Source organism: Salinibacter sp. 10B, assembly GCF_002954405.1.
Lineage (GTDB): Bacteria > Bacteroidota > Rhodothermia > Rhodothermales > Salinibacteraceae > Salinibacter.
Map to the genome: position 1 here is coordinate 992661 of NZ_MQWC01000004.1, position 57671 is coordinate 1050331.

50 protein-coding genes (1 of these 50 only partly in view) are annotated in these 57671 nt (G+C 61.1%); 25 read left to right on the top strand and 25 right to left on the bottom strand.

Going from position 1 to position 57671, the window contains the following annotated elements; all coding sequences use genetic code 11:
* Positions 1–21, bottom strand: the 5' portion of a protein-coding gene (locus BSZ35_RS04365) for a hypothetical protein (protein WP_105011301.1). Its footprint begins 327 nt before the window's first position; the window shows 21 of its 348 coding nt (coding positions 1–21); it begins with the start codon at positions 19–21; its stop codon lies off the left edge, out of view.
* A gap of 184 nt (positions 22–205) precedes the next feature.
* Here BSZ35_RS04365 and BSZ35_RS04370 point away from each other — a divergent pair, with 184 nt between their 5' ends.
* A complete protein-coding gene (locus BSZ35_RS04370) occupies positions 206–1039 on the top strand; it encodes a ZIP family metal transporter (protein WP_105011302.1) in 834 nt (277 codons plus the stop codon).
* Positions 1040–1072: 33 nt separating this feature from the next.
* Here the strand turns inward: BSZ35_RS04370 and BSZ35_RS04375 are convergent, their stop codons facing one another.
* Complete coding sequence (locus BSZ35_RS04375; protein ID WP_181149178.1) at positions 1073–1570, bottom strand: histidine phosphatase family protein; 498 nt, start codon at positions 1568–1570, stop codon at positions 1073–1075.
* Between the two features lie 230 nt (positions 1571–1800).
* Here BSZ35_RS04375 and BSZ35_RS04380 point away from each other — a divergent pair, with 230 nt between their 5' ends.
* Positions 1801–2724 carry a dihydrodipicolinate synthase family protein gene (locus tag BSZ35_RS04380; protein WP_105011304.1) on the top strand — a complete coding sequence of 308 codons (924 nt, stop codon included), beginning with the start codon at positions 1801–1803 and terminating at the stop codon, positions 2722–2724.
* 24 nt (positions 2725–2748) lie between these two features.
* Here the strand turns inward: BSZ35_RS04380 and BSZ35_RS04385 are convergent, their stop codons facing one another.
* The 3 genes from BSZ35_RS04385 to BSZ35_RS04395 all read right to left on the bottom strand — a co-directional run bounded on the left by BSZ35_RS04385 (position 2749) and on the right by BSZ35_RS04395 (position 4753).
* Complete coding sequence (locus BSZ35_RS04385; RefSeq protein WP_105011305.1) at positions 2749–3030, bottom strand: hypothetical protein; 282 nt, start codon at positions 3028–3030, stop codon at positions 2749–2751.
* A gap of 171 nt (positions 3031–3201) precedes the next feature.
* A complete protein-coding gene (gene dcd, locus BSZ35_RS04390) occupies positions 3202–3756 on the bottom strand; it encodes a dCTP deaminase (protein WP_105011306.1) in 555 nt (184 codons plus the stop codon).
* 337 nt (positions 3757–4093) lie between these two features.
* Positions 4094–4753, bottom strand: coding sequence for a WbqC family protein (locus BSZ35_RS04395; RefSeq protein ID WP_258096069.1), 660 nt, complete (start codon positions 4751–4753; stop codon positions 4094–4096).
* A gap of 159 nt (positions 4754–4912) precedes the next feature.
* Between BSZ35_RS04395 and cruF the strand changes: the two genes are divergently transcribed.
* The 4 genes from cruF (at position 4913) to BSZ35_RS04415 (ending at position 8222) form a co-directional block, all read left to right on the top strand.
* On the top strand, positions 4913–5782 hold the full coding sequence (gene cruF, locus BSZ35_RS04400; RefSeq protein ID WP_105011308.1) for a bisanhydrobacterioruberin hydratase CruF: 870 nt from the start codon (positions 4913–4915) through the stop codon (positions 5780–5782).
* A gap of 33 nt (positions 5783–5815) precedes the next feature.
* A complete protein-coding gene (locus tag BSZ35_RS04405) occupies positions 5816–6721 on the top strand; it encodes a phytoene/squalene synthase family protein (protein ID WP_105011309.1) in 906 nt (301 codons plus the stop codon).
* Positions 6722–6903: 182 nt separating this feature from the next.
* Entirely contained in the window at positions 6904–7581 is a 678-nt protein-coding gene (locus BSZ35_RS04410; RefSeq protein WP_105011310.1) for an acyltransferase, read from the top strand.
* A 14-nt stretch (positions 7582–7595) separates the two neighbouring features.
* The gene (locus tag BSZ35_RS04415) at positions 7596–8222 is read left to right on the top strand and encodes a hypothetical protein (protein WP_105011311.1); all 627 of its coding nucleotides are present in this window, start codon (positions 7596–7598) and stop codon (positions 8220–8222) included.
* A gap of 78 nt (positions 8223–8300) precedes the next feature.
* Here the strand turns inward: BSZ35_RS04415 and BSZ35_RS04420 are convergent, their stop codons facing one another.
* Positions 8301–9263: a hypothetical protein gene (locus BSZ35_RS04420; RefSeq protein WP_105011312.1), complete on the bottom strand. Its 963-nt coding sequence runs from the start codon at positions 9261–9263 to the stop codon at positions 8301–8303.
* On the opposite strand from BSZ35_RS04420, the gene BSZ35_RS04425 reads away from it, so the two are divergent.
* A complete protein-coding gene (locus BSZ35_RS04425; RefSeq protein ID WP_105011313.1) occupies positions 9262–9693 on the top strand; it encodes a hypothetical protein in 432 nt (143 codons plus the stop codon). The genes BSZ35_RS04420 and BSZ35_RS04425 overlap by 2 nt on opposite strands.
* Before the next feature lie 9 nt (positions 9694–9702).
* Here the strand turns inward: BSZ35_RS04425 and BSZ35_RS04430 are convergent, their stop codons facing one another.
* The 11 genes from BSZ35_RS04430 to BSZ35_RS04480 all read right to left on the bottom strand — a co-directional run bounded on the left by BSZ35_RS04430 (position 9703) and on the right by BSZ35_RS04480 (position 24856).
* Entirely contained in the window at positions 9703–11088 is a 1386-nt protein-coding gene (locus tag BSZ35_RS04430; protein ID WP_105011314.1) for a hypothetical protein, read from the bottom strand.
* Positions 11089–11139: 51 nt separating this feature from the next.
* Positions 11140–14079, bottom strand: a complete 2940-nt coding sequence (locus BSZ35_RS04435; RefSeq protein ID WP_105011315.1) for a hypothetical protein — start codon at positions 14077–14079, stop codon at positions 11140–11142.
* A 369-nt stretch (positions 14080–14448) separates the two neighbouring features.
* Positions 14449–15255 (bottom strand): hypothetical protein, encoded by an 807-nt coding sequence (locus tag BSZ35_RS04440; RefSeq protein ID WP_105011316.1) that lies wholly within the window; start codon positions 15253–15255, stop codon positions 14449–14451.
* A gap of 156 nt (positions 15256–15411) precedes the next feature.
* Complete coding sequence (locus BSZ35_RS04445) at positions 15412–16395, bottom strand: hypothetical protein (RefSeq protein ID WP_105011317.1); 984 nt, start codon at positions 16393–16395, stop codon at positions 15412–15414.
* Positions 16367–17260 (bottom strand): hypothetical protein, encoded by an 894-nt coding sequence (locus BSZ35_RS04450; protein WP_146110000.1) that lies wholly within the window; start codon positions 17258–17260, stop codon positions 16367–16369. Before BSZ35_RS04450 ends, BSZ35_RS04445 begins: the two co-directional genes overlap by 29 nt.
* 73 nt (positions 17261–17333) lie before the next feature.
* On the bottom strand, positions 17334–17936 hold the full coding sequence (locus BSZ35_RS04455; RefSeq protein ID WP_105011319.1) for a hypothetical protein: 603 nt from the start codon (positions 17934–17936) through the stop codon (positions 17334–17336).
* 90 nt (positions 17937–18026) lie between these two features.
* Complete coding sequence (locus BSZ35_RS04460; RefSeq protein ID WP_105011320.1) at positions 18027–18932, bottom strand: hypothetical protein; 906 nt, start codon at positions 18930–18932, stop codon at positions 18027–18029.
* Positions 18933–19084: 152 nt separating this feature from the next.
* Positions 19085–19678 carry a hypothetical protein gene (locus BSZ35_RS04465; protein ID WP_146110001.1) on the bottom strand — a complete coding sequence of 198 codons (594 nt, stop codon included), beginning with the start codon at positions 19676–19678 and terminating at the stop codon, positions 19085–19087.
* A 335-nt stretch (positions 19679–20013) separates the two neighbouring features.
* Positions 20014–20832, bottom strand: coding sequence for a hypothetical protein (locus BSZ35_RS04470; protein WP_146110002.1), 819 nt, complete (start codon positions 20830–20832; stop codon positions 20014–20016).
* A 153-nt stretch (positions 20833–20985) separates the two neighbouring features.
* The gene (locus BSZ35_RS04475; RefSeq protein ID WP_105011323.1) at positions 20986–23751 is read right to left on the bottom strand and encodes a hypothetical protein; all 2766 of its coding nucleotides are present in this window, start codon (positions 23749–23751) and stop codon (positions 20986–20988) included.
* 88 nt (positions 23752–23839) lie between these two features.
* Complete coding sequence (locus BSZ35_RS04480; RefSeq protein ID WP_105011324.1) at positions 23840–24856, bottom strand: hypothetical protein; 1017 nt, start codon at positions 24854–24856, stop codon at positions 23840–23842.
* Positions 24857–25180: 324 nt separating this feature from the next.
* Here BSZ35_RS04480 and BSZ35_RS04485 point away from each other — a divergent pair, with 324 nt between their 5' ends.
* From BSZ35_RS04485 to BSZ35_RS04500, 4 genes are all read left to right on the top strand, one after another.
* Positions 25181–26212 (top strand): glycosyltransferase, encoded by a 1032-nt coding sequence (locus BSZ35_RS04485; RefSeq protein WP_258096070.1) that lies wholly within the window; start codon positions 25181–25183, stop codon positions 26210–26212.
* Between the two features lie 67 nt (positions 26213–26279).
* Positions 26280–26591, top strand: a complete 312-nt coding sequence (locus tag BSZ35_RS04490; RefSeq protein WP_105011326.1) for a LapA family protein — start codon at positions 26280–26282, stop codon at positions 26589–26591.
* A gap of 102 nt (positions 26592–26693) precedes the next feature.
* Positions 26694–27569 (top strand): LD-carboxypeptidase, encoded by an 876-nt coding sequence (locus BSZ35_RS04495; RefSeq protein ID WP_258096071.1) that lies wholly within the window; start codon positions 26694–26696, stop codon positions 27567–27569.
* A 100-nt stretch (positions 27570–27669) separates the two neighbouring features.
* Complete coding sequence (locus tag BSZ35_RS04500) at positions 27670–30735, top strand: PAS domain-containing protein (protein WP_105011328.1); 3066 nt, start codon at positions 27670–27672, stop codon at positions 30733–30735.
* A 13-nt stretch (positions 30736–30748) separates the two neighbouring features.
* Here the strand turns inward: BSZ35_RS04500 and BSZ35_RS04505 are convergent, their stop codons facing one another.
* The 3 genes from BSZ35_RS04505 to BSZ35_RS04515 all read right to left on the bottom strand — a co-directional run bounded on the left by BSZ35_RS04505 (position 30749) and on the right by BSZ35_RS04515 (position 33720).
* Positions 30749–32230, bottom strand: a complete 1482-nt coding sequence (locus BSZ35_RS04505) for an FAD-dependent oxidoreductase (RefSeq protein ID WP_105011329.1) — start codon at positions 32228–32230, stop codon at positions 30749–30751.
* A 136-nt stretch (positions 32231–32366) separates the two neighbouring features.
* Positions 32367–32972, bottom strand: coding sequence for a pyridoxamine 5'-phosphate oxidase family protein (locus BSZ35_RS04510; RefSeq protein ID WP_105011330.1), 606 nt, complete (start codon positions 32970–32972; stop codon positions 32367–32369).
* A 94-nt stretch (positions 32973–33066) separates the two neighbouring features.
* On the bottom strand, positions 33067–33720 hold the full coding sequence (locus tag BSZ35_RS04515) for a fumarylacetoacetate hydrolase family protein (protein WP_105011331.1): 654 nt from the start codon (positions 33718–33720) through the stop codon (positions 33067–33069).
* Positions 33721–33852: 132 nt separating this feature from the next.
* Here BSZ35_RS04515 and rplU point away from each other — a divergent pair, with 132 nt between their 5' ends.
* The 3 genes from rplU (at position 33853) to BSZ35_RS04530 (ending at position 36158) form a co-directional block, all read left to right on the top strand.
* Positions 33853–34473 carry a 50S ribosomal protein L21 gene (rplU, locus tag BSZ35_RS04520; RefSeq protein WP_105011332.1) on the top strand — a complete coding sequence of 207 codons (621 nt, stop codon included), beginning with the start codon at positions 33853–33855 and terminating at the stop codon, positions 34471–34473.
* A 92-nt stretch (positions 34474–34565) separates the two neighbouring features.
* The gene (gene rpmA, locus BSZ35_RS04525; RefSeq protein WP_105011333.1) at positions 34566–34823 is read left to right on the top strand and encodes a 50S ribosomal protein L27; all 258 of its coding nucleotides are present in this window, start codon (positions 34566–34568) and stop codon (positions 34821–34823) included.
* Positions 34824–34916: 93 nt separating this feature from the next.
* The gene (locus tag BSZ35_RS04530; RefSeq protein WP_105011334.1) at positions 34917–36158 is read left to right on the top strand and encodes an aminotransferase class V-fold PLP-dependent enzyme; all 1242 of its coding nucleotides are present in this window, start codon (positions 34917–34919) and stop codon (positions 36156–36158) included.
* Here BSZ35_RS04530 and BSZ35_RS04535 read toward each other — a convergent pair.
* The gene (locus BSZ35_RS04535; protein ID WP_105013718.1) at positions 36155–37075 is read right to left on the bottom strand and encodes a M90 family metallopeptidase; all 921 of its coding nucleotides are present in this window, start codon (positions 37073–37075) and stop codon (positions 36155–36157) included. The genes BSZ35_RS04530 and BSZ35_RS04535 overlap by 4 nt on opposite strands.
* A gap of 295 nt (positions 37076–37370) precedes the next feature.
* Between BSZ35_RS04535 and BSZ35_RS04540 the strand changes: the two genes are divergently transcribed.
* Positions 37371–39437 carry a peptidyl-prolyl cis-trans isomerase gene (locus BSZ35_RS04540; protein WP_258096072.1) on the top strand — a complete coding sequence of 689 codons (2067 nt, stop codon included), beginning with the start codon at positions 37371–37373 and terminating at the stop codon, positions 39435–39437.
* On the opposite strand, the gene dapF is transcribed toward BSZ35_RS04540, so the two are convergent.
* A complete protein-coding gene (dapF, locus tag BSZ35_RS04545) occupies positions 39438–40277 on the bottom strand; it encodes a diaminopimelate epimerase (protein ID WP_105011336.1) in 840 nt (279 codons plus the stop codon). It abuts the gene before it with no gap.
* Between the two features lie 148 nt (positions 40278–40425).
* On the opposite strand from dapF, the gene BSZ35_RS04550 reads away from it, so the two are divergent.
* The 7 genes from BSZ35_RS04550 (at position 40426) to BSZ35_RS04580 (ending at position 49391) form a co-directional block, all read left to right on the top strand.
* Positions 40426–41376: a PhoH family protein gene (locus BSZ35_RS04550; RefSeq protein ID WP_105011337.1), complete on the top strand. Its 951-nt coding sequence runs from the start codon at positions 40426–40428 to the stop codon at positions 41374–41376.
* A gap of 771 nt (positions 41377–42147) precedes the next feature.
* A complete protein-coding gene (locus BSZ35_RS04555) occupies positions 42148–43797 on the top strand; it encodes a hypothetical protein (protein ID WP_105011338.1) in 1650 nt (549 codons plus the stop codon).
* Positions 43798–43873: 76 nt separating this feature from the next.
* Positions 43874–44422 carry a PAS domain-containing protein gene (locus tag BSZ35_RS04560; protein WP_105011339.1) on the top strand — a complete coding sequence of 183 codons (549 nt, stop codon included), beginning with the start codon at positions 43874–43876 and terminating at the stop codon, positions 44420–44422.
* A 56-nt stretch (positions 44423–44478) separates the two neighbouring features.
* Entirely contained in the window at positions 44479–45570 is a 1092-nt protein-coding gene (locus BSZ35_RS04565; protein ID WP_105011340.1) for a hypothetical protein, read from the top strand.
* 135 nt (positions 45571–45705) lie between these two features.
* Positions 45706–47172, top strand: a complete 1467-nt coding sequence (locus BSZ35_RS04570) for a class I adenylate-forming enzyme family protein (RefSeq protein WP_258096073.1) — start codon at positions 45706–45708, stop codon at positions 47170–47172.
* A 37-nt stretch (positions 47173–47209) separates the two neighbouring features.
* On the top strand, positions 47210–48697 hold the full coding sequence (locus tag BSZ35_RS04575) for an aromatic amino acid ammonia-lyase (protein ID WP_105011342.1): 1488 nt from the start codon (positions 47210–47212) through the stop codon (positions 48695–48697).
* Positions 48698–48899: 202 nt separating this feature from the next.
* The gene (locus BSZ35_RS04580; RefSeq protein ID WP_105011343.1) at positions 48900–49391 is read left to right on the top strand and encodes a DUF427 domain-containing protein; all 492 of its coding nucleotides are present in this window, start codon (positions 48900–48902) and stop codon (positions 49389–49391) included.
* Between the two features lie 233 nt (positions 49392–49624).
* Here the strand turns inward: BSZ35_RS04580 and BSZ35_RS04585 are convergent, their stop codons facing one another.
* The 3 genes from BSZ35_RS04585 to BSZ35_RS04595 form a co-directional block, all read right to left on the bottom strand.
* Positions 49625–50818: a cystathionine gamma-synthase gene (locus tag BSZ35_RS04585; RefSeq protein WP_105011344.1), complete on the bottom strand. Its 1194-nt coding sequence runs from the start codon at positions 50816–50818 to the stop codon at positions 49625–49627.
* A 145-nt stretch (positions 50819–50963) separates the two neighbouring features.
* Positions 50964–52433, bottom strand: coding sequence for a tetratricopeptide repeat protein (locus BSZ35_RS04590; protein ID WP_181149179.1), 1470 nt, complete (start codon positions 52431–52433; stop codon positions 50964–50966).
* A 316-nt stretch (positions 52434–52749) separates the two neighbouring features.
* On the bottom strand, positions 52750–53940 hold the full coding sequence (locus BSZ35_RS04595) for a tetratricopeptide repeat protein (RefSeq protein WP_219846584.1): 1191 nt from the start codon (positions 53938–53940) through the stop codon (positions 52750–52752).
* Between the two features lie 471 nt (positions 53941–54411).
* On the opposite strand from BSZ35_RS04595, the gene BSZ35_RS04600 reads away from it, so the two are divergent.
* From BSZ35_RS04600 to BSZ35_RS04610, 3 genes are all read left to right on the top strand, one after another.
* Positions 54412–55422 carry a hypothetical protein gene (locus BSZ35_RS04600; protein ID WP_105011347.1) on the top strand — a complete coding sequence of 337 codons (1011 nt, stop codon included), beginning with the start codon at positions 54412–54414 and terminating at the stop codon, positions 55420–55422.
* 159 nt (positions 55423–55581) lie between these two features.
* The gene (gene fahA / locus BSZ35_RS04605) at positions 55582–56871 is read left to right on the top strand and encodes a fumarylacetoacetase (protein WP_105011348.1); all 1290 of its coding nucleotides are present in this window, start codon (positions 55582–55584) and stop codon (positions 56869–56871) included.
* Positions 56872–57157: 286 nt separating this feature from the next.
* Positions 57158–57610: an Hsp20/alpha crystallin family protein gene (locus tag BSZ35_RS04610; RefSeq protein WP_105011349.1), complete on the top strand. Its 453-nt coding sequence runs from the start codon at positions 57158–57160 to the stop codon at positions 57608–57610.
* Positions 57611–57671: the final 61 nt, after the last annotated feature.

The following is a 57671-nucleotide window of genomic DNA, read 5'->3' on the forward strand; positions in this document are numbered from 1 at the left end:
GCCGTCGGAAAGGTCGGCCATAACAACTGCAGGTCTGCTTGTTGAGCAACAGATGGACGTTGATCTCTATTCATCATCGGGCGCCAGGTTCTATGTGAGGCGTCCCTCGTCGTATCCAGACTGATTTTTCAGTCCTCTTGTATTTTTGAGGCGAAACGCCTCCCTTGAAGGGATGGACTACACTTTCTGATACTGCTTGATCTCAATGGGCGCTTTTCTCGCAGCATGGTTTCGGGATCTCTCGCCCCTACTTCAATCACTCCTTGCCGGATGCTTCACGTGGGGCGTGACGGCCCTCGGAGCTTCCGTGGTGTTCGTGACTCGACAGGTAAACCGAAAGCTCCTCGACGCCATGATGGGGTTTGCCGCAGGCGTCATGATCGCAGCCAGTTTTTGGTCCCTCCTTGTCCCCTCCATCGAAATGGCCGAAGCACAGGGCGTCGCGGGGTGGATTCCTGCCGTGATCGGGTTCCTGGTTGGCGGGGTCTTCCTGCGCGTGGCCGATGCCCTCCTGCCCCACCTCCACCCAGGAGCCAAACTCTCGGAGGCAGAAGGGCTAGATACGTCTTGGCGCCGCGCCACGCTGCTCGTACTGGCCATCACGCTCCACAACATCCCCGAAGGGCTGGCCGTGGGCGTTACGTTCGGGGCCGCCGCCCTTCAGTTGGAGGTGGCCACAGGGGCCACGCTGGCCGCTGCAATTACGCTTGCCATAGGCATTGGACTTCAAAACTTCCCGGAGGGCATTGCCGTGTCTATGCCGTTGCGGGGAGAGGGCATCTCGCGAGGCCGCAGCTTCTGGTACGGCCAGCTGTCCGGGGTGGTAGAGCCACTCTCGGCCGTGGGCGGAGCCGCTGCCGTGCTCGCCGTCCGTCCCGCCCTTCCATATGCCCTGTCCTTCGCCGCCGGAGCCATGATCTACGTCGTGGTGGAGGAGCTCATCCCAGAGTCGCAGCGCCACGGAAACACAGACCTCGCCACGATGGGAGCCATGACGGGCTTTGCCGTCATGATGGTGATGGACGTCGCCCTCGGATGATGCTCCTCTCACAGCGGCCCGTCGATGGACCCTCTACCGCAAGAGAGTGGGGGGCAGCATCCACCGTAGCCGCCCCTCCCCAAACCGCACCTCCCGCCACGATGGGGCCTCAGTATCAATCCGAACACAAGTGCCGGGAGGAAGCGAGACATTGGCCGACCCTAGCAATTGGCTGACGGCCGTGCTCCAGGCCGGTTCGTGCCCCACCAGCAGTACGGCGCGACGCTCGTCCGATAGGGCTTGGATCTCTTCCAGCACATCGGCGGGCTGGGCCTGGTAGAGCGCATGGGAGGACCGAAGCGGCACCTCGACCTGCCACTGGCCCCGCTCGGATAGGGCTTCCGCCGTCTGACGCGCCCGTACGGCGGGAGAGGTGACAATCCCATCGGGCAACTGATCGGTCGCGGCCAGCAGTTGGCCCAATCGGCCTGCGTCGTGATAGCCCTCTTCTGTAAGGGGGCGGTCGCGATCATCGTCGTACGACCGGCCCGGCTCGGCATCGGCGTGTCGAAGTAAATAAAGTGTATTCATGACGGCGTGGATCCGATGGCAGTGTGAACGGAATGGTCGACGGGCGATACGAACACTGTTCTCAACCAAACGGACGGCTCGCCCGATCGTGGTGAAAAGAGAGCGAAGCAGAAGCACGTGCCGCCCGCAGTGCATATGTGTGAATAATGCGGGCCATCGTCGGCGGGGACTCTGCCGACCGCATGGCTCCCGTCCCACAGTCACTTCTTTCTGCACATGCCCCTTGTCTCATGTCGACTCCGTCACTCCCAAACGGCGTCATTGCTGCCAGCCTCACGCCCCTCGACACTGCAGGCCAACCGGACGGGGCGGCCCTCGCCTCGCACGTCCAAACGCTCTTAGACGAGGGCTGTGACGCCGCGCTTCTCTTCGGGACAACCGGCGAAGGCCTGTCTTTCACCGTAGAGGAGCGTCGGCGGGCGCTGGATGCCGTTCTGGACGCCGGGGTTTCGCCGCATCAGCTTCTCGTGGGCACCGGGGCGCTTCCGCTTCCCGACGCCGCAGAGCTCACGGCCCACGCAACCGAACACGGGGTGGGCGGGGTCCTGGTGCTGCCCCCCTTCCACTTTACCGACGTGACCGACGATGGGCTTGCCCGCACCTATGAAGGCCTCATCGACGCCGTCGGCAACGACGACCTTCGACTGTACTTCTACCATTACCCGGAGCTCACCCACGTCCCCATTCCGTTTCCCGTCATCGAGCGGCTGCGGGAACAGTATCCGGACCAGATTGCCGGCATCAAGGATTCGAGTGGCGAGTGGGACCACCAGGATGCCCTCTGCTCCTCCTTTCCGGACCTGCAGGTGTTTGCGGGCTCGGAGCGGCACCTGACCCCCCTGTTGCGGGCTGGGGGGGCGGGGTGTATCTCTGCCACCGTGAACGTCACGGCTCCGCTTGCTCAACAAGCCGTACGCGACTGGGAAAACGACGCACAGGTCGCCTCCGCTCAGTCAACGCTCACGGAACTCCGAACGCGCCTGTCGCAGTTTCCTACGATTCCTGCCATCAAGCAACTCCTCGCCTGGCGCCACGACGCCCCGGCCTGGACACAGGTGCGACCGCCCCTTGCTCCGCTGGACGAGGACGAAACCTCACGTCTGCAGTCCCTCCATGCATCGCTTTGGACGGAGGTCGAAGACGCACTCAACTAGGACCGCCCTCCGATGGTCGTGAGGTTACTGTCCCTCCGGCACGATCTCCCCCTCCGGCGTAATCCGCTCGCCCGGCTCCGGGGGGCGCGTCGGAAATCGGCTGATCGGGACGTTTTCGTTTCGGTCCTTGGGGGCGTAGTGCACGTGGTCCCCGTGGGGATACTCAACGTACGGCTGGTTGCGATAAGGATTAATTACGAACCACAGCAGGTAGGAAAAAAACGCTAGCAGTACCGCCGCCAGCCCCCACTTGCGAAAGGAGAAGCTAGACGAGGAGGTCGTCTCTGAGGATGCGTCCGAAGCCATAGAAACCGAAGGTTCAGCGAAAGAAGTAGGCTGCGTTTCATGAACGCCGCTTCCGGTTAATCGATTCCGATCCCACAGAGGCGCTCCTTCACATCGGTCCCGGCCCATCGGGAGAGAACGGATCCGGAGCGTTCCCTCTCTTCAGGACGCAACCGAGAATGAACGCTGAGATTACAGCTTCGGTAGCGTGATCCCTTCCTGGTGCTGGTACTTGCCCTTCTTGTCGGCGTACGAAATCTCCGGCGGTTCCCCCTGCAGGAAGACCACCTGCGCGATGCCCTCATTCGCGTACACTTTGGCAGGAAGCGGCGTGGCGTTGCTCACCTCAATCGTCACGTGCCCCTCCCACCCCGGCTCTAGCGGCGTTACGTTTACAATGATCCCCGACCGGGCGTAGGTCGACTTGCCGAGCACAATCGCCAATACGTCCGACGGCATTTCGAAGTACTCAATGGAGCGCCCCAGGACGTACGAATTGGGAGGAATGAGAATGTGGTCGTCGACCTCGTACTCCACCATGGCCCGCTCGTCGATCTCCTTCGGGTCGACCACGCTGTTATGGATGTTGGGCGTAAATACCCGAAATTCACCCGCCACCCGCATGTCGTAACCGAAGGAACTGAGGCCGTAACTTACCACGTCCTCTCGCACCTGCCCGTCCACGAACGGATCGATCATGTCGTGCTCGGTGGCGAGGGTGCGAATCTTGTGATCGGGCAGAATCATGGAATGCAATGCATACGGGTGTTCGGTTCAATGAACGATGGGAAGCTAGGGGGAAGGGCCCGGAAAGGTCAAGTCGCCGGTCGGAACGGAAGCACGGGAGCCACACACCCGAGCGCCCCAACCAGAGGTCCAACCACAGTCAAACAGCTTGAGCCCCAAATGGTCGTGTCCCCCTCTCTGGGCGCGTCATTCGGATTTGAAGCAGCACCGTCCCTCGCCTCGACCTCAGAATCCCCCCGTTGTTCTGATTCACATATCAGCCGGAGCTGTCTAGGTTTGACTGTCTTTTCAACGAAACGAACGGTTGACCGACCGTGCCGACGCCCCCTTCCCCCATTCATTTGTCTTGCCCATCCGCTAGCATGCGGGGAGCCTCTCGCCCATAATTAAACGCGAGATCCATGGCCGAGACGCCTGATTCAAAGCCCTCAAAATTCTGATGGTAGGTGGGATGCTCGTAGGAAAAGACGTCGACCGTGACCCCCTCGATCGTCGGGATGTCCTCCGATTCAGGAACGACGACCGTCTCTGCCCCCACCGCCTCCACCACCTCAGGAATTGTGCTCGGTGCGCCGTCAAGAGCTGACGCTCGCGTGAGCGACGTATCCAGGCCGAAGAGTTCTGCCTGCAACGCCACGGAGCGACAGGTGCAGTCGGCCAGATTCGACCATTCCTCGTCGAAGAACGGCCGGAAGTCATCTTCGTAGAACTCAAAATACATAGTCGTCCGGTAGTCGTACATAAACGACCGCCAGTGCTTCTCCCGCCAGCGTCCCCCCGTCTCAATGTCGATGGTGTGTAAACGGGCCCCATCGGGCTGGCCAAAGAGTGGAATCGTAATCCAGTGCGTTCCCTGTGCGTTTCGAAGTTTGCTACGGTTCTGAAATCTTTCCCGTCGGAACCGGAACGTGTCGGCGAGTACGAAGTGGTCCACGTGCTGAAGAAGAGCCGTATAGGCCAGGGGCGGAAAGTACTCGGGCGGTTGAACGGCAATCATGCCTTTGGGGAATCGTCCTTGGTATGACCGAGACGGGCAGTCCCGGCAATCAAACAGCGCAATCGTTTCGATTGTATCCGTACACCGGGCAACCGGTCCTCTTTCGGCCGGCCGCCGCGCGCAATTTAAACACATCTCGCACGCACTCGCTCACTGCCAATGTCTTCGACTGACGGGCATCGCCGGGACCTGCAAGACAACATCGACCTACTGTTTCAGTTCGGCTTCTGGCTGTTCGTGGGCTCGATTGGCTTCAGCGTTGCCGGCATGCTGTTGCTGAATCTGTTTCCCTCGACGATGTCCCTTTTCGGTCCCGTCTACACGAAACTCGTGAAGACGCCGACCTGGACGTTCATGACGATGCTTGCGATTCTGCCGGTGCTCATGTACGGCCCCACTTTGGGGTGGAAACGGCTCTGGGGATTTGTTGTGTGGGGATGTGCCGTCGGGGCTGCTGGGGAGCTGATTGGAACGACGGGACTCCTGACGGTCGGGGGCGTCTCCCTTCCGTTCGGCGAATATTACTACACGGAATGGCTGGGCCCGAAGATTGCCGGACACGTGCCATACTTTATCCCTCCGTCCTGGTTTGCGATGTCGATCGTGTCGCTCGACCTTGCCCGGCGCGTCACGCAGAAGCGCTGGTCGTCCCTCCTGCTGGGAACGATCTTTATGGTGCTGTGGGACGTGTCGCTCGACCCGGCCATGAATCAGGCCTTCCCGTTTTGGCAGTACGGCACCGACGGCTTCTACTTCGGCATGCCCCTCTCAAACTGGGGGGGCTGGTTCGGGGTCACCCTTGTCATCATGCTGGGATACGAATGGATGCGGGGCAACCGTGACATCCAAAACGACTGGGCTCCCTGGCTTTACGCGCTCAACTGCTTCTTCCCTCTGGCCATCTGCCTGCTTCGAGGCCTATACCTGGCGGCCCTCATCGGGACGCTGACGACGATTCTCCCGTTCCTGCTCCTCTGGGCAACGGATCCGACCTTCGTGCCCCGAACGCTCGCCGTCGCCCGCTCGTAACTCGCTTATCTGCTCGCTGGGTTCGCTTTCACCATGTCCACGGCCACGCTCGACACCCGCGCCGACGAAAACCAGTGGATCTGGGAATCCTTTCGGTACCACTCCCGCACCTTCTCCCTCGCAGCCCGGTTCCTCCCGCGGTCGGTGCAGATGCCGATCGCCACGCTCTACCTCTTCTGTCGCCGCGTCGACTCCATCGCGGACCAGCGGGTACTGGAGGTCGGGCCGGAGCGGGCGCTCGACGAGGTCGCCACGGTGCGCGACCGCCTCGACGAGACCCTTGCCGGCCATCCTCCCGACGACGAGGTACTGTGGCGCCGCCTGGCCGAGGTGCACGACCAGTACAATCTGCACCGAACGCCGCTAGAAGAACTCATCGAAGGAGCAGTATGGGACCTCCAAGATCGGCCCATTGAAACGAAGCAGGATCTGATCGACTACTCGAACCTGGTTGGGGGGAGTGTGGGGGCCATGATGCTCCCCTTCCTCAGCGACAATGGGCGGTTCGATACCCTCGAAACCGCTGCCCGCCAGCTTGGCATCGCCATGCAAATCACAAACATCGTCCGGGACGTCGGGGAGGACATTGACCATCTTGGGCGCGTCTACCTTCCGACCGAATGGCTAGAGAAGTATGACGTCTCCCGAAGGGCTCTGGCCGAGGGGCGGTGCGTTGAGGGGTATGCTTCGTTGCTGGAAGCCGCCATGACGGCCGCCGAGCAGCACTACCGCGATAGCTATGACGGCATCGCCGCTCTCCCCTTCCGCACTCGTGTGGGCATTCGGGCTGCCGCCCGCATGTATCGAGAAATCTTGAACGAGGTTCGCGCCAACGAATACGACAACCTCAACCATCGTGCATACGTCTCAATGAGTCGCAAGCTCCTGCTCGTGGCATACGACAACTACGACTGGCGCAAGGCCCGCCTCCGCACCTGATCCTGGACCCGGGACGCTAGGCGAACGGTTGTCCGCCGAGTCCTGCTCCCCCTCTTCCCCTTCAAGCGTTTCCGCTCCCGGCCTCCGCCCCCTTCCGCCAATCCGTCTGTACTGCCAACCCCGATGCTCCGAAGGGGCTCCGCCGCTCACGTCATTGTCTACTCACCTGCGCTTGTCCGCCCGTGGATCCCGTACGATGGCTCGTGGAGGCAATGCTCCAGTATGACCTCCGCCGTGCATTCCGACGCGTATACTGGGTAGGAACGTGGCCCCCACCCTTGCCCGAGGGGCCTCTCATTGCATATGCCAATCATCATCACTACTACGACGGCCACCTCGGCTGGCTGCTCTTCCAACACCACCTGAACCGCTCAGCTACCCTCTGGATGGCGGAGTGGGATCGGTTTCCGTTCTTCGGAGCCGTCGGCGCACAGCCCTTCCCCCCGGACGATTCGACCCGACGTGCCGCCACCCTCCGCCGCACTGCCCGCCGCTTCCGCGAGACCCCAAGCACTGTGCTCATCTACTATCCCGGAGGCGAGCTGCAGTCGCCGGACGAGGCAATCGCCCCGTTTGACCCGAATGTCCTGCAGCGCCTCGCCTCGTTGTATCCACAGGCCCAGTGGTTCCCGCTTGCGATTCACGTCACCTGGCGTGGGCACGCCCGTCCCACAGCCTTTTTGACCGGCGGCCCCGCCCACGACGCGGACGGCCAAGAGCACGACCGCCTCACAGCTCACTGGAATCGCCTCCACCGCACGGATCATTCGCCCCTCCACTGCCTTTCGGAAGGAGGCCGCAGTGCATCGGAACGATGGAGCTTCTCGTTCGCAACCCCGTTCTTCAAACGGTATCTTTGACTCCAGGCCCCGTCATGCTCCTTCTGCTGATTCTCGCCGTGTCGTTGAACGTCTCTTTTGCCGAACAGGTACAGCACGCCTACGCCCAGCAGGACGCCGAGGCCCTTCGCTCCCTACTCCGCCGTGCCGATTCCCGAGCGGACTCGCTGCTGTCCCGCTACCGCCTGTACCCGCTCACTGAAGACGCGTCCCTCCTGGACAACTTGCCAAAGCAGTTGAACGACGGATCGGCCCGCGAGCACGCGCTTTTGTCGGGACTCTGGTCGTACCGAGCCGGCGAGGCCTCCATCTTCAGCGCCGTCTCCTACGGGCGCCGCTCGGCGAACGTCCTCAAGACGGCAAAAAAACTTGATCCCGACGCCCCCTACGTTCTACTGATCGAAGGCCAATCTCTTCTCTTCCGGCCGGCCATCGCGGGGCGCGACGCCGATGCGGCCGCCGATCGATTTGATCGCCTTGCCCAGATGGTGGAGCACACTCCCTCCATCGGCATCACAACGACGGAAGCCCACGTGTGGGAGTGGCTGGCGTTGCGCGAAGCGGGACAAACGGAGGAAGCGGCCTCCCTCCACGATCGGCTCCTCTCCACCTCGCCGCCCCCGCTGTACCGACAATTCTTGGAGGATCCGCCGGAGGTGTAGTCCTCCTGCCAATTCACGTCAAGGACCGCATCTTGATTCTGTGCAACCTCTCTTTCCGGTCGTGTCGCAACGCTCGCCTCAACGTTCGTAGCAGGCCCATTTAGCACCGACCTGAATTGCTTCCCCTATGGGCCATCGTCCAGACTGCCCATAGGGGTGCCAGTACGTGTCGGGGGCATTTTCCCGAAGGGTATCGAGCGCCCCCTGAAACTTGCCTTTCGCCTCACCCGCCCCCGCCGTCTGCTGGACCGGCCCCACAGACAGAAACGCCGTGTCGTAGGTGTTGAGCGCCCGAAACGCCCCTTCAGACTCGTTCAGTGCTGCCCAGATGTTTTTCTCCATCACACCGAACCAGTCCATCAGAGCATCGGTCGCGCTGTCGACAGGCGTTCGGCCTGGCACACCCTCAACCGGGCCGTTCGCCTGCAACATTTCATAGAGCTCAGGATCATCGGCTCCGGTGCTCGTGGCGAAGATGCCGAGAAAGTAGTTCGTTCCGTTGAAGGAGGTGTGTCCGTGCCGGTTTGCTTCAAAGTGAACGTGCGCGAATTCCTCCGCATCTTCAGTCGCCGGGGCCGCGACCTTAATTGTCAGATTGCTCTCACTGGATCGCTCGTAGTCCATCTCCGCCCGTACCTTCTCGAATTTATTTGGCATTTTCTCACTATCCTGATTCTCCGGCAGACTGGAGAGATCCCCGTTGTAGCCGAGAACCCCGATCGCCTGCTCGGCCACGTCCTCGACCGTCTCGACCGGGCCGTCGAGTGTGGTGGCGTCTCCCTCGGCCGTAAACCGGGGCCGGATCGCCTCCAGCGCCCCCACCGGGTGGTAGTGCCTCACGGTGGAATCCTCCGGCAGCTCTACGGACAGGCCCGCCTCTGAGCGCGCCGTCCGTGCCTCCTCCCACCACTGCAACTGCTTCATCGCCGCCCGCCCGTCGGCCTCGTACCCCTTCTCGTCGGCCATCACCGTCTCGACATCCTTCACGCCCCACTCGCTCGTAAACTTGGCTGCAATCCGGCGGCTCCACGGCCCCTCCATGATGAAAAACGGGCTCCTCGACGGCGGATCCGTCCCACCTCCAGGTGGACTGCTGGAGCGTGTCGTCCCCCGAACGGGCCACCTGGCCGGCCGAGTCGAGAGAACTGGCTGTTTTGTCGAGGTGTGTCTCGTCGCCGACCACGAGGAAGTCGGACGTAAGCGAAAGGGATACTTCTGTAAGCTGCATAAGTCCGGGCTGGAACGTGCGCGGCTCGACGCAGAGGCGGACCTCTTCGAGTGCCACTTCTTCACTGATATCCAGCAGGACCTGGACCCGCGGACGGGCGATGATCTCAAACAGGTCGTTGAGTTCGGTCGTGAGACGCTTGGATCCGAATTCACCCTTTGGCAGGTAGCCGGAGTAGCTGTCTTTCGCCCACACGCAGCCCTTGAACCATTCCTCCAGCTTGGTGTCGGCGCGCTACTATGAGCTGTCTGTTCAGGAGTCGTTTTTCTCATCAAGAAAATCTCTGAGCCACGGGGGCATTTCCTCCGTCTTCTTCGCGTTCTGGAGGGCCTTTGCGACCTTTCCGTCCTTCATCTTCTCGTACTGCTCGACGATCTGCTTTCGGGTGCGGCGGTAGCGGTTGTAGCGCTCCTTCATCTCTTCGAGCCGCTGGAGCTCCTCGACCGGCGGGCTCTCCCCGCGCGCTCGGAACTCTTCGTTCACCTCTTCCCGGGCCTCGATCCGTTCGTTCAGGTCTGTCATCATCTCGGTGTACTTCCGGTAGAGCTGCTTTTTGTTATCCTCGGCCCAGTCGGCGAAGGTCGTGCCCTCCCCATAGACGATGTTCTCCTCCGAGAGGTCGAAGCGGCGACGGGCAAACTGGATCCGGTCCCAGAGATCGCGGGGCTTTAGATTTTGCTCCTCGGCGTAGTTGGCCTCGATGCGGTTCAAGATGCGGCGGTGCCGGTAATAGAAAAACGCGGCCAGCGGGCCGCCGATGAGAGCGGTCGCCATCAGTCCCTTTCCGATAAGCGGCTCGGTGAGGGTGGCCCACACCGGATCTCCGTACCACCAGATGCAGCCCGCAAACAACGACATCCCGAGCAGGTGATAGGCACCCGCCGCGGTAATGAGCACATGCACTGGGTTCAAGTAAAGAGTCTTCAAGAGGCCCCAATCGACCTCCTTGTCTACAGACAGCACCGGGTCGACCGCCTCGGGGTTCTCCCGGCAGTCGATCTGGCGGCAGAGAAGGGGGTAGTAGTATTTGTCCCGCGTGCCCCAGAGCGCAGAGCGGTTCAGATCGATGTCCGGATTGGGAAAAACGTACGCCAGGGCGCTGGTGTGGAGATGCTGAAGGAGGTAGCGGCGCCAATGAGGAAGCATCTGAACCCGGGCGCCGATGCGGAAAAGCGTCCGTCCGCCTTGTCCGTTGATCATAGATCTGTACTTCCCACGAATCTCGGTGAGGGGATCATCGGTGCGAAGACGACTCGCGTCAACTCCGGCCTGGAACGGGTCGTACCAGAATTTGAGCCCTTCAATCAGAGATAAAACACAGAAGAGTGCCAGCAGCAAAAAAGCGGCAAAGAGTAGATCTCCTCTTGAAATGTCGGTATGAATGAAGTGAACGACGTACCAACCTGGATTGGCTAACGCCACAAGGAGTGTTGGAAGCACCCACCCGATCTTCAGTCGAATCCACCACGCCAGGTGCCGGAGGTACGTCAGTTCATTTCCCGTTGGTGGGCGCGGCGCCATCTTCCCCTCGAAGTCGCTCTGCCTATGCTCGTAGGTCGGGTACTCGTGACCGGGTCCCTTTTCCCCGTGGTCCCGGACCTCCTCGTGATCGAATGTATATCCGTCGTCCGATTCCATGTCTTCAGTCTTTTAACCGTTGAAAACTGAACGCGCATGAAGGAGAGAAGGCTATGAGTATACGGGGGCCAGAACACCGGCCGATTTATGAGGCGCTGAGGAATCAGCCGCCACGCCCGGGCTCCCTTCGTACTCAAACTCCGGCTGGAGGTCGGCCGACTTCGCGGCCCGGTAGTCGATCCGGAGGGTCACGCTCGCTTCTACCGAGTCGAAGTCCCTTGTGGGTCGGACGGTCTGGTCGTGAGCCACCTCCGTAGCATCGGCAACGGCCGAGCCGTCCCAGGTCCAGCTGGCAGAAAGGAGGGTACCGTCGTCTTTTCGCATCATCTGGTCGGCGGAGTCGAGAGAAGTGGCTGTTTTGTCGAGGTGCGTCTCGTCGCCGACCACGAGGAAGTCGGACGTAAGCGAAAGGGATACTTCCGTAAGCTGCATAAGTCCGGGCTGGAACGTGCGCGGCTCGACACGGAGGCGGACCTCTTCGAGGCTCATTTCTTCACTGATATCCAGCAGGACCTGCACCCGGGGGCGGGCGATGATCTCAAACAGGTCGTTGAGTTCGGTCGTGAGACGCTTGGAGCCGAATTCACCCTTCGGCAAGTATCCGGAATACCCTTTCTTGGACCAAACGGAATTCTTGAACCACTCCTCCAGTTCGGTGTCACTGAAGACCGCCACTACGAGCTGTCCGGTCAAAATCAACCCCAGGCCGATCGCGCCGCCCCTGAATCCCGATTTTGGTATCAAAAGACCTGCCCCAATTGCTGAGGTCGAGTGGCCAACTGTGGCCCCGATATCTGAGTCTTTTTCGAAGGCGAGCTCCTCTACAGCATGACCTACAAAATAGAGGGCCTCAACGTACGCAACTCTCCTATGTAAATCATATAGATCGTCTTTCACCGCCGTCGACACTCCGGACAGGTGCCGAATGCTGGCAACGGCCTCCGCGGTCCCGATTCCGATCTGGGAGAGTTGGTCGATCGAGGCGCCCCGCCGGGCCGCGTCTCGGTAGGCATTGGCCAGGAAGAAGAGGTGCAGGCCGTCGATGGCCAGGGCGATGCGACCCACCCGTCGCCGACCGGCCTTGTAAAGGTCGGCCGTCCGCCGGTGCTCGGTACTCTCGTCCATCTTCTCGCCGTATTGCTGAAGCCCGGCCTCGCGTCCCGTCAGGGCCTGCTGGGCCTCTTTCCCGGCCTGCACGCGCTTCCCCTTCAACTCGAAGAGCGTCTCGGCCTTCTTCCCCGCCCCCACCTGCTGGTGAACGTACTGGGCCACCGCCCCGACGGCGCTTCGGGTCGTTCGAATCAGATCGTCGAGGGTGCGGGTGCCGGTCGACGGCGCCGGCCCCGTCACTTTCCCGCTCGGGCTGAGGCCGAGCTTGCTGGTGAGGAGGCGCACGTACCGCTGGCCCTTTTGCCAGGCGGCGAGCCGGCTCCGGGTCGATTCGATCTCGTCGGTCAGGTCGTCGATCTTCGACGCTTTGTTCTGGAAGGTCTCGTGGGCCTGGGCCGCCTTTTCGGCGTGTGTGGCCGCGACGTCCTCCTTCTTGATCGCCGAGCCGGCTTCGGACTTTGCCTCCTGTTCCAGCGCATTGGCCGCTACGCCCGCCAGACGCCGGATGGTGCTAAGGTCGTAGGGCACCCGGTCGTACCAGGTCTTCTCGCCCTGCTTGTCGATGCCGCGCTTCGGGTCGGCGTCCACGTACTGCCCGAGCTGTTCGGCCAGGTAGTGCCGCCCGGCCTGCGAGTACTCGGCGTCCGCCAGCAGCCGCTCCTCGATGCCGAGTCGGTCGACGAACGTCTCGAAGTCTTCGTCGGAGAGGGCCTCGGCCCCGCCGGCCTCTTCCACAAACGCCGTCAGGTCCTCCCGCGCCTGCCGGTAGGCCGGAAGGTCCATCATGAAGTCGTACAGCGTGTCTCCCAGCCGCTCGACCGTATCCTGCAGGTCGCTCTTCTCGGCGCTCCAGTCCTCCAGAGTCGATTCCAGACGCTGCTTGTCCAGGAAGTCCCATACGGTTGGATCGTCGACCACGCCCTCGACGGCCCGTGCCGCCTGGGTGATCATCGACTCCTGGGCTCGGTCCTCGAACCGCTGGGCGGCCCGGTAGGTGAGGCTCGCATGGTGGTGTTCGAGACTGGTGCCGGCCTGGAAGGCCTTCAACCGCTCGACGGCGTGGCGGTAGGCGCTCCCGGCTGCCCGGACGAACTGCACCGGTTGCGGCACCGAGACCTGCAGGAGGTCCTCCGACGGCTTGGCCTCAAAGTAGCCGATTTCGTAGGCCCCACCGGTTTTGATCGTCTCCAGCGCGTCGGCATCGATCGTTTCGCAACGCAGCGCCGCCAGCGGATAGATGTCCTCGGCGTGGGGATCGTCGTCTCGTCGATAGGCGCCGAGGCGCTCGTAGGAGAGCTGGCAGGGAGAAAGCATGACGTGCACCTTCGTGCAGCTCTCGGTTGCCGGGAAGCAAAGGTAGGGCTGTCCGCCTGCTGTCTTCGCGTCGAGCGAGGGAGAACGCTCGTCTTTGCCCGTCCACCGCGACGGATCCGACCAGTCGACGCGCTTGAGGGTGCCCTCGCCGGTGGCCTTTGCCTCGATCATCGGCGACATGGGCGGATCCTCTCCCGGGTGCTCCGGAAAGACGTACACCCAAGTGCCCTCCTGCAGTGGCTCCGTACTCGTGTCGAGCACGCCGGTCTCGTGGTTGGCCGTCATGACGGTCTGCTGTGGCGCGATTCGCCACAGGGACGCTTCGTTTGGGTCGGGACCGGTGGTCCCGTGGAGCGGGTTCTCGCGGCTCGACCCCGGGAGGTCGGGAAAGAAGTACTTGATGGGGCCGGGCGGAACGTCCGAAAGTTCAGCGGACCCGTCCGCGTCGGTCACGGCCGGCTGTACCATGTTCGGTCGGTTGATGTCTGCATTGAGAAGCAAAACCTGTTCGAGATCGCTCCGAAAGACCTTTCCGATGTGAGAGTCGACTGCCTGCTCTTTCCCCATCAACCGTGACGTTCAGGGCCACCGACTCGTCTCGAATATTCGGCAGCCGTTGAAATTCTTCTCATAGCATCGGCTCGCGAAATTCCGGGTCCTTATAGGCCTTCGCGAACCGGTAGGGCCCCTTGAGCTCATTTCGAAACCGCTCCTTCTAGTCGGGGGCGCTTAGCACCGTGTCCCCGATCTGCCTTCGGGACTCCGAACTGCATCTCACCGTCGCCAACTGACAACTGGTTTCCAACGTGTCGCTGAAACACCTCCTCAAACGTTTCACGCTCGTCCTCGTCCAGTATCGCCTCGCCTTCCCAACAACCCTCTGAGCGAGGGGCTCCGCAGAGAAGCGTTGTTCCGCGCAGGAGGAGAGACGGATTGTTAGTAAGTTCCGGGCACGTGATGGAGATTCCGCTTGTCCGTCTCGGTTGTGTCGATGACGTGGCGCCCGATCCATTTGTGGAAGTTGCTCCTGCGGTTGAGCCTCGTTGGAAGCGTCTCGGAGTCTGGAATGTCTCGTGCCTCTATCTTCATGATGCCCGGCTCCGGAATCGACACGTCCACCTGGACATACCCGATCGACTCTCCGTCTTCAAACATCTCGAATCGCACCGGGGCGCGGGCGGCGTACTGGATGCCGCGCTCCTGATCGTAGGTGAAAATGCGGCCCCACCATGTGACCTCCGTGCTGTCTGAGTTTGACCTAACGGATTCGAGCCAGATGTAGCGGGTGTCTGTGCCCGACACTTCTACCTCCCACATCCCACGCACCGAAACGTATCCTTCATAAAACAGGGAGTCTCCGACTTCTCCCACCAAGTATTCATCTTCGAAATACGTGTCTCCTCTATCCTCAAACGGAGAAACCATCTCAACCAGGTAAATCAGCGCCTCATCGCTGAGACGCAAGGTATCTCCGGTCGGACGCACGTATTTCGGGAGTCGGGTGGAGTCTGTACGAAGATCATTTGCAATAGCCCATCGACAGGTAAGCTCGTGGAGGGAAGAGATCTTATCTTCCGTTTTCTCGCTACTGTCTCCGGTCTCTTCCTCACTGTTTTGGGAAGTCGTGCGTGTCTCACAGGGCCTCACCGGAATCGGGTGCGTGGTGTCGGAACGAACGGTTGTTTTCTCCGTCGATCGAATCAGGAATCGCGGCGATTCCTCGCTTCCGGCGTCGTCGGACATACTCACTCCGGAAAGAAGAAGCGCTCCCGAAAGGAGGAAGGCTCTAGAGGCGGGCGAACATGGGGACTGCAATCCGAACATGAACGATGTAGTCGGCATCCGTGCAGGTGTAGTGATTGCGCTCCGTTGGCAGCCAGAATCCCCAGTGTGTCGAGGCTACACCGAACCGCTTTTCTCCCAAAAGTCGGTGAGCACAGGGTCCTGGTCCGGGTCCAGCGGGCGACGGCCTCCGTTCCATCCCCGATCGCCTGTGGCTGTCGAATTCCTGTCAGAACGCGGATCCTGCAGTCCTTCTTCCAATCCTCTCCGGATAAAGGCCTCCCGGCTTTCAGTCTCTCGTCTGGTCTTGCCCATCATCTCGACGATTTCTTTAATCACGTCATTCGGTGCATACCGCAGGATTTTCCCCGCGCGGCCCGCCGGATCGGTCATACCGGAGTCCATCCGCGCCCGCAGCAGGAGCACCACCAGCCTCAGTTCGCGCTCCCGGGAGAGGGGCAGGTCCTCGGCCGAGGTAACGCCCCACTCCTCGAGCTTTTGGATGACGTAGGTTTCTCGTTTGGGAGATGTATCGCCTGAAAGGGTTTCGGGGGGAAGTGAATCGAACCAGTCTTCGTTGTGCGGCTCCCACACGGAAGAGGGATAGTTGATGTGCCAGCCCAGCAGCAGGGCCTGGGAGAGGTCCCGCGAAAACAGGTCGTCAAGCTCGGCCGTGATTTCGTGCTCAGTTCCGTCAACGGTGACGGTAAAGCTGATCTCCTGGCTCATGACTGTGTCGAGCCGCTTGAAGCCCAGTCGCAGCATTGGCTCGCGGACGTCCGGATCCTTGTAGGCTTTTGCGAACCGGTAGGGCCACTTGAGCTCATTCCGAAACCGCTCCTTCTGGCCCGGGGCGCTTAGCACCGTGTCCCCGATCTTCGGATGGGCCTTGGGCACCCCGGACTGAAATTCGCCGTCCGCAAACGAGAGTTTGTCCCCGATGTGTCTCCGAAATGCGTCTTCAAACGTCTCTCGCTCGGCGTCGGTCAGAAACGCCCCTCTCTCCCAAAACCGCGACGAGCAAGGTGCTCCCCAAAGAAGCTTTGCATCAGGTATAACGAGAAACAGGCTATCAATAATTGCCCCAACCGTGGTGGACATCCCGCTTGTCGGTCTTGGTTGTGTCGATGATGTGGAGACCAACCCACTTGGAGAAGTTACTTCTACGAACGTCCATAGCTGACAGGCTTTCTGTTTCCCTCCATTCAATATTCATGATACCAGGCTCCGGAATGGATACGTCCACTTGGGTATACCCGATCGACTCTCCGTCCTCAAACAGTTCGAATCGCACCGGGGCGCGGGCGGCGTACTGGATGCCGCGCTGACGGTCGTAGGTGAAGATGCGACCTTCCCACTGGACCACTTTGCTTGAGGGGTCTACGTCTTTCGAAACGATTTCCAACCAAACGTAACGGGTATCCGTCCCTGAAACGTCCACCTCCCGCAGGGCACGCAAGTTTTCCTGTTTGACGGTTTGGGTGTACGAGAGTGAATCCCCGACCTCTGCGATCAGATATGCCTTCCTATTTTCTCCCCTGGGAGAGGCCATCCGGACGATGTAGAGCAGGGCTTCCTCGCCGAGCCGTAGGCTATCACCAGTCGGTTGCACGTACGTCGGAAGTCGAGCCGGATCGGTGCTGTGCCCGTAGGATTGGGCCCACCGGCAGGTAAGTTCGTGGAGGGAAGAGGCCACGTATTCTCCCATGAAGGCATGTCCTCTAGTGATTTCATTTTTGTAGAGTCGTCCAGTTCGGTACGACGTATCGACACTGCAGGGCTCAGCTGGGATCGGTTGGGTTGTATCCGGATGAGCAGCCGCCAACTCGACAGGCTGAGACCGGAATTGCGAAGATTTCTCGCTCCCATCGTGGTATGACATTCCTACTCCGGAAAGAAGAACCACTCCCCAGAGCACGAGGGCACTGTATTTGGGCGTAATAAACGACTGGGAGTCACGAATCATCGATAGGTCAGAAGCTATATAGGGTCATTGCGGCCGCTCTGTCGGCGCCCGTCACCGACAGGTGCTTGCATGTCTACGCCGAATCGACCTCATTCCAAAAGTTGGTGAGCACAGGGTCCTGGTTGGGGTCCTCCGGGCGACGCCCTCCGTTCCATCCTCGATTGCCTGTGGCTATTGTTTCCATCTCCCCTTGGTCATTTCTCTCGACCAGTTCGGTCCTCAATCCTCTCCGAATGAAGGCCACTTGGCCTTCATGGTCTGCTCTGGCAAAGTCCATGGTCTCGACGATCTCTTCAATCACGTCATTCGGTGCATACCGAAGAATTTTCCCGGCGCGGCCGGCTGGATCGGTCATGTTCGAATCCATCCGGGCACGCAGCAGAAGAACCACGAGTCTCAGCTCGCGCTTCTGGGAGAGGGGCAGGTCCTCGGGCGAGGTGATTTCCCACTCTTTGAGTTTTTGAAGGGCGTAGGTCTGGCGAAAGTCCTCATCTGGACCGGGAGCCGAATCGAACCAGTCTTCGTTGTGCGGCTCCCAGACCGAATCTGGCCAATTGATGTGCCAGCCCAGCAGCAGGGCCTGGGAGAGGTCTCGCGAAAACAGGTCATCAACCTCGGCCGTGATTTCGTGATCGGTTCCGTCAACGGTGACGGTGAAGCTGAGCTCCTGGCTCATCACGGTGTCGAGCCGCCCCAGGCCCGACCGGCAGCATCGGCTCGCGGAATTCTGGGTCCTTGTAGGCCTTCGCGAAGCGGTAGGACCACTTCAATCGTAGGTATACCTGTCCAACTGATCGGAAGGCTTGACGAGAACGTGTTCTGATTGACGATCCCACGCGGTCGCGTGGGCCGAATCGACGACGAGGACCCCGTGCCTGTCGACCGCGCTTTGCTTTCTGGTTTCTGTTGAGTCAATCACGTAGGCCCCGATCCACTTTCGGAAGTTGCTTTGGGTACCCAATCGCGGGGGAAGCTCCGTCTCGCGCCATTCAATTTGCATGATGCCCGGCTCCGGAATCGACACGTCCACTTGGACGTGTCCGATCGACTCTCCGTCCTCAAACAGTTCGAATCGCACCGGGGCGCGGGCGGCGTACTGGATGCCGCGCTCCCGATCGTAGGTGAAAATGTGGCCCCGCCACCGGATCTCTTTCTTTGAGCTGTCTACGTCTGACCGAACAGCCTCTAGCCAGATGTACCGAGTCTCGGTATCCTGTACTTCCACTTCTCGCAGGGCACGTAATTCTTTGCCCGTATAAGTGTGAGTGTAGGAAAGGGAATCCCCGACCTCTGCAATCAGATATGCAGTACTGTTTTCTCCATTGGGAGAGGCCATCCGAACGATATAGAGTAGCGCATTCTCGCTGAGCCGTAGGCTGTCACCGGTAGGCTGCACGTATTCCGGGAGCCGTGCCGGATCGGTGCTGTGCCCGTAGGATTGGGCCCACCGGCAGGTAAGTTCGTGGAGGGACGAGGCCACGTAGTCTCCCATAAAGGCATAGTTTCTCGTGATTTCGTTCTTGTACAGTCCTCCATCCCTGTACGACGTATCCACGTTGCAGGCCCTCACCGGGATCGGCTGACTTGTGTCCGGGCGAGGGGCCACCGCCTCTGTTGCCTGAGATCCGAGGCGCAGTGGATCCGTGCCCCCTACCTCGGTTGAGGACTCCATTCCAAAACACAGAACCGCTCCCCAGAGAAGCAAGGCGCCGCAGCTGGGCGTAAGCAAGACGTGAGAGTTGAATGTCATCGTGTAAGTCGCAGGCTTTGTATGGTCAATGCATCCGTTCCATCGCTGGTCGTCGTTTGTCACGAGCTGCGGGTCTACGCCGAACCGCTCCCCATCTCAAAGTCGGTGAGAATCGCGTCCTGGTTCGGGTCCTCCGGGCGCTCGCCTTCGTTCCATCCGACCCATGCCGAGGTCACATTACCCTCCTCATCTTCCTCGTACAGTTCGGCTTCCATCCCTCTCTGGATGAAGTCTTCCCGGCTTTCATTCGCTCGTCTGGTCTTGCCCATCGTCTCGACGATCTCTTCAACCAGGTCATCGGAGGCGTACCGAAGAATTTTCCCGGCGCGGCCGGCCGGATCGGTCATGCCGGAGTCCATCCGGGCCCGCAGCAGGAGGACCACCAGTCTCAGCTCTTGGTCGCGGGTGGGGGGCAGGTCCTCGGCCGAGGTAACGCCCCACTCCTCGAGCTTCTGTATGACGGAGGTCTGACGGAAGACCGCATCTGGACCAGGAGGTAAAGCAAACCACCTGTTTCCAACCGGCTCCCAGACAGAAGAGGGATAGTTGATGTGCCAGCCCAGTAGCAGAGCCTGGGAGAGGTCCCGCGAAAACAGGTCATCAAGCTCAATCTCGATCGCGTGCGTTTCACCGTCGACCGTTACGCCGAAACTCAGCGTCTGGCTCATAATAGTGTCGAGCCGCTTGAGGCCCGACCGCAGCATCGGCTCGCGAAAGGCCGGGTCCTTATAGGCCTTCGCGAACCGGTAGGGCCCCTTGAGCTCGTTTCGAAACCGCTCCTTCTAGTCGGGGGCGCTTAGCACCGTGTCCCCGATCTGCCTTCGGGACTCCGAACTGCATCTCACCGTCGCCAACTGACAACTGGTTTCCAACGTGTCGCTGAAACACCTCCTCAAACGTTTCACGCTCGTCCTCGTCCAGTATCGCCTCTCCTTCCCAACAACCCTCTGAGCGAGGGGCTCCGCAGAGAAGCGTTGTTCCGTGCAGGAGGAGAGACGGATTGTTAGTAAGTTCCGGGCACGTGATGGAGATTCCGCTTGTCCGTCTCGGTTGTGTCGATGACGTGGCGCCCGATCCATTTGTGGAAGTTGCTCCTGCGGTTGAGCCTCGTTGGAAGCGTCTCGGAGTCTGGAATGTCTCGTGCCTCTATCTTCATGATGCCCGGCTCCGGAATCGACACGTCCACCTGGACATACCCGATCGACTCTCCGTCTTCAAACATCTCGAATCGCACCGGGGCGCGGGCGGCGTACTGGATGCCGCGTTGTCGGTCGTAGGTGAAGATGCGGCCCCACCATCTCACCTCTGTGCTGTCTGAGGCTGGATCAACATACTCTAGCCAGATGTAGCGGGTATCTGTGCCCGGTACTTCCACCTCGCGCAGGGTGCGTAATTCCTTGCCTTTATGAGCGTGGGTGTAAGAGAGGGAATCGCCGATTTCGGCGATCAAATATGCCTTCTTGTTCTCTCCCGAGGGAGGGGCCATCCGGACGATGTAGAGCAGGACGTTTTCGGTGAGCCGTAGGCTATCGCCGGTCGGTTGCACGTATTTCGGCAGCCGCCCCGGATCGGTGCTGTGCCCGTAGGATTGGGCCCACCGACAGGTAAGGTTGTGGAGGGACGGAGCCACGTAATGGCCCATGCTCCTATAACTATCGGTGATTTCATTCTCGTAGAGCTGCACAGTCCGGTACGACGTGTCGACACTGCAGGGCTTCGCCGGGATCGGATGGGCGGTGTCCGGGGGAACGGTTCTTACCGCCGTTAGCTGAGACGCGAATTGAAGCGGGTCCGTGCCACCGATCTCGGTTGAAGATTCCATTCCGTAACACAGGACCGCTCCCCAGAGCAAGAAGGCCCCAAACCCGGTCGCAACAAAAGTTCGGGACTCAAAGATTCTCATCGGTGTGGTCGATAGCAGTGCATATTTAGTGAGCGAGCTCCGTCAACAGGGGGATTCCCCCGAGTGTCGAGGTTACGCCGAACGGCTTTCCTCCCATAAGTCTGTGAGAATCGCGTCCTGGTTCGGGTCCTCCGGGCGCTCGCCTTCGTTCCATCCCGCCCATGCTGACGTCTTGACGTCGCCGTTGTCCTCTTCTTCGTACAGTTCGGCTTTGAATCCTCTCTCAATAAAGTCCATCTGGCTTTCCGTCTCTCCTCTGGTAAAGCCCATCGTCTCGACGATTTCTTCAACAAGGTCGTTGGGGGCATACCGTAGAATTTTCCCCGCGCGACCGGCTGGATCGGTCATGGGAGAGTCCATCCGGGCGCGTAGCAGGAGAACCACGAGTCTCAGCTCCTGGTCGCGGGTGAGGCGCAGATCCTCAGCGGAGGTGATTTCCCACTCCGAGAGTTTTTGTACGACGGAGCTCTTTTGGATATCATCTTCAGGATCAGGCGCTGTACGGAACCATTCGCTGTTTTCCGGCTCCCACACCGGAGCGGGATAGTTGATGTGCCAGCCCAGCAGCAGGGCCTGCGAGAGGTCCCGTGAAAACAGGTCATCAAGCTCAACCGTGATTTCGTGATCAGTTCCGTCAACGGTGACGGTGAAGCTGATCTCCTGGCTCATGACTGTGTCGAGCCGCTTGAAGCCCAGTCGCAGCATTGGCTCGCGAAATTCCGGGTCCTTGTAGGCCTTCGCGAACCGGTAGGGCCACTTGAGCTCATTCCGAAACCGCTCCTTCTGGCCCGGGGCGCTTAGCACCGTGTCCCCGATCTTCGGATGGGCCTTGGGCACCCCGGACTGAAATTCGCCGTCCGCAAACGAGAGTTTGTCCCCGATGTGTCTCCGCAACGCGTCTTCAAACGTCTCTCGCTCGGAATCGCTCAGAACAGCCTCACCGTCGTATTCCGAAGGATTCAGAAGGCAATCGATTGCACCAAAGAGTTCTCCTTTGTACGTGTTGGTCTCATCAAAGGGATCTTTGGCCCCCGCCGTCTTCTGAAGCGGGCCGACCGACAGGTAGGCGGAATCAAACGTGTTTATGGCCGCCAGGGTACCCTCGATGTAGCTCAGGGAGGCCCACACCCGTCGTTCGAACTCAGAGAACGCGTCTCTGGGGATCCCGTCTGCCTCTTCCGCCATCAGCATTTCGTAGAGGTTTGGGCTCTCGTCCGGGTTGTGCGCGAGTCCTCGCGTGCCCGTGGGAGGGTACGTCTGCGTGTACCCTAATTTCCAGGTCTCGTCGATCCCTTCTACGTACACGTTCTGTCCGTCTCCTCCTGCATGTGCCCACACCTCCTCGTTGGTCCTCACGGGCTGGGGTTCTCCGTCGTTTTCGAGGTAGAACCACGGATGCGTCGCAGCAAGCGCCTTCAGCACGGTCACCGGGTGGTAGTGCCACACCTTCCGGCTGTCGGGGAGCTCCACGCCCGCGTCCTCGGCCTCGCCCCACCACTGCAGCGCCTCAAAGGGATCGAGGTGCTCCTCTTTACTGTGCCGGGGGCTCTTCTCCAGAACCGATTCGACGTCCTTGATCCCCCATTCGCTCACGTGCTTCACCGCGTAGGTGCGCAGCGTCTTCCCCGTCTCCAGAAAATGCACCGTCTTCTTCTCGTCGAGCGACTTGCTCAGGTAAGCATCCGGGTCCGGCAGATCCGGGGCCTCCTCTCGCTTCTGATCGATGAGGGCCGAGGCTTCCGACTCCTTCGGGTCGCAGACCAGGTCCGAGGCGGAGTCTTCCACCGCCGTCCACGGGGGAAGGGCCGGCTGCCCGTCGGACGCGGCCTCCCCATTGCCGGATTCGCCGTCGGACGAGCCGTCGCCGTTTGAGGAAGCGCCGTTCGAGGACGTGCCGTTCGAGGACGCGTTGCCGGAAGAGACCTCCTCCTCGCCGAGGCCGAAGATCTTCTCGCCCGAGAAGACCTCCCAGTGCACCGTGGGCGCCCGCTCGATGGGCTCCGGGTGGGGGACGTCGCTTCCCATCAGCTCCCGGGCGTTCGCGATGGCCTCGTCCATCATGTCCTCAAACGCGTCGGCCCAGTCGAACTCGAGCCCGAATTCCCCACCCGACCACAGCATCGTGCCCGGCTCGACGGGCACGTCGAGTGCGGCCACGTTCCCCTGTCGGAGGGTGTCGACGGCCGCTTCCGTTACGGGCGGTTCGGTCTCCTCGGTCTTGTCCAGGTCCGCGTAGCCGGTGGGCACGAAGCTGTAGTCGAGGCTCCCCAGAGGCCGGACCTCTTGCCACTGAGTGCCACCAGCGCTCACCGGGACCGAAAGGGGCACGAGCCGCTGCCCAGGCACCACCCGCGCCGAGGCGCCCTCTCCGAGGCCCGAGCCATCGGGCTCCTCGCGAAGGCGGAGGCCCGACCCGTCGGTGACCCGCAGGTGCGGTTCTGTGGAGAGCCACGGAACGTTAGCCGGCGTCTGCGCGGGCCCCTCCAGGGCCGTCGGCAGCAGGTGCGCGTAGACCACGAAGTAGGGAGTGGCCTCCTCCGAGCCGGGCGCGGCGCCGGGCGGCCAGGTGTGCTTCGTCAGGAGGAAATTGGTGTGCCCGTATTCGCACGTGGCCCGCTCCGGGTCCGGGTCCAGGCGGGCGGCCACGATGCGTCCGGACGTGCAGGCGTACACCGGCGGCGTCTCGCCGAGCGACAGGTGCACGCCGCCGTGCCAAAGGCCGTTGGCCCCCACCGGGTACATGCCGCCGGTGGGAGCGGCAACCGAGAGATTGTACAGGGATTCGAGCGCTTCGGAATCTACCTCCGGTTCGGCAATGTCAAGGGGAAACGAGATCATAGTCAGTCCTCGAGAATCGGAACGATACGCAAAGGAAGAAATGAGCGGTCTTCTATCCGGCCGAGCGTCCGACTGGGCCGCCTTTCGGCTAGCCGGTGGGCAGAGGAGCGCCGGCCCGGTTCACCCACACGCGCCACGACGCCCCGGTGGCGACGGTCGCGACCGGGGGACCGTCCGGGGCGATGTCGGCAACCACGTGCTGGGCGTTGTCCGTTTCCTCTCCCGGCTCGTCCGCCGCCCCGCCCAGCTCCGGCAATTTCACCTTCACCGGGCCCGGCGGAATCTCCTTGAGCTCCACCGTGCCGGATCCGTTCGTGGTTTTGGTCTGGGTTGACCTGTCCGCCAGGGTCAGCTCCACGTCCTGCTCCGGGTAGGGCGCCCCGCTTTGGGCGTTGACCACCTGCAGCGTCAGGTCGTCCACGAATCGCATCACCCCTTTGCTCTTCGCGTCCTGCGAGTCGGCTTGGATGCCGCTCACGTCCACCGTGTAGAAAAACTGCGGCTGCACGTAGCCCTCCGGCGCCTTCCACTCCGGCACGACGTCCGACGTGTCACCGGGGTACTGGAACCGGTACATCACCTCCACGGCCCCATTTTCTACCCGAGGCCGCAGCCGCGTCACCGGGACGTGCGCCCCGCGCTCCTTGTACTCAAAGATGCGGACGGTCGCCCGGCGGCCGTCGGGCGCGCCTTTCGCGTCGGCCGTGAGCGTGAGAATGTCTCCGCGTTTGACTTCTTCCTGCGACCACCGCGCCCCGCGGACCCGCACCGGCTCGGTCACCTTCAGGGCCTCCGACTCGGCCGAGAGGCCGTGGTTCGGCATCTTGACCTTCGCCAGGAGGCCGCCTTTCGCCTTTTGCGGCACCCGGAGCCGGAGATTCATGTCCTCGCCCGCGAGCCGGCCGTCGAGGGTATTGTGGACGGTCCCCTGCGCGTCGAGGAGCTGGACCTGGAGACGAGAGCCCTCGGCGCAGAAGAGCGTGCGGATTTCGAGGCCGATCTCCCCACCGGGGGCGGCCTGCCGTCGGTCGAAGCGGACGGCGTCGATTTCGGAGGGAAGGGTGAAGACGTGTGTCTCGTCGGTCGAGCCGGTAAATTTGGGCATGGAAGGAGAGGAAGCGCCTCAGAGAAAATAAATAAAGCGTAAATGATGCATTTTCTTATTTTACCTTACCCGGACGTAACCATGATGTCAATGGAATTTTCAGTTTACAAAATGTGAGTTCGGACACTTTCGAGGGGCTACGAGAAGCGGTTTCACATCCTCGTCCGGGTACGGCATCCCTTCTCAAAGAGAGGGATCGCCACCCGTAGCCGTCGGTACGTAGGAACAGATGTCGTCAAAGCGTATCTCTCTTCCAAGTCTAGATCGGCTCTCAACATTTTTTCCTCCGTCCTCCTCGTCGTCCTCGGCCTGATCCACCTCGGCTTGTGGGGCATCCTCCTGGCCAATCTAGGGTATCTCCGATCTCACTCGGTTGACTCATCCGTTGCTCTCCCCGACCTCACGATCTGCATCCCCGCCCGCAACGAGGCAAAGAATCTCCGTCGTCTCCTCCCCTCTCTGCTGAAGCAAGATTACCCGTCAGTCGAGTTCATCGTTTGGGACGACGGGTCGGAGGATGACACCTGGGAGGTGTTGCAGTCGGTTGACGATCCGCGCCTCCACATCCATCGAGGCGATGGGCCCCCAGACGGATGGGTCGGAAAGGTCCACGCCCTCTACCAATGCACGCGCCGAGCCACCGGCGATTGCTACCTTTTTTTGGACGCCGATGCCGAGCTTACCGACGCCACGGCCCTCCAGCGACTCGTCCAACAACACGTCTCTGCCTCCACAACGGTCTCGTCCGGATTCACCCGGCTGCAGGGCGGAGCCAAGCTCCTCGTGAGTCTGGTCCCCTACGCCATTCTCACCGGCCTTCCCTGGCCACTCGTAGCGCGCACCTCCCTCCCGTCCCTGAGCGCCCTCAACGGCCAGTGCTGGTGCATCGACGCCGACATCTATCACTCGTTCGAACCGCACGCGGAAAAGAAAAACGCGGTCCTCGAAGACGTGACCATCGGCCGGTATCTCAAGCGCATGGGTCATCCCCCAACCTTTCTGGACGTACAGTCGTCCGTCAAGATTTACATGTACGAAGGCCTTCGGGACGCCTGGCGGGGCTTTCGCAAGAACGCGTACCTGCTGATGGGCGGGACGGTCTTCTCGTTTTTTGCTACATTCGGCTATTTCGCCCTCACCTGGCTTGTCTCCCCTTTACTGTCAGCCTGGTTTCTCGCGTCCCTCTATGGCCTCAAGTTCGTAAGCGACCGGGCGAGTGGCTTCTCGCTGGCAACCACGCTCCTTGCCCCCGTCTCCTTCGTGCTTGCGCTTGCTCTTCAACTTGATTCTGCCGTTCATCATTGGTCCGACCGAGTCGCCTGGAAGGGCCGGGCCGTTCCTGCCTCCGGTGATTAGACATTTCACACGGGCGTGCCATAGGTTGCGGTACCGCTTACACCGCTTACTGACTTCTTTCTTCGACATGCGGTTTGGCCTCATCTTTTCCCTCCTCCTTGCCATCGTAGCGGTCATTTTTGCACTGCAAAATCCGCAGCCGATGGACGTGAACCTGCTTTTTTTCCAAACTGAGGGGTCAACCGCCCTCGTGCTCATCCTTACCTTTGGGTTCGGCGTGGTGGTAGGATTGTTGAGTTCTCTCCCGGGACGTATCCGGGCCCGCCGAGAGCTGAAGGCCTTAAAAAAGCAGCGGTCCTCCAGCGAAACGTCGTCCTCAGCTGCCTCGTCGAGTCCCAACGCTCCCTCTCCCAGCGATCCATCCGAGTCTCCGGCTTAATCACGACAGCCCGGAGTTCCATCGTCCCGACCTTTCCTCTGCTTCCTCCCGCCGCCGTCCGTGCTCCGCCCTCTACCACTTCGTCCTGGTTCCCCCATTGCCGTGGTGGCTCCGGCTAGTGCCCCTCGTGATCTGGACCGGTACCAGGCCGGACTCGCTCAACTTCGGTCGCATTACGAGGTGCGAACAGCTTGGACCTCGGGACAGGAGCGTGGATACCTGGCCGCTCCCGACTCCGCTCGAACCGCAGCCCTCCACGAGGCCATTCGGGATGCCGACATCCGCGCTATTATCTGCGTGCGGGGAGGGTACGGATGTCTGCGCCTCCTTCCGCACCTCGACTGGACGCTGGCCCGTACCCACCCCACCCTCCTGGTCGGCTACAGCGACGTAACGGCGCTCCACCTCGCTTTCTATGCCCGGGCCGAATGGACAGGCCTTTCGGGACCGGTGGTTACCGAGTGGGGGGACATCGATGCGGAGACGACCGAGCCGTTCCGGGCCCTGGCCGAAGGAGAAACCCCGACGCTTGGCTCCAATGCCCTCTCCCCACTCTGCTCCGGCACGGCGACCGGCCCGCTGCTGGGCGGCAACCTGTCGGTCCTGACCCGACTCGTGGGCACGCCGTACGCCCCCGACTGGGAAGGCGCGCTCCTCGTGCTCGAAGACGTCGCCGAAGCTCCCTACCGGATTGACCGGATGTTCGCTCACCTCCAGCACGCAGGCGTACTCGACGCCGTTTCCGGCGTCATCCTTGGGACCTTTCGCCCCGGAGAGCCGCCCACCGACCGCCCGACACTGTCCCTTGACACGGTCATTTCCGATTACTTTGAGGATCGACCGTATCCGGTGGCCACAGGCCTCCCCTACGGCCACCTGCTGCCCCGGTGCTCCCTCCCCATCGGGGTGCCTGCGGCCCTGAACGTCGAAGAAGACACTTCCCACCTTCAAGTATTACAGTCGATCGTCGCTGAGTAGAAGCAAACCCTCCATCTAGAAAACTTGCCGCCGTGCCTCATACAGTCACGTGGCACAACCGAAGGCCAAACGCTTTTTTTGAAAAGCAGTGCTCGTCCCGATGGCCAACTGGGACCAACACATTCGAACCTGCCTGACCAACCCCTGGGCTTTCGAAGAGGACCCGGACTTTCGGGATCATCTGCGGTCGAGCATGCACATCACCCTTCGCTGGTTCAGCACAATCGGGATCCTGCTCTCTACGGTGTACCTGCTGGTGCTATCGGCACTGCAAGTGCCCCTGACGGACGTGAGCATCGCCTCTCTTCCGCTCGAAACGGCCCTTCGGATGGGCAACGGCCTGCTGGCCACTGCCTTCTGCATCATCGGCATCATGGCGGCCCGGTCGGGGTGCTCCCTCTGGGAGGGACGAGTACTGATTACGGTCATGGTAGCGGTGGTGAGCATAGGCGGACTTCCACATGGCCTTCTGACGGGGGCGCTCAATACCGATCGCTTCACGCTTCTCTACCTGGTCGCGGTACTGGCCGTCCCCCTCCAAGGATGGCAAACCTTGTCCCTGGGCATCGGCCTTCTGCTCATTATCGCAGCAGGGGGACAATTCGGGCCCCAACTTTTCTTAGGCACGCCGTCCCCACTACCGATTCTGGGGCCGTTGCTCCAGATGGGCGCCTTTACGCTTCTGCTGACCGGGGGCACCGTCCTGTTCCTCGCCTATCGCTACGATCAATTCCAGGCGCGCCGGAGCACGCGACAGGCCCTGCAGACGAGCCGCACCCTCTTGCACCGCACCGAGGAGATGGCGAAGGTCGGCGGATGGGAATTCGACGTGACCAGCGGACGGATGTCGTGGACCGAGGAGCTGTACCGAATCCACGCCGTCCCCCTGCGCTACGAGCCCGACCTCTCCTCGTCTATCGATTTCTATGCGCCGGAAGCCCAGCCGGTGTTTCGCTCGGCGCTTCACCGCTGCCTGGAGGAGGGACAGTCCTTTCAACTGGAACTCCCCTTCGACACCGCCCATGGCTCGCGCCGGTGGGTGCGCACCCGAGGCGAGGCGCACGTTGAAGACGGGGTAACCACCCGTGTAACGGGAATTGTTCACGACATCACCGACCGGAAAGAAATGGAACGGGAGCTGCAAGATAGTGAGCAGCGGCTCCGGCGGGCTCAGCGCATTGCCCACCTTGGCAACTGGGAGCGCGATCTCGAAACCGGTACCTTGCTGTTGTCCGATGAACTGCGTCGCATCTTCGGCTGGGAAGCAGACGCGGAGATCACCTACGACACGTTCCTCGCGTCCGTCCACCCGGACGACCGGGATGCAGTTCGACATGCCCGAGCCGACGCGCTGGACGGCACCGCTCCCCTCAACGTCGAGTATCGAATTCAGCGTGCTGACGACGCAGAGCGGGTCGTGCACGAACGCGGCGAAGTACACCGCAAAGACGGCCACCCCGTCCGCCTATCGGGAACAGTGCTCGACATTACCGACCGAAAAGAGATGGAGCGGGAAGTGCGCCAGAGCCGCATGGCGCTCGCAGAGGCCCAAAAGATTGCACAAACCGGCCACTTGACCATCAATCTCGTCGCAAACACGGTCCAACTCACCGAGGCCTCCGGCCGGTTGCTGGGCCTCGACCCGGACGTGGACCACGAGGTCAACGATCTGCTTCACCTCGTCCACCGAGAAGACCGAGATCAGGTACGGCACGCATTCGCCCGTATGCATCACGAGCCTGTCCACGAGCTTGAGTACCGGATCTCGCCCAACAATGCCAACACCGTACGCTGGATTCGGGAACGGGGCCGCCCCCTGAAGGACGAGACAGGAGATACCGAGCAGATCTTTGGCGTCCTCACCGACGTGACCGAACTGAAGGAGCGGGCGCACGAACGGGAGGAACGGGAATTGAAAATCGAAGCCCTCTACGCGGCAACCGGCCGCCTCATCAAAGCCACGAGCCGAAGTGAGGTCGCAGCCCTCATTGAAGAGCTCGTGCTCAACACTTTTCAGTATCCCTTCACCAGCGTGCAGCTTCGAGATGACGACCAGTTGCTGCCCGTTCGAATCTCTCCTCAGATGCGGGAACTGGTCCCCGAACGCCCGTCTCACCACGTGGGGGAAGAAACAATCGCTGCTCGTGCGTATCGTTCGGGCAATACTCTCGTGATCGAGGACCTGGACGACGAGCAGGTGGCCTTCGACAGTGGCCCGCTCCGAACCTGGGCCTGCATCCCGCTCGGAAGTCGCGGCCTCCTCTCCATTGGAAGCCCCCAAGTGGGCGGCATCGACGAATTCGACCTGCGTCTCGTGGAAATTCTGGCCAGCAACGCGGCCGTGGTTCTCGACCGCATCGAGCGCGAGCAAGAGCTGGTACAGGCCAAGGAGACTGCCGAGGAAGCCAGCGAACTGAAGTCGGCCTTCCTCGCCAACATGAGTCATGAAATTCGCACGCCCCTCACGTCCATCATTGGTTTTGCCGAGGCCATCGGCGAGCAGCACACAGATGCGCCGTCGCCGGACGGCGACGGACAGGACCCGACGCAGTTTGCCTCCCTCATCGAAAAAAGTGGGCGACGCCTCCTCGAAACCCTCAACTCCGTCCTCGACTTTTCTCAGCTGGAAGCGGGCTCAATGCACCTGCGGCCGGCCCAGATCAACCTCCTCCCGGAAATCCGAGAAACCGTTGACCTCTTCCAACCACGAGCTCGCGAAACGAGCATCGATCTCACCATGGACCTGCCCGATGCGCCCGTGACTGCCTACGCCGATGCCGAAGCTATACGGCGCGTACTCCGGAACCTCATCAGCAACGCCGTCAAGTTTACCGACTCGGGCGATGCTGTGACCGTGCGTGCCCAAACCACATCGGACTGGGCGCACATTGAGGTGGAGGATACCGGCATTGGCATCGATCCGGCATTCGTCCCTCACCTGTTCGACGCCTTCGAGCAGGAATCATCGGGAAATAAACGAACACACGAAGGCAGCGGACTGGGCCTGGCCGTGGCGAAGCGACTCGTGAATCTGATGCACGGCACGATCGACGTGGACACCACGAAGGGAGAGGGCACTCGCTTTACGGTACGGCTCCCGTCCGACCCACCTGCAACAGCCAAGGGCCCCTCGTCGACGGCCCCTTCCTCTCCTGCGGCTGACTGAGCGCCGTTCGTGGTCAGATAATGTCGTCTGGCCCGTGCTTTAGGACCGGACCGTCGTAGCCAAAAAGGGTCTGCAGCACCTTCGTAAATGCGGGCGACTGCTTCTGCACGAACCACTGATCGGCCACGCGCCGCACGCCTTCGCCCCAGGCTGGATACGGATGGATCGTGTCGCCGATGTTGCGAAGCGTGACGCCATTTCGCATTGCCAAGGTGAACGAGGTAATGAGCTCGCCCGCCCGTGCGCCGAGGACGCTCGCTCCCAATATTTTTCCAGTGAGGGATTTGGCGTGTACCTTGATCAGGCCGGTGGTTTCGCCCTCCGTCACCGCACGGTCGAGCTTGCTGTACGGAAAGCGATACGTCTCGTATGACGTGCCGTCCCCGTCGAGCTGGCGCGCCGTTGCTCCTACGTGCGCCAGCTCAGGATCGGTGTACGTCACCCACGGCACATGCTTGGCGTCAATTGTGCTCGGCATCTTGAGCAGAGCATTCGTCACGGCAATTTTCGCCATATGGTTGCTCATGTGGGTAAACTGGTAGCGTCCCGTGACGTCGCCCACGGCAAAGATATGTCCCTGACTCGTACGACATCGGTCATCCACGCTGATGCCCTGTCGGGTATATTCGACCCCCGCCGCTTCCAAATTTAGGCCGTCCACGTTCGCCGAGCGCCCCGTGGCCAACAGCAAGGCATCCGCCTCCACCGTAGTCGACTTTTGCCCCGCCGCCGTGACGGCAACCCCACCGTTCACCGGTGCCACCTGCTCTACGGGCCCGCCAAGCACGTATCGAACCCCCTCCTCCTCCAAATGCTCGCGTAGCCGTTCCGTCAGCTCTGGGTCGTCGTTCGGAAGAATGCGCGCCTCCATGTCCAACACTGTCACGTCCGTGCCGAGGCGCGTGAAGGCCTGCGCCATTTCGGTGCCGATAGGACCGGCGCCCACAATGGCCAATCGGTCCGGCTGCTCGGAAAAGGTCCCCGGCTCAAAAAGCGTCTCAGTCGTCAGGGCATCGACCTCTTCCAGTCCCTCAATCGGAGGGACAAGCGGACGTGCCCCGGTTGCTACGATGATGTATCGCCCTGTAATTTGCTCGGTCGTTCCGTCGTCCCGGTGCACCGCCACCGTGTGGGAATCGATGAAATGGGCCGCCCCCTCATGCACGTCAATGTCCATCTCCTCAAAAATCTCGGGACGGTCGGCATCGTGATATACCTCAGCCCGTACGGAGCGCACGTGCTCCATCACGCCCGAAAAGTCAATCTCGATTTCCTGGTCCGTGAGGCCGTACGTACTGGCCGTCCGGGCCTGCTGGGCGACCTTGGCCGCTTTCAACAAGGTCTTGCTGGGCACACACCCCGTCCACGTGCAATCGCCGCCGAGGGCATCGCGCTCAACCAGAGCGGTCTTGGCGCCGAAGTTGGTCGCAATGCCGGCAGCAGAGAGCCCACCGGCCCCCCCACCAATCACGAGTACGTCGTAGTCGGGAGACATGAGACTGCAGAAGCGTTGTGAAAACGAAGGATAAGCGCCCCGAAGCCCTCCGAGGAAGGGGTTGAGTACGTCTCCCCTCCGGACTCGACGTTACGCCCCGTGCCCGTCCGGGGTACGAAATATAGAGAATTCCTCGTCACGGGACCACCCAACCTCCCTCAAATGCGTCCGCTTCTGCATCGAACTGAAACTGCGCGCGGTAGTGCCCTTCGGGATGGAGATGAAGCCAGTCGATTCCGTCGATTATCGTTCGCACCACCGCAAAGTTCGGGCGTCCGTCTGCCACATCCTCACGAGTGACGGGATCGGTTTTTACGGCCGCGTCGCGCCCATCCCTTGGGGCCTCCAGGGGGGTCCCAGGGGCGCGCTCCCGAGCATAAAGGTTAAGGGATTCCGGAGACTGCTCCTGCCACATCTCATCCGCAACCGCATCATCGAAATGAAGCGAAGCCGTCCCCGAAAGCCGAATTTGCTCTCGGGTCTCCGGAGTCCAGCCGAGCCACGTGATCTTCTCCTCAGCACGAATGTCGGCCACCTTCTGCGACTGCCGATCCGTATGAAACGCCAGTACTCGCTCGTCGGGATCAGCGTCTCGCAGAATCACAGTGCGGAGCTGCGGCCGCCCGTCGGTGCTGGTACCGAAGGACAGTGCCCGCAGCGGATGCCCGGGCTCCGTCGCGGCCGCCGTCAACCGGTCCCACACGCGACGACGAATGGTCGCGAGGTCGGTAAATCGTTGCATCAGTACTGAAGTCGATCCGGTGAAGTTGCTGAACGAAGGCCGCCGGCTCGCTCCCCTCGACGCTGCATCCCTACCATAAGGAGAGGGCTTCTGACTATCGCTGGACCCGGACGCGAAGGGGATCACAGCCTGAGGCCGAAGCCTCCAACACATCACCCTCCTCAACCGGCCCCACACCCGAGGGGGTTCCGGTGTAGAGAAGATCGCCGGGCTCCAGGGTGAAAATCTGGGAACAGTACTGCACGAGCTCTGCAACCGAGAAGATCATGTGCTCGGTTGAGGCCTCCTGGCGAATCTCGTCGTTGACGCGAAGCTGGAGCGTGAGTGCCTGCGGGGTATCGATTGAGGAGGCTGCAACAATCGGCCCGAGGGGAGCAAACGTATCAAACCCCTTCGCTACCGACCAGGGATGGCGCTGCTCTTTCGCCGTATTCTGCAGGTCTCGGGCCGTCATATCGAGACCCACCGCATATCCTGCAACGTGATCGAGCGCCTTCGCCTGCGGAATGTTGCGTCCTTTGCGCCCGATCACGGCGACCATCTCCACTTCGTGATGAACGTCCTGCGACTGCGGCGGGAGGCGCACCGTATCGCCGGTGCGAATGACGGCGGTCGAGGGTTTCAGAAACACCATGGGGGCGTCCGGCACCTCGCGCTCCATCTCGGCGGCATGGTCGGCATAGTTGCGTCCAATGCACAGGAGCTTGCCGATAGACACGGTACGATCGTCGGGAAGGGTGATCTTCATGCGAAACAGAAGTCCGTCTGTGTGAAGTGTTGGAACGAGTATGCGGGCGGCACGTGCCTGTGAGTCGAAACGGGCTAAAATCAGTCACTCTCGCGTCGGTATCCAACCCGGCGCTCCAAAGCAGAGACACCCATGTACGCGATAGTTGACGTTAAAGACAAGCAGTTTAAAGTCCGAGAGGACGACACCCTCTACGTCCCCTACCACTCGGACGCCGACGTGGACCAGCGGCTCACGCTCGACCGCGTCCTCTTGCTCTCCAACGAGGACGGCGACGTGACGCTGGGGACGCCAACGGTAGACGACGCAACGGTTACGGCCCGCGTGGTTGATCACGTAAAGGGCGACAAAGTAATCGTGTTTAAGAAGAAACGGCGCAAGCGATACCGCGTTAAACGAGGTCACCGTCAGCAGTATACGCAGATTCAGATTGAATCGCTGAACGCTGACGGAGAGGCACCGCCCCCGGCCGACGACGTGGGCACGGACGATGAGGCGGAGACAACCTCGAAAGACGACGCAACGGCGGCCGACGAGTCGACCGAAGAAGCCACAGACGAACCGTCGGCAGACACGGATGCGTCTTCCGATGACGCTGACGCGGAGTCGTCCTCTTCCGACGAGGAGACCTCCTCTTCGGAGACCGATGCCGACCCTTCGGACGACGCCGATGAGGAAGCCGATGCGGACACGGATGACGCCTCCTCTGATGACGACGAGGACAGTCCGTTCGATAAGGAGACGTCGTTCTAACGAGCGTCCTGTCGGGCCTCTGGGCGATCATGCCCCGATCCCTGTTGAGTTTTCCACGCATATTTCCCGCTCATAATCCCTGCGAGGTCGTTATGGCACACAAGAAAGCAATGGGGTCGACCCAGAACGGTCGCGACTCCAACCCGAAATATCTCGGCGTGAAGGCCTACGGCGGCGAGTTTGTAAACGCCGGCAACATCATCGTGCGGCAGCGTGGCACGAAGTTTCATCCCGGCCACAACGTGAGTCGCGGCGGCGACGACACGCTCTTCGCCAAGGCGGAGGGCACGGTTCAGTTTAAGCGCAGTGGCGACCGGAAGTACGTACACGTGGTGCCGGAAGAGGCATAACGCCATCCTACTTCTCCTTTTCGCAAAGCTCCTGTCGCCCCTGGGCGAGAGGAGCTTTTTGCGTTTGCCCCCTCTTTACGTCATTCGCTTCTCATGGAGGACTTCTCGCCCCACACTCGGTTTCGCTTCCCCGACGAGCCCGATGCCATCGAGCTCCGGGCCTTCACGCACGGCCTTCAGCCGGCCACGGTCCCGTCTATGATGGAGCACTTTACGGAGGACTGGCGACGCTTCGGGGTCGATGCCTGGAACAAGGTCCCGAATCACTGGGCCCCCGACAGCGACGACACGGTTGGCTGGTGGACCCTCCCGACCTATCTCGGCGACGAGTTTATTGCCCCTCTCCTTGGGGCCCCTCACGGATCGTGCATTCTGCAGCCTCACGTGCACTGGACGGTTCAGTGCCTCCTTTCGGCCCCTGAAGTGCGCGATCGCGGCGCCGAAATCCTTCTCCCGGACACGGCCTTTCCCTCCGTCCTCCACAGCGTGCAGCAGTGGGACGACCTTCAGTCGTTTCGTCCGCAGATTGTCCCGTCGACGGAAGAGAACCGCGTCCACCGGGAGGCGCTCCTCAACGCGATTGGCCCCAACACGGCGATGGTGGCCCTAAGCCACGTTGGCTTCACGACCGGGGCCCGTCTGCCCACCTCCTTCCTACAACGCGTGGCCGAGCGAGCGCATGCCCATGACGCCCTCGTTCTTCTCGACGGCTACCATGCGGCCGGGTCGATGCCGGTGGACGTGACGGCTCTGGGGTGCGACCTGTACGTCGGTGGACTACTGAAGGAAGGATGTGGCTCGTCCGGCAACACCTTCCTGTATATCCGGAACGGGCTTGAGCTCACCCCTCGCCTCACCGGCTGGTTCGGAGACGCTGCTCCGTTCGAATTTCGACAGTCGCCGGAGCCGCACCCGGACGTGCGGCGCCGATTTCTCGGGGGCACGACGGCCGTGGCGCCAATGTATCACGCCGTCGAAGGCGTTCGGATTCTGCTGGATCTCGGCCTCGACACGGTGCGGGCCCACTCGCTTCGGCTAACCGATCTCGCCATTGAACGAGTCGATAGTGCCGATCTATCGCTCCGATCGCCCCGCCGCCCGGCAGCCCGCAGCGCCATGATTCTTCTAGAGGTGCCCGACGCCCACAAGCTCACGGCCCACCTCAAAGCACAACACATCTACACCGACAGCCGGCAGAACGAGGTGGTGCGCATGGCCCCCTTCCTCTGGAATACCGAAGCGGACGTCCATACCACCTTCGATCACATAGAGGGCGCCTTGGCCTCCGGGGCCTATCGGCACACGTCCGTGTCGACCTCTGGTCCCGTAACCTAAGCCTTCTCCATCCCTTCTCCCTCCGTCGGAGCTGACGCCGGCGAGGGCGTGCGTCTCCCTGTACGAGGATCGAGGTGAAAGAAGGCCACCAGGGCCGCAAACAGTTCCGCGTGGTGATCCGCCATTCGATCCGGCTGCTCAAAGAACGTCTCGACGGCTACGGCGAAAAACTCGGACGGAGCCTCTGCCGCATACGGTCGCAGGATGGACTGCCCGTTCCGCACCCGACGCATCTCGCGCCGCATCAGCGTTTGCCAGTCTCCTGCCGAGGCCGGTGCCACCAGTGAGGGGACGCCGTCCGCCCCCTCATTGTCGAAATCAAAGAGGTGTGCCAGCTCGTGAAGCACCACATTGTCGGCGTCGGCGGCATCGGCCCAGCTGTCCCTCACCGCCGGGGCAGTCAAAATGATGGGCCCCTGCTGGTGCGCCATGCCGTCGTAGGCCGCGTCGGCGCTGTCGTAGTAGGCATCATTGAAGCGACGCGGATAAAACAGGACCGAGCGGCTCCCGGGCAGCTCCCAGTCGGGACGCCCGTGCAGGAGCACGGCGCCGGCCGCCGCTACACTCAGCCGGAGATCGTCGGTCACCGTCACGCCCTGTACGCCTTCGAACGAATACTCGTCCATCAGGAACTGTACGTCGCGCTCGAAGCGAGTGCGGGCCGCTGGGGCGAGCTGGGGGTACAACGGCACGTGCGTGCGGAGCCAGGCTTGTGCCTCTGTGGGAAGCGACGTGCGCGCCAATCGCCAGCGGCGGAGTGGCTGCCGGAGCCCAACGGCCAGAATGATGGCCCCGGGAACGAGTCCCAAAAAACCAAGTTCGAGACGAATCTGTGCTCCAATGACCGCCACCGCCCCGCCGACGACAATAGCGAGGAGACTTGTGGTAAGAAGTGAGGATCGACGGACAATGCGCATGAAACCCCGAAACCCGTGGAGAAGACGGTTCAGTGCGGCCAGCGACACCGCTCTTTTGAGAACGACCGCCCCCCTCCAGATGTGCCGTTCTGCCTCCTGTCGAGCCAAACAGCGATGCACACTGACAGTGCCTCCCCCGAAAGCACACGCTAACAGGCAATTCAGTGGTCCAGGCCGCTCCCTCCCGAACAATTGTCCTTCCTCAAAAGTACGGTAGGAAGGTTTGCCAACGGGCCGACCTCTCGGCCGCAGCGCGTGTCTCTTCAACGAAAACCATCTTGGATCTATGGGTGCGATGAACAAACTCCGGGAAAACACCGGAGTCATTCTTTGGATTCTGGTGCTGTCGTTCGGCATCATCTGGACGTTGCAGGACTCCAACGTCTTTGAGGCCATGAATCAGCCGAGCCAGAACGCAGCGATGGTCAATGACCAGACCATCAGCAATCAGGAGTACAACCAGGCCGTCGACCGACAGCGGGAGCAACTCAGTCAGCGGATGGAAGGCGAGCTCTCTGCCCGCATGGAGGAAATGGTTCGCCAGCGGGCCTACGACCAGCTCATCAACAACGCGCTGCTGGAACAGGAAATGAAACGCCTGGGAATCACGGTCACCGATACCGAAATCGAAAACATGGTGTTCGGGGAGAACCCGCACCGGCTGATCCGCCAGCAGTTTGCCGATTCCACGGGACGGATCAACTACCAGTTGCTCCGCAACATGGCGCAGAATCCGCAGGCCAACCCGCAGTTTCTTCAGTTGGAGAACTACCTGAAAGAGCAACGGCGACGCGAAAAGATGTCCTCGCTTGTGCAGTCGTCGGTTTACGTCTCCCAAAAGGACGTAGAAGAGTACTACTGGCAACAGAATGCATCGGCCTCGGCCCAGTACGTGGCACTCCGATACGCCTCTGTGCCGGATGACTCAATTTCCGTCAGCGAGTCGGACCTGCGGTCCTACTACGAAGACAACAAAGAGGATTATGAGCGGAAAAAGACGCTGACGCTCAACTACGTCTCGCTGTCAAAAATTCCGACCGCTGAGGATACTGCCGCCGTCATGAGCGACCTCGAAGAGCTCCGGTCGGAGTTTTCGAATGCCGAGAACGATTCCCTCTTTCTCGAACAGAACGCCTCGGAACGCACCTTCTCCGGCGACTTTCAGACCCCAGACCAGTTGGACGCTGCCGTTGCCGACCTAGTGTACGAGGACCCGACGCCGGGACGTGTCGCGGGCCCCGTTACCAGTGGCAGCCTCGCCCACCTCGTCAAGATTCTCGACACACAGCCCGCGGACGGGGAATACGTCCACGCCTCCCACATTCTGCTCGAATCGGAGGCAGAGGACCCGGCGCTGCGACAGCAACTGCAATCCATCCGTGACAGCATTGAGTCGGGCGCGGCCCGCTTCGACGCAATGGCACGAGAGTACTCCGACGACCAGTCCGCATCCGAAGGAGGCGATCTTGGATGGTTCGGCGAGGGACGCATGGTAGAGGCCTTCTCGGATGCCGCGTTCAATGCCTCCGCCGGCGCCCTCGTTGGACCGGTCAAGTCCGAGTTTGGCTACCACCTCATCCGGGTTCATCAGAAAGCATCACAGGCCGTCCAGGTGGCGGATCTCGCATTTAGTCTGACCCCGAGCCAGGCCACCCTTTCGGAGAAGCGAACGACGCTCGACGATGTGGCCTTCTACGCCGGTGAGAGCAGCACCTTTACCGAGGAAGCCGAACGCCGCGATCTAAACGTGCAGGAAGTCACGGCCGAGGCCGACCAGAGCGCCATCCCAGGCATCGGCCAAAGCCGCGCCCTTACCAACTTCATGGAGACGGCCGAAACCGGCGCCATCAGCGAGGTTATTGAACTCGACGACAAGTTTGTGCTCGCGAAAGTGACGGAGGTGAAGCCGGAAGGCTATCGTCCCTTCTCGGAGGTCAAGGCCCAACTCCGGCCGCAAGTAGAGCTCCAGAAAAAGAAGGAGATCCAGACGCGCCGCATGCGACAGGCCCTAAACCAGAATGGCTTCCAGCAGTTGCCCCAGGTACTGGGCACCCAGATGCGGTCGCAGACCGACATTACGTTCACGACGGAGACGGTGCCCGGCGTCGGCCGCGACCCCTCCTTTGCGGGCACTGTATTTGGACTGGAGGAGGGCGAAACCTCCGGTGTCGTCGGTGGCGAAAATGCAGCCTTCGTGGTCAGCGTCACCTCGATGCAAGAGCCGCCCGCCCTCACGGCCCAGCAGCGGCAGCAGATTCGCCAGAAGCTGGCCAAGCAGCGGCAGCGTGAGGTCTCCCAGCAGTGGATCTCGGCCCTCAAGGAGGACGCCACCATCGAAGACATGCGGCAGCAGTTCCAGTAATCAGGTCACCTGGAGCGACCCGCGGAAGACCGTGACGACGGGGCCTTCGAGGTAGCGCTCGCGGCCCCGGCTCGTCGCCTCGGTGCCGACGGCGAAGGTGCCCCCTTGCGTTTCGATCGTGAGGGGGCCTTCGGGGACGTATTCGGTGGCCTCCGCGATGGCCGCGGCGGCCAGGACGCCAGTGCCACAGGAGAGGGTTTCTGCCTCTACCCCCTTCTCGTAGGTGCGCACGTGCAGCGCGTCGCCGTCTACCTCTACGAAGTTGACATTGGCGCCGGGGGGATGTACCCGGGCATCGCGTCGCAGCGGCGGCGCCCATTCAGCGACGGGAACCGCATCGACGTCGTTCACAAAGATGACGAGGTGTCCGGTGCCGGTATCGACGTAGTGCACCGCCTCGGCACTGAACGGCACAGGTTCTTCCAGCGATACGTTGAGTTCGAGCGCCGTGGCCGGCGGTACGTAAAGCCGCACGCAGTCGGGCCGGTCCCTCGCAACGGTTGCGTGGTACCGACCGGCATCCGTCTCGAATGTCACCTCCGGTCCTTCAAAATCGGCATTAAGAGCAAAGCGCGCCAGGCACCGTGCCCCATTTCCACACATGGTGGCCCAGGATCCGTCGGCGTTTACGTAGCGCATCCGATAGTCCGCCCCTTCAGCCTCCGTGTCCGCAAGGGCCAGCAGGCCGTCCGCCCCCACGCCGTAGTGACGCCGGCACCACGTCGCTGCAAGATCGGACAGCTCTTCGTCAGAGAAGCGATACCAGCGGTTGTCGAGAACCAGAAAGTCGTTTCCGGCCCCGTGCATTTTGGTGAATTCGACGACGAGCGAGGGACTCATGAAAATGAATCGGTCGTTTCTGAATCCAGTGGTGAAGGTGCGGCACGATTCGCAAGCACGGCGCGTATAGGGGGCGTCGGGGCAAGTTTCTCTCCGACTGGAGGACACTCTCAATTCCACAATCTTTCAGAAAACTTCCCTCAACCCGTTGCCTGAGAAACAGCTGAGCATCGAAGGCGCCGATCCGCTTCTTCTCTTCGGTTTCAACGATGTGTACCTACGAAAGATCGAGCGCGCCTTTCCCGACACCCACATTACGGCCCGCGGCACCGAGATCCACCTCCAAGGAGACGAGGACGCCATCGAGAAGGTCGAGCGCGTCTTCAACGAGATGGTGGTTCTCCTCGACCGGAACGACACGCTCACAGAAGACGATGTCGAGACGGTCCTCGCCCTCTTCGACTCCGAGGAGCGCGACGCTCCCTCAACCGGCAGTCCTGATACCATTCTCACGACCCCGGAGGGGGACGTCATTAAGCCGCGGTCTCCGAACCAGGAACGCCTAGTCAACTCCGCCCAATCCAACGACGTCGTGTTTGCGATTGGCCCTGCCGGGACCGGCAAAACATACGTGGCCGTTGCTATGGCCGTTGCCGCCCTCAACGACCATCGGGTAAAGCGCATCGTGCTCTCCCGTCCCGCCGTCGAGGCCGGCGAGCAACTGGGCTTTCTGCCGGGCGACTTCTACGAAAAGGTCGATCCATACCTGCAACCCCTCTACGACGCCATCGGCGACATGATGCCCCGGGAGCAGATGGCCGAATACCTGGAGCAGGACCGTGTGGAGGTGGTCCCCCTGGCCTACATGCGCGGCCGAACGCTGAAGTCCTCCTTCGTCATTCTGGATGAGGCGCAGAACGTGACGACCAGCCAGATGAAGATGTTCTTGACGCGGCTCGGCCCGAAGAGCCAAGCCATCATTACGGGGGACATCACTCAGACCGACCTCCAAAACCGGAGTGAGAGTGGTCTAATTCAGGTCCAACACATCCTCAAGGACATTGACGGGATCGACTTTATCTACCTGGAGCGCGAGGACGTAGTGCGCCACCGTCTCGTCCGTGAAATTATTGCGGCCTATGAAGAGCACGATGCCTAGCGCTCTTTAGAGACTGTTTTGATTTCACACGATGGCAGTTCAAGCAGAGCGCGACGACTGCAGATCGTTGCAATCCACCGGGGTGCCAGCTGAGCAACGGACGAGTCTGCTGGTGTCCAAACACGAGGCCCCCGAGAATCGTGAACGCGGTCTCCCGCAACTCTCAGCAGTCCCATGGGATTGGGTGAGCAGCTTGGGCGCTGCATCGTGAGATGTATGCTACGGGGCAGCAATCGGCCCTGAATGTTCAACTCCAACGGCCTGCTAGTGTAGCCCCTGTCGATCGAGCGCAGACGGGGCTCCATACTGATCATGCCCCCTCGGGTCGGCGCGAATATGTTCGGCCCCGACGGGTTGAACGTAGCCCCTGTGTGGAGATGCCCCTGGACCTTTGTGCGCCGGGCGGCCCCGTGTAACGGTTGCGAAATTCGATGTCCAGCCCGGAACGGTTCCTCTCGTTTCAGAATTCGGAATGGGCGTCCCTAAGGGACTTCTTCGGTCCCAGGCCTTACTGTGGAGTTTGAGGACGGGCGTCTGTCGAGAAGAAAAATCGTTGCGGCCCCCTTTCCTCGCATCCAACAGTAACGGCGTGTGTACTCAACCGTGCCCCAGAACCCACAGGATGGGAGCCGACGCCAATCTACTGGGGCTTTCACACTGGACGTCCCTTTTTTACCTTATCCAGGCATGCCTTCCCTCTGGGCCCGCCGCCCTCGCGTGCCCCACGGCCGCCCTTCCTGATCTAATCCTCGCTTTTTCAAAAGACACGCCATGGCTGACCGTCAACATTTGCCTCAGGATCTTGCGTGGTATCAGGATCGATGGGAAGAGTTGATGGACCTCCTTCCAGCCACTGACCCGGAGGAGGTCGTCGATCACATACGCGAGCTTCAGGTAAGCGTGCTCGACGAGGAGGCACAGGCACTTGACGACATGGGGCTTGCCGACGCGGACGAGGCGAAGACTGTTCTCCGTCGTATTTTTGAGCGTCTACAGGAGCTCCGACGCAAAAACCAGAACCTCCAGCGTGCCCAAGCCGCCCTGGACGTCGCGAATCCGGACGACCTCGTGGCTCGGGTAGAATCGCTTCAAGACCGAGTGGACGCCTTTGAGGAACAGCAGGCCCAACTGGCGGATGCTGGATTTGAGGACCCCGCCCACCTTTTGGAGGCGCTCCGAAGCATGGAGGAGCAACTGAATGCCCTCTACGATGAGAAAGAGGCCACCGAACGGACGGACGACGGCACGCCATTGAACATGGAGGGCGACATATTCGAACAACTGCAGGCATTGATGGCGCGTGAGGAGAAGCTTCAGCGCGAACTGGGCGTGTCGAATCCCGATGCCGTCGTGGAAATGGTAGAAGGCCTATCCGATCAGCTTGGCGAGCTCTACCAGGACCGGGATGCCGACACAACCTCCGACTCCATCTTCGCGCCCGCCACGGCGTCATCCCCCTCGGCAGAGGATACGCTCGAAGAGGAGTTCGGGACGTCGGACCCCGATACCCTCACCATGATGATGGAGGACCTGACCCAGCAGTTGGATGAGCTGTATGCCGAACGTGAACGCCTTGCCGAATTGGATTTGAACGGCACCGGCGATGCCGTCGAAATGGTAAAGAGCATGCAGCTTCAGCTCGAATCGCTGTACGAGAGCCGCGAGGAGATGTCGCAGCATGGGATCAGCAATGTCGACCATGCGCTTTCCATGATCGAAAACATGGAGGAGCAGCTCAATGATCTGTACGACGAACGCCATCAACTGGCAACCGAAAAGGGCATCTCCAGTCCGGACGAAGCTCTCTCCCAGCTCGAGGCCCTGGAAGAAGAATTGTCCGCCCTGCTTGAAGAAAAGAAATCCCTCCGCGAAAAACGCGATCAGCTGGAAGCCCAGTTGAGTGCGCTGCAAGACGAGTTGGGCCTCGACGATCCCGCCGCCATCCCCGACCTCGTCCAAAGCCTGGAAGACCAACTCCAAGAGACATACGCCGAACAGGACGCTTCGGCGTCGCCCCCGGAGGCCTCCGCCGAAGAGCCGCTCCTCGACGCTGACATCCGTGCTCGTCTCGACGACATGGACGAGGAGGCGCTGGAGGCCCTCCCAGTAGGGTTATTTCAACTGGACGACGAGGGCTCCATCCGGCATGCGACCTCAAAGGCCCTCCAGTGGCCGGATGTGTCGGCCGCCTCGGCCGAAGCGCTCGTCGGCCAGAACTTCTTTTTCGATGTTGCTCCCGGTACCGACAACACCTTGTTCCGGGGGCGATTTTCGGATGGCGTTGCCAAGGAGGACCTGGACACGCAGTTTGCCTACACGTACGTGAGCGGGGACACGCCGCCTGCGAATCTCGTCGTCCAGCTCTACTCTTCTTCCCCTTCAACCCACTGGCTTGCGTTTGCGGTGTTGGAACAGTATTAGCATCCTTGCCAACTGCCCGCTCGCCGTACCCTCTGCCTCCACCGACTGTACTCCCCTCAAAGACTCCTTTTCTCTCATGCCAGACCAAGACCCTAGCGCCGACTCTCAGGAGCCTTCCATCCTTGACACCGGAACCACTGAGCCGGCTCCAGACAGCGAGGAGACGTCTGCTCCTCCGGAATCGTCGGGTGCGCAGGCCTCTCCCTCTACCGAGGAAGCGGCGTCCCCATCGGACACCGAGCCGTCCGAAACCGACGAGCTACACTTTGAGGATGACGACCTCGCGGAAAAGCTTCGACACTCCGACGAGGACCAACTCGACAATGCTCCCTTCGGGATTATCAAGGTCGACGACGAGGGAGAGGTAGAATTCTTCAATCAGTATGAGTCGGAACTGAGTGGCATGGACCCGGAGGAGGTCCTAGGCCGCAACTTCTTCACTCAGGTCGCGCCCTGTACAAACAATCGCCTCTTTCGAGGGCGATTTAAGAAGGGAGTGCGCCGCGGCGAGCTCGATGAGACGTTTACCTACACCTACACGTACAAGATGCGCCCCACACTCGTGGACGTGCACATGTATCGTGACGAGGCGGGTCACAATTGGATTACGGTGCAGAAGTACTGAGCGCCCCCTTCGACGTCCGCCTCCCCCGTGCCTTTCTTCGGACGTCCCTCAACGCCATGATCAAATCTCATTCTTCTTCCCTACGGGCCCAAACCTTTTTAGAGGAGGTTCTGGAAGAATTTGACGCGTCAAGTCCAAAGGAAGCGCTTCATTTGCTCCGGCGCATGAAAGAGGTGCTCTCGGAGTACTATCAGGAGCGGAAGACCCTTCAATCCTTCGGGTTCGACGATCTCGACGATGCCCTCGATGCCATGATGGCGATGAAGCGTCGTACCGACGCGATGCAGAAGCGCCTCGACGCATACCAAGAGGCCGAGGAAAAACTGCATGCCATCCAGGATGCCCTGGACGTGGACGCCGACGCGGAGGAAACGGTGAGCACAATTGCACACATCAGTGCGCAGGTGGAAGCGCTCTATGAGGAGAAGGAAGTCCTTTCCCAGGCGGGATTGTCGGACGCCAACGAGGCCGTCCACATGATCCAGTCGATGCAGGAACGACTCGACCAGGTTGACGCCTCCCCGGAAACGGACGCTGAGGACGCGTTTGCGCTGCTGGAGCGCGAGTTGGGGGTCTCGGATCCCGAATCGGTGATTCAGATGGTTGAGAATATGGAGGAGCAAATAACCGCCAGCGTCGACCGGGAGACCAATGCCACGGGGGACAACGCCTCGTCCTCCGACTCCGCTCCCTCCAGTTCGACGGCGGTTCAGACGCTCGAACGTCAGCTCCTTGCCCTACAAGAAGGGGACGTCGACCTTGCGACCGATGAATTTGCAACCCTTCTTCCGATCGGGGTCCTACACCAGCTCGATACACACACCCCCGAACACCTGAACGCCCACGACGTCGGAATTCTCGCGGTCGACGACGATGATCGGATTCGGGCAGCGAATGACCACCACCCCTCCCTTCCCGGACTGGAAAAAGATCCCGTGGGGACGTCGTTCTTTGATCGGGTTCCAGCCTCTCGGAACCCGATGCTCCAACTGCCCCTCCAGACTGCCCGCCAAAAGGGCGTTCTCGACGCCCGGTTCTTCTACACGTTCCCTCATCCCAAAACGGACGGGACGCCCCTGCCGGTGAAGCTTCAATTTCACCGAACGGAACGGGATTCGGTGACGTGGCTTCTGTACGCTCCGCTGTAACACATTCCCTCACAGCTCTTCTCCCCTCCCTAAACGCTCCTCGTTCCTCTCTCGATGCGGTCCAACGGCTTTCCAACATCCTCGCCTTCTCCCCAATCCTCGGGGACTGCTACGTCTGGGGCCGTCGTACGAGCAGTGCAAACCGCTCTCGATCAGTGCCCTCGCTCTGGGGACGGGGCTTCGCTCGATGTCAATCCCTGGCACGACCTTCTGTACAACCGACTGCGGGATGAGGCCCTTCCTGCTCTCATTTACGACGACACCATTACCCCCGCTGCGTCGCTCTGGACCGGCTCTCGCCTCTGGACGCAGGCCTTTCGGTCGACGTCTCTCCAGGCTGGGGATCGTCTCGTGATTGCCCTCCCGCCGTCCACGGCGTTCGTACAGGTGCTGGTGGCCGCTCTCTGGGAGGGATATACCGTTGCCCTTGCCCCGCACAATGCGAACGTTCCCGACCTCCTCACCACCCTTGAGGCCCGAGCGGCCGTGACGACCGACGCGGTCGAGGCTCCTCACACGTTTATCTCGGAAGAATACGCTGGTCCCCGGTCGACCCCCGATACCCTTCGGTCCCCAGACACCTCTCCGACTCCGAACGTGCGATTTTTACTTCGTACGTCGGGAACCACGGCCCATGCACGCTGGATTGCCCTCTCCGATCGAAACGTGCTCTCGGTGCTGGCGAGCCATCTTCCCCACTTTGCCCTCCACGATGCCCGCGTGCTCTCCGTGTTGCCCTGGACGCACGCCTTCGGTCTCGTCCTCGACTTCTTCCCTGCCCTTTTGTCGGGTGCCGAGCTCATTCGGGATCCAAATGGCGGGAGAAACCCCGAACACCTACTGCAACTGCGCAACGCCTGGGGTGCCACCCATCTGTCGGCCGTGCCCCTCGTCATCCAGCGGCTCATTGACACCGCCGGGGGAGAGGCCCTGCTGCGCGACCTAAACGGCGGCCTGGTAGGGGGCGCCCCCGTATCCGGCCCTCTCGCCAAACGTCTTTCTCGTACGGCACTGCGCGCCGGCTACGGCCAAACGGAGGCAGCTCCGGGCATCGCGATGGGTCCGCCTGGCAAATGGGCCGCCCACTACCTGGGCCGCCCCGTGGGCTGTTCGGTCGAGGTGGCCGACGATGGGGAGTTGCTCTTCGAAGGCCCGAACGCCTGCGTCGGCGTGTGGAAGAACGGGCGGCTAGAACGGGCTGCCCCTGACCGCACCGTCCACACCGGGGACCTCGTCGAACGCTCCGGAGATGACCTGTATTTTCGGGGACGCAAGGATGACAGTTTTAAGTTGTCGAATGGGCGTTGGGTACAGGCCGGCGCAATGGAGGCCGCTCTCAAAACCTCGTTCCCCGACCTGCGCGACGCCCTCGTCTTTACCCCGAACGGGGACGACGTCGCTGTGGCCCTGTGTCCCGCCGCCCCCTCCGCAACTCTTCCCTCGGACGAGGACTATCGTGCCGCCCTCGGGTCCCTGGCCGAACGACTCGTGTGGACGACCACAATTGCCCCTGAGGCATGGTCTACCCTCCCGAAAGGGACGGTGGACCGGAGCACGATGACGAAGGCGCTCACCGAAGCGTATCAATCTTCGTCTTCCTAACGCTCCCTCGAGTCCCCTTCTTCGTCTGCCTCGCTGTATGTCTTCTTCTCTCTCTATCGGCCCCGATGTCACGCTCTCGTGCGAGGCGCTCGACCGAGGGGCTCAGACGCCCGGCCTCTCGGTTCACCCAACGGAGGCAGCAGACCGCGCCCTCCAGCACGCCCGTTCTGCCCTAACCCACCTTCGTGACGAGGAAACGCCAATCTATGGCGTTACGACTGGGTTCGGCCCCCTTCACGAACACGAGGCAAACACCGACGATGCGGTTGCGCAGGGCACGGGCCTGATTGCTCACCTCGCGACCGGTAGTGGGGACGCGCTCCCCCGCCCCGTCGTGCGGGCCTTGATTGTTGCCCGCCTCCAATCGCTCGCACAGGGACACTCTGCCATCCGTCCGGATGCGTTTGACGCCGTTGCGGACCTCTTACGCCACGACGTGATCCCAGCCGTTCCCGAAATCGGATCCTTGGGCGCCAGTGGCGACCTCACCCCGCTGGCTCACGTGGCGCGGGTCTGTACGGGAGAGGGACGGGTCCTAACGGATAGCGGCGAGATTCAGGATGCGGGGGAAGCACTCCGTACCGCTCAGCTCTCCCCGGTCTCCCTTGACGCCCGCGACGCGCTTGCCCTCGTCAATGGAACCGCACTCATGACTGGGGCCGCGGCTCTGGCGGTGGCTCGGGGGCAACGCCTTCTCGAACGCGCCGAGGCCCTTACCGGCTGGATGTACCGGCTGCTGGGCTGCTCATTGGACCCGCTCGATGCCCGTCTCCACGATGCCCGAGGACATGATGGCCAGTCAGCAAGCGCGGCGGCCATCCGTGCAGAAGCCACCCGCCATGGTCCCGCCGAGCATGAGGACCGTCCCCTCCAGGAGGTGTATTCGCTGCGCTGTGCCCCCCAGATTCTCGGCGCAATCCGCGATCAGCTCTCGTATGTTCGTCAACAGGTCGAAACCGAATTGAATGGGGTGACCGACAATCCAGTGATCGCCCCGGACGCCCCTGCCGTGCTTCACGGCGGCAACTTTCAAGGACAGCAGGTCGCCTTTGCGGCCGATGCCCTCAACGAAGCCCTGACCCAAATGGGCGTGCTAGCGGAACGACAGGTCGACGTCCTTCTCACTCCCGACCAGAACGGAGGGGCCCCCCCGCTTCTCGCCTGGAATCCCGGCCCCACAAGCGGGCTTGCCGGAGCGCAACTTACGGCCACAGCCCTCGTGGCCGAACTGCGACAAAACGCTCAGATGACGGGCACATCCTCGATCCCCACCAATGGCGACAACCAGGATGTCGTCTCGATGGGCGCTCTCGCCGCCCGTACCGCCCACGAGCAGACCGAGCACCTGGCATCCATTCTCGCTGTGCTGGGCCTTGCCCTATCTCAACTCACTCACCTGCGTGCAGAGGGGCAGGCAAAGGGACCTGCCCCACCGTCCCCCGACTGGATGCCCTCTATCGATCCGGTGGTGGAGGACCGATCCCTCCACGCGGAAATTGAGGCCCTCGCGGCTCAGTGGGTGTAGAGCTGCGTTGATTTTTGCCCCAGCACATCGACTTTGCTACACCGAGAATGTAGAGTCTTGCAACGTGATGGGCCCGGTTCGCAGATGGCCTGACGCCCCATGGGTGACAAACGTGGAACGATGTATTCCGTCCGAATCGGCCGGGGGATCCTCTCGTTAGCAGGTCACCCGTTCTTTCGCCTCTTCGCCCTCGCGTTTGCCCATGCCCACCCGTTCCGCCCCCGGCCCCGGCCAGGAATCCGTCTGGGACTATCCACGCCCCCCGGCCCTAGACCCATGCGACCAACGCGTCCGGGTCGTCTTCAACAATATCACGATTGCGGATACCACCGATGCGCTACGGGTGCTGGAAACGAGTCATCCGCCGGTCTACTATCTGCCGCCTGCCGACGTGGCGATGAAGTACCTAACGCAGGAGAATCGAACCACGATGTGCGAATTCAAAGGTCGGGCGGTGTACTACACGCTTCAGGTGGATGAGCGCTCGGCAGCCCAGGCCGCGTGGGGCTATCCGTCTCCTACCGACCGGTTTCAGGCGCTCAAGGATCACCTTGCGTTCTATGCGAGCAAGATGGACGCCTGCTACGTGGGGGAGAAACAGGCCCACGCCCAAGAGGGAGACTTCTACGGGGGGTGGATCACCGACGACATTGTAGGACCATTCAAGGGAGGACCGGGAACGGTAGGATGGTGATCTCTCCTGTTTCCAATCACGTGTCCGCCTCCAGACACGCGGTATCCCCTTCCGTCAGCACGCGTAGAGCGCCCCTCGATTCGCTTCCGAAGTGGAACGTGGCCCCTCCGTTCGGGGAGGGACGCCTGAACGTGGGAGATGTCTCGCTTCGATCTTTCCCCACGTCCTCCCATCCACACTCACAAGAGGCCGAAGGTCCACCGACACAGTAAATCCTGCAAGCGGATTCGGCCTTATACCGCCCGATTAAGGGCCCGTTGTAGATCTGCTTCAAGATTGTCAGCCGTCTCAACACCAACGCTCAGTCGAATGAGCGAATCCGTTAGACCAATTTGCTCGCGCTCGTCGGCCGGGATGGACGCGTGCGTCATTGAGGCTGGATGCTCAATAAGACTCTCGACTCCCCCCAGGCTTTCGGCGAGAGTAAAGACCTCCACCTCTTCGAGAATGGCCACCGCCGTCTCCATATCGTCGTCGGCCAACTCGAAGGAAATCATTCCCCCGAAGTCGCTCATCTGTCGGGCAGCGAGGTCGTGGGTCGGGTGGGACGACAGGCCCGGGTAGCGCACCAGCCCGACCGCCGGATGATCGTCGAGCATGCCCGCAAGACGACGTGCATTCGCGCAGTGACGCTCCATCCGCAGATGCAGCGTCTTGGTTCCCCGAAGGGTGAGAAAACAATCCATGGGACCGGGAGACGCCCCGGTGCTCTTGATCTGAAACCGGAGCCGCTCGGCCCACTCCTCATCGTTGGTACACACCGCCCCGAGGATGAGGTCGGAGTGACCGCCGAGGTACTTTGTTGCCGAGTGCAATACAAGGTCTGCTCCCAGGTCGAGCGGCTGCTGGAGATACGGGGTCGCAAAAGTATTGTCCACCGCTACATCCACGTCGTGGGCGTGGGCCCGCTCGCAAAGAGCCGCAATGTCGACCACCCGCATAAGCGGATTGGTCGGCGTCTCGATCCAGAGTAGTTTCGTAGCGTTTGTGATGGCGCTCTCGACGGCTTCCGGATCGCTCATGTCCACAAACGACGTGGAGATATTGAGGGGCTCGAAGACCTGCTTCATGAGGCGATGCGTCCCCCCGTACAGATCGTCCGTCGCCAACACATGATCCCCCGGACGAAGGCTTTTCATAATCGCGTCGATGCCAGCAACGCCCGAACTGAACGCAATCCCATGCTCGGCATTTTCAAGGCTCGCGAGATTTCCCTCAAGCGCGGTGCGCGTTGGATTCGACACTCGGGAGTACTCGTATCCCTTATGCTTCCCCGGCGCCTCCTGGGCGTAGGTGGACGTTTGATAGATTGGCGTCATCACCGCTCCACTCGTCGGGTCGGGCGCCTGTCCCGCATGAACTGCCCGAGTCCCAAATCCAGAGTGTAAGTCCGCGAGGGTGATCGACGAGTCGCTTTGGTTGGACATCTCGGTTTGAATTGCGTGGATTCGTATAGAACGGTTCTGCAGAGGTGAGCACAAAAATACGAGAGCCCGGGTCCCCTGGTCGGAAACCCGGGCTCTCAGTAAAATCGCGAGGGCCTTCTCTCGACCTTCGGATACGGGCAATCAGCTAGTTGCCGCCATTTTCGCCTTGTTGCTGGACGTTGAGGCCGGCGCACTGTTCAAGCTCCTGCGCCTTCGCCGTCTGTTCGATCTGCACGTACGCAGTCACCAACGCCGCGCAGGCGTCCTGCCGAAACGAGCCCTCCGAGTCGGCCATCTGACGGGCGCGTTCCAGCGGGGGAATGGCCTCCCGGAAGAGATCGCGCTTCTGCTGCTCCAGCTCCTTGATTCTGCTGTCAAGCTCATTCACTCTCTCCTTCTCCTCCGCCGTCGGCTCTCGGTTTTCCTCCATGGCGGCCTCGCTGATCGCGCTCATGGAGTCATTCAGGGCCGTCAGGCTGTCCTGAACGTTTCGCGCCTTGTTGGAGTACGCGGCTCCGAGATTGTACTGTGCCTTCACGTTCCCGGGCTCCAGGTCCACAGCCTTCTGAAGCTGTTCAATGGCGTCGTCGAAGCGATCGGACTGCAGCAGCAGCGAACCGTAATTGTACCGGTAGGTGGCGTTGTTCGGGTTTTGATCAATCTGCTCCCGATACGCCTGCATGGCCTTCTCCGTCTGCCCGGCGCGGTTGTATGCATTGAGCAACCGGCCTTCCATTTGAGCAAGCGGGGCTTGCTCCTGCAGGTTGACGGACAGAGAGGCCGTTCCCGTACTGATCAGGGTGTCAGCCACCGTCGATCCCTTGTAGTAAAGACTCACGCGAAGCTGTCCTTTTTCTTGCTCCTTCTGGAAAGTCGCAGACACCTCCCCGTTCGAGTCAATCGTCACCTTGTCGGGCGTCGTTCCCTCCACGCTACGAGAGGATCCATTCACCTGCACCTCTCCGGTGTAATTCAGGCCTCGCGACCCACCAACTTGAATATAGCTGGACCGCTGAGACAGGTCATCAATCGCCGACTCAAGCAGGTCGATGGCCTCTTCGTTTTGCCCGTTCTGCAAGTACAGGGCGCTCAGAATGTCGTAAGCGTTTTTCTGCGGAGCGTCGGCCTTCTCAATGTAGCGCTCCAGAACCGGGGCGGCCCCAGTCATGTCGCCGTTTTCCCGGTTTTGCTCCATGTTGAGCATTGCGTAGGCCTGATTCAGAATCACGTTGGCCGAGTCGGGATACGTCGCGGACGCGCCGCCAAAGTAGACTGCGGCCTTACGGTAATCGGTGGTGTCAGAGGTCTGGCGGGCCCGTCGGAAGGCTTCAGCTCCCTTCCGCGATTGCTGGGCAAACGTGAGCGTACGCTGGCCTTCAACCTCGCTCCGGGCTCCCGGATCGAACTTGATCGCGGCCTCCTCCGCGTCCCGGGCTCGGGCGTACAAGTCCTTGTACTTTTCCACGGACATGGTGCTGTCGGCCATCTGGCGGAGCACCTGGGCCCGCATCAAGTACGCGTCCACGTTGGCCGAGTCCTGTGCAAGGGCTGAGTCGACACTTGCCAGGGCCTGGTCATAATTTTGCTCCTCCATGGCATCTTCGGCCTTGCTCATGAATGGATTCCCGGCCGAACATCCTGAGAGGATGGCAAGAACGAGACCTCCTGCAAACAAAGAGAAAAGCGCTGATCGTCGGATCGTCATCATTGGTACGGTCTATTCCGTAACGGATTTACTCAAGTGAATGTGGGGCTGTCGCGCGGGAGCCGTCGTCGGGGAAACGCAACAACGTGTTCAAGGACGACAATGCTGGCTACTTCTTCAAAGTAGGGCGGAAGGAAAACCTAATGCAACACAATTCCGTCATGCCTCCGTGAACTCCAAGGCTCAAGCCTCTCTTCTCCCCACCGCTCGGGCATATTACGGACCGTTATTCTCGTCCCGCGCTCGTAAAGCCCGTACAATCTTCAACCCGCGACGCCTTATTGGGACGCTGGGTCTGCATGTACGCCACGAAGAGCGCCCGACAGGCATCCTGCCGGGACGTCCCCGCAGGACTCAACCGGCGCGCCCGTTCGAGGGGAGGGACGGCTTTTCTGTAAAACCGTTGTCGTCGCTGCCGCAGGCTGTCCACGCGTTGGGATAGCGTGAGCACAGAATCCGCAGACGCCTCCTCCGCAGCGTCCCCTCCAGCCTCCATCTCCTCCTGCAGTGTCGTGATACTGTCTTCCCGGGCCAACGCCGCATTGTAGTATGCCGCGCCCAGGTTGTACTGACTCTCAGCATGTTCGGGACGAAGCTCCACCGCTTTCCTGAGTTCTCGAATCGCATCGTTGTAGCGGGCCGCTTCTAACAGCAGCGTCCCGTAGTGGAGCCGATACCTCGCACGTTCGGGCTTCTGCTCAATCTGCTCGCGGTATGCCAAAAGGGCCTCCTCCATGTTGCCGGCCCGATTGTAGGCATCCAGCCGGAGGGCGTGAAGCTCTTGATCATCCGGGTAATAGAGGGTTGCCCGATCGAGAAGCTCCGTGGCACGCTCAAAGGCCCCTGTCGACATGTACAATTCGCCAAGAATCTTGGCGGCCTCCTGGTTGGTGGTGTCAACCCGGTCTACGTACTCTTCAAGTACAGGGATGACCTCCGCTCGTTGGCCAACCCGCAGACGAGCATACGCCTCATTCAAAACGGGCCGGGCCGAATCGGGCTGAAGAATGCCGGCCGCCCCAAAGAAGGAGATAGATCGCCGATAAAGGGATTCCCGCTCGTATTTATTTGCCCGATTGTACGCACTTTCTCCCCGCTCTACCTCACGTTGGTACACCTCGAACCGTGTCTCTTGAATTTCATCCTCGCGACGCGATCGGTACGTGATTGCACTATCCTCGGCTGCTTGGGCCCGCCGGTACAGATCGATGTATTCGTCCGGAGCCATGCTGCTGTCGGCCATGCGACGAAGCACAGTGGCCTTCATTTCATACGCACTTGCATTCGAAGAGTCGCGGTCCAGTGCGTCTTCGAGGCTGGACAAGGACGCCTCATAGTTGCCTTCTTCCAAATCCGTCTCGGCCGCCCCCACTTCAGGGCCGCCGGAGGCACATCCCGACAGCAGTGCCACAGCCATACCAGCAATCAGAATGAATCGGGCGAAAAGAGAAGGCGTCGCGGTCATAAGCCTGGATTCTGTGACATAGATGGACGGAGGACGGCATTTCCCCCACTGCTACATCCCTCGGAGCAGGTTCGGATTCCAGCGGTCTAACGAGGGCCATCCCAACACGATCCGCGTCCTCTGTCCAAAACGATTCTCGACTGTATCGATACCGCCGCGGGGCCGTTGTCCCTTGGAACTCCCCTCTTGCCTTCCGTTCTTGACTGATCCGGCCTGTTCCTCCCGACGACGGTCCCTGCAAGCGGATTGGGGCCACTCCTCCTTCGTAGCGGAACCAATCGAAGCGCTTCCACTACGGACGGAGCGTACGTGGCACTTTTTCATTCAAGAACCGGCGTGCATCGCCGATCTGCCTTTGCTTCAGCCGCCCGGTGCTTCTTCTGCCGTTGCGGACCAACATTTTTCAAACTGGTTTCTTTCTCCATGGAATCGCCTGAATCTCGACAGGATCTCGATCTCGTCCCGCCCAGTCTCCAAACCCTCCTGCACGAAATCGTGGACTACGCCGGCCTTTTTCCCCCGGCCGACCTCACGTTGCAGCAGGCCCTTCGCAGCTATTCCGACTACCGAGACGAGTCGGAGGCCTGGATGCTTTCTCGCTTCGTACTGCCGGTCCGCCGCTTGCCAGACCTCACGCCGTTCCGCAGCTTCTTCTCACAGGGGACGCCTCACCATTTCTCGGTGCTCGGGACTGGCGGGAACGATCGGGATACGTTCCTGGACGCGCTCGCTCGCGACCTGGAGGTGATCGATGACTTCGACCAGCAGTACGGCGGTCGCGCTCAGGTGGATGTCATGGAGGTTCCCCTGCCCGCGTCCCTTCATGGGGGCTCTCAGCACGATGCCGAGGCTTTCTTTGAGGCCGTCGATCAGCGGCTCGTCCAAACGGGCACCGCCAAGCTTGATTTCTTCTTCGAGGTGCCGATGGAATCCGCCGCGGTGACCGGACTGTCCGCCCTTTGCGCCGCCCTCTCTGAGCATAACAGCCAACAGGCCGTTCCTCCCCGGTCCATCATGGGACTCAAGGTTCGCTGTGGGGGAGCCGAACCCACGGACGTCCCCTCTCCCGAACATGTTGCTGCCCTCATCGTCGGGGCCCGGAATGCCGGGATTCCATTCAAGGCAACAGCTGGACTCCACCATCCCATCCGGCACTACGACGACGGGCTCGACACCGAGATGCACGGCTTCATCAACCTGTTCGGGGCCGCTGTGCTCGCCGCGGAGCATCAGCTCGACTCCGAGGAGGTGGAGACCATCCTCCGCGAAGAAACCTCGAACAACTTCCGGTTCGAAAAGGAGGGGTTTTCCTGGCGCAACCTCAGTGCCTCCCTCGACGGCATCCGGCATGCCCGCGACCATCTCGCTCTCTCCTTTGGCAGCTGCAGCTTCGAGGAGCCAGTGGACCACCTGCGTGACCTCGATCTGCTTTAGTCGCCTCGCAACCCTCATTCATCCCCCGGCGCTGAAGCTCAATGGTGCTTCTCTCGCCGGGAGCGCATTCCAATCCCTGTCGTTGCCCGACTCTACGTGGTGCTTTGAGCACAGCGCCCTCTCCTCCCACATTCTCTCCTCTTTTCCCTCTCAATCCTCATGACGGACCCGACCACAGACCCCACGTTCGATTCCTTTCTCGACGTCGCCCCCGAAAGCCCGTTTCCCATTCAAAATCTGCCCTACGGGGTGTTCACTCCTCCGGAAGCATCGTCGCCACGGGTGGGCGTTGCAATCGGCGATCAGGTACTTGACCTAGCCCTCCTGACAGAAAACGACCTCTTTTCTCTCTCGGCCATCCAGCAGGAGCGTCCGTTCTCGAAATCGTCTCTGAACGCGTTCATGGCACTGGGGGCATCGGTGTGGCAGCCGGTGCGCGAGCGCATCCATACGTTGCTCCGCGCCGACACGCCGCCGCTCCGCGATACCCCCTCTCTCCAAACTCAGGTCTTGCACGACCGCGACGCCGTGACAATGCATCTGCCCGTGGACGTGGGGGACTACACCGACTTTTACTCCTCAGAGCACCATGCGCGGAACGTGGGCACCATGTTTCGTGGGCCTGAAAATGCGCTCAAGCCCAACTGGAAGCACCTTCCGGTAGGCTACCACGGTCGGGCCAGCAGCGTCATTTTGAGTGATACGAACGTGCGCCGCCCCTGCGGACAAACGCGCCCGAACGACGACGAGCCGCCCGTTTACGGACCAAGCCGCCTACTGGACTTCGAACTGGAAATGGGCTTCTTCACCGGTCCCGGCAACTCGCGAGAGACTCCGATCCCGATTGATGAAGCCCCGGAGCACATCTTTGGCTTTTGCCTCGTCAACGACTGGAGTGCACGCGACATTCAGGGCTGGGAATACGTGCCGCTCGGCCCTTTTCTCGGCAAGAGTTTCGCCACGACGATTTCGCCCTGGATCGTACCAATGGCGGCACTCACCCCCTTCCGTGTGCCGAGCCCCGAGCAAGACCCTACCCCTCTTCCGTATCTCCAGCACGAGGGCGACTGGGCCTTTGACGTGGACTTGGAGGTGGATCTGCAAACGGAAAATATGACCACGCCGGCGACCATCTGTCGAAGCAATTTTCGACACATGTACTGGACTGTCTGTCAGCAGCTTGCCCACCATACAGTCAACGGCTGTAACACGCGCCCGGGCGATCTCATGGCCTCCGGCACCCTCAGCGGCCCCACAGAGAGCAGTTACGGCAGCATGCTGGAGCTCTCGTGGCGCGGCGAGAATCCGATCGAGCTTCCGAGTGGAGAATCTCGCTCGTTCCTTGAGGACGGGGACCGCGTCGTGATGCGTGGACACGCTCAGGGCGACGGCTATCGGGTGGGCTTCGGAACGGCCGAGGGCACGATTCTCCCAGCCTCCTGCGAATGAAGCGTTGGCCCCTCTACTTTCCCTGCCGTCTTTTCAGGAGGGCTGACGGATCGTGCCTCTTCACTTGACGCTCTGGCAGTTGCCCTCTGTCGCTCCGTCGCCTCCGTTTACCAGTCCCGCCAACCCGTCGGATTCGACCGTCGTTATGGCAGGATGTTTCTGTGGATGTTTGAGGTGGTATAGGGGTTGCATACTGTGATGGGTGAATTGCAATGGTGAGGCTCGTGTTCATAGGACGCGGGTCTCCCCCGTTCATCACCCGTAGAATCAATCCCAGTACATACCCATGACGAGCTTGAGCCGCACCCGCAGCACCCGAACCCTTAACGACCTGCAGCGCGAGATGGATCGCGTGTTCGATCGTTTCTTCCCCTCCTCCACCGAGCGCGACGGCGATTCCTCGTCGCAGCAGGCCGTCTGGGCGCCCCGGACCGACCTCGTCGAAACGGAGGACGCCTACCGCATCCACCTGGACGTGCCGGGCGTGAGCAAGGACGAGTTGAAGATCAACTACAAGGACAACCAGCTCACCGTGAGTGGCGAGCGCGCCAGTGACCGCACCGACGAAGGCGAGGAATACGTCCGCGTCGAGCGTGCCTTCGGCCACTTCTACCGCTCCTTCACGCTGCCCCGCACGGTGAACGCGGACAACATTGAGGCCGCCTACGAGAACGGCGTTCTCACGATTACGGTGCCGAAGACGGAAGACGTGAAGCCGCGCCAGATCGAAATCCAGTAAGCGCGACGCCTTGAACCTGTCAGGCCCGCGTCGTGCGTGCGCGGGAGTGTCGATGCGAGCC

Coding starts and splice junctions, on each gene's coding strand:
- BSZ35_RS04370 (WP_105011302.1), top strand. CDS start 206: ATGGGCGCTTTTCTCGCAGCATGGTTTCGGGATCTCTCGCCCCTACTT.
- BSZ35_RS04375 (WP_181149178.1), bottom strand. CDS start 1,570: ATGAATACACTTTATTTACTTCGACACGCCGATGCCGAGCCGGGCCGG.
- BSZ35_RS04380 (WP_105011304.1), top strand. CDS start 1,801: ATGTCGACTCCGTCACTCCCAAACGGCGTCATTGCTGCCAGCCTCACG.
- BSZ35_RS04385 (WP_105011305.1), bottom strand. CDS start 3,030: ATGGCTTCGGACGCATCCTCAGAGACGACCTCCTCGTCTAGCTTCTCC.
- dcd (WP_105011306.1), bottom strand. CDS start 3,756: ATGATTCTGCCCGATCACAAGATTCGCACCCTCGCCACCGAGCACGAC.
- BSZ35_RS04395 (WP_258096069.1), bottom strand. CDS start 4,753: ATGATTGCCGTTCAACCGCCCGAGTACTTTCCGCCCCTGGCCTATACG.
- cruF (WP_105011308.1), top strand. CDS start 4,913: ATGTCTTCGACTGACGGGCATCGCCGGGACCTGCAAGACAACATCGAC.
- BSZ35_RS04405 (WP_105011309.1), top strand. CDS start 5,816: ATGTCCACGGCCACGCTCGACACCCGCGCCGACGAAAACCAGTGGATC.
- BSZ35_RS04415 (WP_105011311.1), top strand. CDS start 7,596: ATGCTCCTTCTGCTGATTCTCGCCGTGTCGTTGAACGTCTCTTTTGCC.
- BSZ35_RS04425 (WP_105011313.1), top strand. CDS start 9,262: ATGATGAAAAACGGGCTCCTCGACGGCGGATCCGTCCCACCTCCAGGT.
- BSZ35_RS04420 (WP_105011312.1), bottom strand. CDS start 9,263: ATGGAGGGGCCGTGGAGCCGCCGGATTGCAGCCAAGTTTACGAGCGAG.
- BSZ35_RS04430 (WP_105011314.1), bottom strand. CDS start 11,088: ATGGAATCGGACGACGGATATACATTCGATCACGAGGAGGTCCGGGAC.
- BSZ35_RS04435 (WP_105011315.1), bottom strand. CDS start 14,079: ATGGGGAAAGAGCAGGCAGTCGACTCTCACATCGGAAAGGTCTTTCGG.
- BSZ35_RS04440 (WP_105011316.1), bottom strand. CDS start 15,255: ATGTCCGACGACGCCGGAAGCGAGGAATCGCCGCGATTCCTGATTCGA.
- BSZ35_RS04445 (WP_105011317.1), bottom strand. CDS start 16,395: ATGTCCACCACGGTTGGGGCAATTATTGATAGCCTGTTTCTCGTTATA.
- BSZ35_RS04450 (WP_146110000.1), bottom strand. CDS start 17,260: ATGATTCGTGACTCCCAGTCGTTTATTACGCCCAAATACAGTGCCCTC.
- BSZ35_RS04455 (WP_105011319.1), bottom strand. CDS start 17,936: ATGAGCCAGGAGCTCAGCTTCACCGTCACCGTTGACGGAACCGATCAC.
- BSZ35_RS04460 (WP_105011320.1), bottom strand. CDS start 18,932: ATGGAGTCCTCAACCGAGGTAGGGGGCACGGATCCACTGCGCCTCGGA.
- BSZ35_RS04465 (WP_146110001.1), bottom strand. CDS start 19,678: ATGAGCCAGACGCTGAGTTTCGGCGTAACGGTCGACGGTGAAACGCAC.
- BSZ35_RS04470 (WP_146110002.1), bottom strand. CDS start 20,832: ATGGAATCTTCAACCGAGATCGGTGGCACGGACCCGCTTCAATTCGCG.
- BSZ35_RS04475 (WP_105011323.1), bottom strand. CDS start 23,751: ATGATCTCGTTTCCCCTTGACATTGCCGAACCGGAGGTAGATTCCGAA.
- BSZ35_RS04480 (WP_105011324.1), bottom strand. CDS start 24,856: ATGCCCAAATTTACCGGCTCGACCGACGAGACACACGTCTTCACCCTT.
- BSZ35_RS04490 (WP_105011326.1), top strand. CDS start 26,280: ATGCGGTTTGGCCTCATCTTTTCCCTCCTCCTTGCCATCGTAGCGGTC.
- BSZ35_RS04500 (WP_105011328.1), top strand. CDS start 27,670: ATGGCCAACTGGGACCAACACATTCGAACCTGCCTGACCAACCCCTGG.
- BSZ35_RS04505 (WP_105011329.1), bottom strand. CDS start 32,230: ATGTCTCCCGACTACGACGTACTCGTGATTGGTGGGGGGGCCGGTGGG.
- BSZ35_RS04510 (WP_105011330.1), bottom strand. CDS start 32,972: ATGCAACGATTTACCGACCTCGCGACCATTCGTCGTCGCGTGTGGGAC.
- BSZ35_RS04515 (WP_105011331.1), bottom strand. CDS start 33,720: ATGAAGATCACCCTTCCCGACGATCGTACCGTGTCTATCGGCAAGCTC.
- rplU (WP_105011332.1), top strand. CDS start 33,853: ATGTACGCGATAGTTGACGTTAAAGACAAGCAGTTTAAAGTCCGAGAG.
- rpmA (WP_105011333.1), top strand. CDS start 34,566: ATGGCACACAAGAAAGCAATGGGGTCGACCCAGAACGGTCGCGACTCC.
- BSZ35_RS04530 (WP_105011334.1), top strand. CDS start 34,917: ATGGAGGACTTCTCGCCCCACACTCGGTTTCGCTTCCCCGACGAGCCC.
- BSZ35_RS04535 (WP_105013718.1), bottom strand. CDS start 37,075: ATGCGCATTGTCCGTCGATCCTCACTTCTTACCACAAGTCTCCTCGCT.
- BSZ35_RS04540 (WP_258096072.1), top strand. CDS start 37,371: ATGAACAAACTCCGGGAAAACACCGGAGTCATTCTTTGGATTCTGGTG.
- dapF (WP_105011336.1), bottom strand. CDS start 40,277: ATGAGTCCCTCGCTCGTCGTCGAATTCACCAAAATGCACGGGGCCGGA.
- BSZ35_RS04555 (WP_105011338.1), top strand. CDS start 42,148: ATGGCTGACCGTCAACATTTGCCTCAGGATCTTGCGTGGTATCAGGAT.
- BSZ35_RS04560 (WP_105011339.1), top strand. CDS start 43,874: ATGCCAGACCAAGACCCTAGCGCCGACTCTCAGGAGCCTTCCATCCTT.
- BSZ35_RS04565 (WP_105011340.1), top strand. CDS start 44,479: ATGATCAAATCTCATTCTTCTTCCCTACGGGCCCAAACCTTTTTAGAG.
- BSZ35_RS04575 (WP_105011342.1), top strand. CDS start 47,210: ATGTCTTCTTCTCTCTCTATCGGCCCCGATGTCACGCTCTCGTGCGAG.
- BSZ35_RS04580 (WP_105011343.1), top strand. CDS start 48,900: ATGCCCACCCGTTCCGCCCCCGGCCCCGGCCAGGAATCCGTCTGGGAC.
- BSZ35_RS04585 (WP_105011344.1), bottom strand. CDS start 50,818: ATGTCCAACCAAAGCGACTCGTCGATCACCCTCGCGGACTTACACTCT.
- BSZ35_RS04590 (WP_181149179.1), bottom strand. CDS start 52,433: ATGAGCAAGGCCGAAGATGCCATGGAGGAGCAAAATTATGACCAGGCC.
- BSZ35_RS04595 (WP_219846584.1), bottom strand. CDS start 53,940: ATGGCTGTGGCACTGCTGTCGGGATGTGCCTCCGGCGGCCCTGAAGTG.
- BSZ35_RS04600 (WP_105011347.1), top strand. CDS start 54,412: ATGGAATCGCCTGAATCTCGACAGGATCTCGATCTCGTCCCGCCCAGT.
- fahA (WP_105011348.1), top strand. CDS start 55,582: ATGACGGACCCGACCACAGACCCCACGTTCGATTCCTTTCTCGACGTC.
- BSZ35_RS04610 (WP_105011349.1), top strand. CDS start 57,158: ATGACGAGCTTGAGCCGCACCCGCAGCACCCGAACCCTTAACGACCTG.